The following is a 56,845-nucleotide window of genomic DNA, read 5'->3' on the forward strand; positions in this document are numbered from 1 at the left end:
CGCCACGGCCCGCACCCGATGCCCCGTCAGCAGCGCCAACTCCCGCCCGTCCGGCACCCGCCCGGGCTGCGGCAGCCCGGCCGGCACCTCCACCGCCGGGCCGTCGTGCGGATGCGACAACAGCACCTGCCGTACCCCGCCCAGCGAATGCCCGGCCCGCGCCGCCGCGAACGCCGCGCCGGGCGTCAGGTCGAGCAGCAGCTCCCCGTCGACCAGCACGGCGGTGGCCGCGCGGGCGTCCTGCCCCAGCGCCCGCGCACAGGCGGCACAGAGACAGTCGGGTCGCGGCAGCCCAGCCGGGGCACCAGTACCGAGCAGAGTGATTTCCACGGGATCGATTCTCACCCGTCCCAGCAGGTCTTGCGCTCCCGGCTAGGCTGCGAGCACGAGTTGGATCACTAGGAGGCCCACATGACGGCATGGACGTGGCGGTTCGAGAAGGCCGACGGGACGGAGGTCCAGCCCGCGGTGCAGCCCGAGGAGTTCACCACGCAGGGGGATGCGGAGTCCTGGATCGGCGAGCACTGGAAGGCGCTCCTGGAGGGCGGCGCCGACCAGGTGCGGCTGTTCGAGGAGAACACCGAGATCTACGGCCCGATGAGCCTGCACGCCGACGCGGCGTAGCCGGTGCCCGGGGGTGCGGCCCCGCGGTCGCAGGCGTCGTACCCCTCGTCACTGCTCGCCCAGCGTCACCTCCACTGTCTTCTCGGTGCCGCCCCGCTGGTAGGTCACCGACGTCTTCTGGCCCGGCGTGTCCGCCGCCAGCGCCTCCGCGAGGGAGGTGACGGTGGAGATCGGCCGGTCGCCCACCTTGGTGATGGTGTCGCCCGGACGCAGGCCCGCCTTGTCCGCGGCGCCGCCGGGCCTGACGCTGACCACCGTCACCCCGGCGGGCCGGTAGCGGTCGTCCACGACCGTCCGCGCGGTGATGCCCAGCGCGGCCCGCCCGGAGTTGGTGACCCTGCCGTGCTGGACGATCTGCCCGGCGATCGTCTTGACCATCGACGCCGGGATGGCGAACCCGATGCCGGGTGCCGCGCTGCCCCCGAGGTCGGGGTCGGCGGCGGCCAGCGTCGGGATGCCGATGACCTGACCGGCGAGATTGACCAGCGCGCCACCGCTGTTGCCCGGGTTGATGGCGGCCGAGGTCTGCACCATGTTCGCGATCGTCGCGCCCGTACCCCCGCCGGGGACCTCGCTGACGGTCCGCCCGGTCGCCGAGACGATGCCCTGGGTCACGCTGGAGGACAGCCCGAGCGGCGAGCCCATGGCCAGCACGATCTGGCCGACCTCCACCTTCTCGGAATCTCCGAACACCGCCGCCCGCAGCCCGGTCGGCACCTTGTCCAGCTTGATCACGGCCAGGTCCTGCTCGGGGTAGGAGGACACCAGGCGCGCGGTGAGCGGCTCCTCACTGTTCGCCGTGGTCACCTGGAAGGTCTTCTCCGACCTGACCACGTGCGCGTTGGTGACGATGTGCCCCGTGCCGTCGTACACCACCCCGGAGCCCAGACCGTGGCTCGCCTGGATCTGCACGACCGACGGCAGGACCTGCCGGATGACCCGCTGGTACTGGCTCTGCAGATCACCCACGGTCATCGGCACCACCGCCCGCGCCGTCGCGCCGGCGTCCTGCCGGTCCTCGGGAGCGGTGGCCGTACAGCTCGCCGCCACGCAGCACACCAGCGCCGCGGCGACCGCGACCCTCCACGGGGCACGGATCCGGGAAGCGTCCATGCCCCGAGTCTCACCGCGCGCCGATCATCCGGCCCGCGGTGTTGGCCCGAACGGTCTCAGCCCCGTACGCCGCACAGGTGCAGCAGCGCCGCCACCCGGCGGTAGGGGTCCGTGCGACCGGCCCGCTCCTCGACCGCGAGCAGCGTCTGAAGATCCTGCGGGAGCTCCGCGTCGTCCGCCGCCGTGTCCGTGAAGACCCGCACGCCGTACCAGGCGTGCAGCGGGGCCGCGATCCCGTCGAGCGTGGCGGTGAGGGTGGCCAGCCGGTCGGCCCGTACGTCCAGGCCGAGGCGGATGGGGGTCCCCCCGTTCGAGTCAATTCGAGAATGGGGGAGGTAGGCGGTGGTGTCGAAGGCGGCCAGCGCGCCCGCCCAGTCACCGGCGAGGCCCGGCCGCATGGCGAGCGCGTCGCCGTTGCGGACGAGCAGGGAGAGGAGCCCGCCGGGGGCCAGCATCCGCGCCAGGCCCGCCACCAGGGGGTCCGGCTCCTCGACGTACATCAGCACCCCGTGGCACAGCACCACGTCGAAGCTGCCCGGCAGGAAGTGCACACCGGTGTCCCGCCCGTCGCCCTGGACCAGCCGCACCCGCTCACGGATGCCCTCCGGCTCGGCGGCCAGCGCCGCACGCGCCGCGGCGATCATCGTCGCGTCCTGCTCGACCCCGGTCACCTGATGGCCGAGCCGGGCCAGCCGCAGCGCCTGCGTGCCCTGGCCCATCCCCACGTCGAGCACCCGCAGCCGCTGCCCGACCGGGAACCGCCCGGCTATCTGCTCGTCCAGCTGCCGCGCCACCAGCTCCTGGCGTACGACATCACGCAGCCTGCCCAGCTTGTCCAGCCGGGCCTCGGCGGCGCCCCCGGTGAAGGCCTCTGCGCTCAGGGCCGCTCTCCGCGCTTGACCTGCGGCTTCGGCAGCCGGAGCCGGCGCATCTGGAGGGAGCGCATCAGGGCGTAGGCGACCGCGCCCCGCGTGTTCTGGTCCGGGAAGCGCTCCGCCAGCCGCTTCTTCAGCCGGAACCCGCTGAACGCCGCGTCGAGCACGATCAGCACGATCACCACCAGCCACAGCAGCAGCGCGATCGACTGGATCGCCGGCACCCGCACCACGCTCAGCACCAGGATCACCACGGCGAGCGGCAGGAAGAACTCCGCCACGTTGAACCGCGAGTCCACCCAGTCGCGGGCGAACTTGCGGACCGGGCCCTTGTCCCGGGCGGGCAGATAGCGCTCGTCACCGGTGGCCAGCGCCTGGCGCTGCCGCTCCAGGGCCTGGCGCCGCTCCTCGCGCTGACGCTTGGCGGCCTCCTTGCGGTTGGTCGGCGTGTTGGCCACGCTGCGCCGCTGGGACTGGGCCTCACTGCGCTTGGGCGTGGGCCTGCCCTTCGGGGCCTGCGGGTCACGGGGCTGCTTGGAGAGGTTCACCTGCGCCTTGTCGGCGGTCGGGGCCTTCTCGTCCTTGGCACGGCTACGGAACACAAAACCCAAGGGTACGGGCTTCACCGGCATGGACCCCAGCCCGGCGGGGAACGATCCGGCAACGCCGGACGTCTGTAGGGGGACAGAGGGGACGTTCCGGTGCGGGCCGGTGGGGGACCACCTACTCCTCACGCCGGAGCGGTACGGTCCGCAGTCGTCCTCGGGGATGAGCGCATCACTCCCCGAACAGTGCGGTAATGGAGTCAGGGCCCGTACTGTGGGTCCTGTCGCAGGATCTGTGAGCTGGAGTCCGTCAGAAGGGGGCGCGCGAAGCCCATGAGCGGTGTCATGAAGCGTATGGGGATGATCTTCCGCGCGAAGGCGAACAAGGCCCTTGACCGGGCCGAGGACCCGCGCGAGACCCTGGATTACTCGTACCAGAAGCAGCTGGAGCTGCTGCAGAAGGTCCGCCGCGGCGTCGCCGACGTGGCGACCAGCCGCAAGCGTCTGGAACTCCAGCTCAACCAGTTGCAGCAGCAGTCCTCCAAGCTGGAGGACCAGGGCCGCAAGGCGCTCGCGCTCGGCCGCGAGGACCTGGCCCGCGAGGCGCTGTCCCGGCGCGCCGCGCTCCAGCAGCAGGTCACCGACCTGCAGACGCAGCACGCCACCCTGCAGGGCGAGGAGGAGAAGCTCACCCTCGCGGCCCAGCGCCTGCAGGCCAAGGTGGACGCGTTCCGCACGAAGAAGGAGACCATCAAGGCCACCTACACCGCCGCCCAGGCCCAGACCCGGATCGGCGAGGCCTTCTCCGGCATCTCCGAGGAGATGGGCGACGTCGGCCTGGCCATCCAGCGGGCCGAGGACAAGACGCAGCAGCTCCAGGCCCGGGCCGGCGCCATCGACGAGCTGCTCGCCTCCGGCGCCCTGGACGACCCGACCGGCATGGCCAAGGACGACATCGCGGCCGAGCTGGACCGGCTCTCCGGTGGTAGTGATGTAGAGCTGGAACTGCAGCGCATGAAGGCCGAGCTGGCCGGCGGTTCGCCGCAGCAGGCCATCGAGGGCGGCACCGGGCAGGGGCAGACCCAGCAGCAGCCGCAGGACACCCCGCGCTTCGACAAGCAGTAGGGGCCACCGAGGAGGCCGACGTGATCGTACGGATCATGGGGGAGGGGCAGGTGCGGCTGGACGACGCGCACCTCCCCGAGCTCAACAAGCTGGACGACGAGCTGCTGGCCGAGATCGAGAGCGGCGACGAGGCCGGCTTCCGCCGCACGTTCGCCGCCCTCCTCGACTCCGTCCGTCGGCTCGGCACGCCCCTGCCGGACGACGCGCTGGAACCCTCGCAGCTGATCCTCCCGTCGCCGGAGGCGTCGCTGGCGGAGGTACGGGAGATGCTGAGCGATGAGGGGCTGATTCCGGGGTAGCGCCGTTGGCGGTGCTCGCCGTCGCCGGGTGCGGGTCCGTGGTGGGTTGCTCGCGCAGTTCCCCGCGCCCCCTGGGGAACTGCAGCGCCGTCGGCTGCGTAGGGGCACCCCGCACGCGCGGGCAAGCGACCCGGCCCCCGCCCGGCCACGGCACAGGGCACCTTGCCGGCACCCGTACTGTTCAATGCGTGAGCACTCTCGACCGCGCCCGCTGCAGTCTCAAAGCGCACCCCCTCGCGCTGGACGCAACCATCGCCGCAGGCGTGCTGGTCTGCATGATCGCGGGATCCTTCGTGACCCCGAGGGGCGACAACGGGGTCACCTGGGGCGTCCGCACCCCCGACCCCCTCAGCCTCCTCCTCATGCTGCTCGCCGCGGCCGCGCTGGTCTTCCGCCGCCGCGCCCCCAAGACGGTCCTCGCCGTCACCGGCGCCTTCTCCGTGGTCGAGTGCGTCACGGGCGACCCCCGCGCCCCGGTCGCGATGTCCGCCGTGGTCGCCCTGTACACCGTCGCCGCGACCACCGACCGCACCACCACCTGGCGGGTCGGCCTGCTCACCATGACCGTGCTGACGGCCGCGGCCATGCTGGGCGGCCCGCTGCCCTGGTACGCGCAGGAGAACCTCGGCGTGCTCGCCTGGACCGGTATCGGCGCCACCGCCGGGGACGCCGTACGCAGCAGGCGCGCGGTCGTCCAGGCCATCCGGGAACGGGCGGAGAGAGCCGAACGCACCCGGGAGGAGGAGGCTCGCCGCCGGGTCGCCGAGGAGCGGCTGCGCATCGCCCGTGATCTGCACGACGTCGTCGCCCATCACATCGCCCTCGTGAACGTGCAGGCAGGGGTGGCCGCGCACGTCATGGACAAGCGGCCCGACCAGGCCAAGGAGGCCCTGGCCCACGTCCGCGAGGCCAGCCGCTCGGCACTGGAGGAACTGCGCGCCACCGTCGGACTGCTCCGTCAGTCCGGTGACCCCGCCGCCCCGACCGAGCCCGCTCCCGGCCTCAGCCGGCTGGACGAGCTGGCCGACACCTTCCGCCACGCGGGGCTCCCGGTGGAGGTGGCCCGTGCCGACCAGGGCACGGAACTCCCCGCCGCCGTCGATCTCGCCGCCTACCGGATCATCCAGGAAGCGCTGACGAACGCCCAGAAGCACGCCGGAGCCGACGCCAAGGCCGAGGTCAGCGTCGTACGGGTGGGCACGGACATCGAGGTCACCGTGCTGGACGACGGCGCGGGCGCGGCCGGTGTGCCCGGGGCCGGCGGCGGGCACGGACTGCTCGGCATGCGCGAGCGGGTCACCGCCCTCGGCGGCACCCTCACCACCGGGCCCCGCTACGGCGGCGGTTTCCGCGTCCATGCGATCCTGCCCCTCAAGACCCGAAGCGAGACCCGTACGACGGCCCCGGGGGAGCCCGCATGACGATCCGTGTCCTGCTCGCCGACGACCAGGCCCTGCTGCGCAGCGCGTTCAGGGTGCTGGTCGACTCCGAGCCCGACATGGAGGTGGTGGGGGAGGCCTCGGACGGGGCGGAGGCGGTCCGGCTGGCGAAGGAGCAGGCCGCCGACGTGGTCCTCATGGACATCCGGATGCCCGGCACGGACGGGCTCGCCGCCACCCGGCTGATCAGCGCCGATCCCTCCCTCGCCGACGTCCGCGTGGTCATCCTGACCACCTTCGAGGTCGACGACTACGTCGTCCAGGCCCTGCGGGCGGGCGCCTCCGGCTTCCTGGGCAAGGGCAGCGAGCCGGAGGAGCTGCTGAACGCCATCCGGGTCGCGGCGGGCGGTGAGGCCCTGCTGTCTCCCGCCGCCACCAAGGGACTGATCGCCCGCTTCCTCGCCCAGGGCGACGGCGACGACGGCCGTGACCCCGCCCGCTCCGACCGGCTCGGAACGCTCACCGGGCGGGAGCGCGAGGTGCTGGTCCAGGTGGCCGGCGGCCACTCCAACGACGAGATCGCCGAACGCCTCCAGGTCAGCCCGCTGACGGTGAAGACGCACGTCAACCGGGCCATGGCCAAGCTGGGCGCGCGCGACCGGGCGCAGCTCGTGGTGATCGCGTACGAGTCGGGTCTGGTGCGTCCGAGGACGGACTGATCTCCACCCGGGCCTCCTGGAGATCTCCACCCGGGCGTACTGCGGATCTCCACCCCGGCGTACTGCGAGCGGAGTAGGACCGGGATGAGGAAATGGACCCAGGGCCTACGGATCGGCCGTCCGGGATGGCTCAGGGTGAGAGGGTCTGCCGCTCACAGATTGAGAGACCCTGATCCATGTCCTGGCTGTCGAGATTCAGCCTCCGGCAACGGGCCCTGATCGGCCTGATGTCGCTCGTCGCGCTCGTCTTCGGGCTGATCGCGATACCCCAGATCAAGCAGCAGCTGCTGCCCACCATCAACCTGCCCATGGTGTCGGTGATCACGCCGTACCAGGGCGCCTCGCCCGACGTGGTCGAGAAGCAGGTCGTCGAGCCGATCGAGAACAACCTCCAGGGCGTCGACGGCGTCAAGTCCGTCACCTCCACCGCCAGTGAGGGCAACGCCGTGATCATGGCGTCCTTCGACTACGGCAACGACACCAAGCGGATCGTCTCCGACGTCCAGCAGGCCGTGAACCGGGCCCGCAACCAGCTCCCGGACGCCGTCGACCCGCAGGTCATATCCGGCTCCACCGACGACATGCCGACCGTGGTCCTCGCCGCCACCTCCGACAAGGACCAGCAGGCCCTCGCCGACCAGCTGGACAACACCGTCGTACCGGCGCTGAAGGACATCGACGGCGTCGGCCGCGTCCAGGTCACCGGCGTGCGCGACCTGCAGGTCACCGTCACCCCGGACGACGCGAAGCTCGCCCGGGCCGGCCTCACCCCCGCCGCGCTCGGCCAGGCCCTGCAGGCGGGCGGCGCGACCGTCCCGGCCGGCTCCTTCGACGAGAACGGCACCAACCACACCGTCCAGGTCGGCGGCGGCTTCACCTCGCTGCAGCAGATCCAGGACCTGATGGTCACCGGCCAGGGCGGGGAGAAGGCGGTACGGCTGGGTGACGTGGCCACCGTCAAGGAGCAGCCGGCTCCGGCCGACTCCATCACCCGCACCGACGGCAGGCCCAGCCTCGCCGTCACCGTGACGATGGACCACAACGGCAGCGCGGTCACCATCTCGAACGCGGTCAAGGACAAGCTGCCCGACCTGCGCGCGCAGCTCGGCTCGGGCGCGAAGCTCACGGTCGTCAGCGACCAGGGCCCGGCCGTGTCGAAGTCCATCAAGGGCCTGACCACGGAGGGCGCGCTCGGCCTGCTCTTCGCGGTCCTGGTCATCCTGGTCTTCCTCGCGTCGGTCCGCTCGACGCTGGTGACGGCGGTCTCCATCCCGCTGTCGGTGGTGCTGGCCCTGATCGTGCTGTGGACGCGCGGCCTGTCGCTGAACATGCTCACGCTCGGCGCGCTGACCATCGCCATCGGCCGGGTCGTGGACGACTCGATCGTCGTCCTGGAGAACATCAAGCGCCACCTCGGCTACGGCGAGGAGCGCAGGGACGCCATCCTGAACGCCGTGCGCGAGGTGGCCGGCGCGGTCACCTCCTCCACCCTCACCACGGTCGCCGTGTTCCTGCCGATCGGCCTGGTCGGCGGCATGGTGGGTGCCCTGTTCGGTTCGTTCAGCATCACGGTGACGGCGGCCCTGCTGGCCTCCCTGCTGGTGTCGCTGACGGTTGTACCGGTCCTGTCGTACTGGTTCCTGCGCGCCCCGAAGGGCACCCCCGAGGACGCGGCCGAGGCCCGCCGCCGGGCCGAGGAGAAGGAGGCGAACAGCCGCCTGCAGCGCGCCTACGTCCCCGTCCTGCGCTTCGCCACCCGCCGCCGCCTCACCAGCGTGCTGATCGCGATCGTGGTCCTGGTGCTGACCTTCGGCATGGGCGGCCTGCTGAAGACGAACTTCTTCGACCAGGGCGAGCAGGAGGTCATCACCGTCAAGCAGGAGCTGAAGCCGGGCACGAGCCTGGCCGCCACCGACGCGCAGGCCAAGCGGGTGGAGAAGCTGCTCGCCGCCACCGAGGGCGTCAAGGACTACCAGGTCACCGTCGGCTCCTCCGGCTTCATGGCGGCCTTCGGCGGCGGCACGAGCACCAACCAGGCGTCGTACCAGGTGATGCTCAAGGACTCCAAGTCGTACGCCAAGGTGCAGAAGCACATCGAGGACGGCCTGAAGCAGCTCAAGGGCATCGGTACGACCACGGTGTCGGCCGGTGACGGCTTCGGCAACCAGAACCTGAGCGTGGTGGTCAAGGCGTCCGACCCGCAGACGCTGCGCACGGCCGCGGAGCAGGTCCGCTCCACGGTCGCCGGCCTGGACGGCGTCACGGACGTCACCAGCGACCTCGCGACGAGCGTGCCCCGGATCTCGGTCAAGGCGGGCGCCAAGGCGGCCGCGGCCGGGTTCGACGACCAGAAGCTCGGCGCGGCGGTTGCCGAGGCGGTCCGCGGTACGACGGCGGCGAAGGCGATCCTCGACGACACCGAGCGCGATGTCGTCGTGCGGTCGGCCAATCCCGCGACCACGATGGCCCAGCTGAAGGCGCTGCGCCTCGGCCCGGTGAAGCTCGGCGACATCGCCACGGTGCAGCTGGTGGACGGCCCCGTGTCGCTGACCCGGATCGACGGCCGGCGCGCCGCCACCATCACGGCCAGGCCGACCGGTGACAACACCGGTGCCATCAGCACCAAGCTCCAGTCGAAGATCAAGGCGCTGAAGCTCCCGGCGGGCGCGAAGGCCGAGATCGGTGGCGTGACGTCGGACCAGAACGACGCGTTCAAGAACCTGGGCCTCGCCATGCTGGCGGCGATCGCGATCGTCTTCATGCTGCTGGTGGCGACCTTCCGCTCGCTGGCCCAGCCGCTGATCCTCCTGGTCTCCATCCCCTTCGCGGCGACGGGTGCGATCGGCCTGCTGGTCGCCACCGGCACCCCGATGGGCGTCCCGGCGATGATCGGCATGCTGATGCTGATCGGCATCGTGGTGACCAACGCGATCGTCCTGATCGACCTGATCAACCAGTACCGCAGGCAGGGCTACGGCGTGGTGGAAGCCGTCGTCGAGGGCGGCCGCCACCGCCTCCGCCCGATCCTGATGACGGCCCTGGCGACGATCTTCGCCCTGCTCCCGATGGCCCTGGGCGTCACCGGCGAGGGCGGCTTCATCGCCCAGCCGCTCGCGGTGGTCGTCATCGGCGGCCTGATCACGTCCACCCTGCTGACGCTCCTGCTGGTGCCGACGCTCTACGCGATGCTGGAACTCCGCACGGAGCGCCGGGCGAAGAAGCGGGCGGCCAAGCGGGAGGCGAAGGCGGAGAAGGTCCTGGAGCCCGCCGGAGTCTGACGGCTCTGACGGCATGGATACGGCATGGAAAAGGGCCGGGTCTCGCAGGAGACCCGGCCCTTTTCGTGCGCGCTACGGCAGCGCGAGCATCCGCTCCAGGGCCAGCTTCGCGAAGGCCTCGGTCTCCTTGTCGACCTCGATCCGGTTGACCAGCTTGCCCTCGGCCAGGGACTCCAGGGCCCAGACCAGGTGGGGCAGGTCGATGCGGTTCATGGTCGAGCAGAAGCAGACCGTCTTGTCGAGGAAGACGATCTCCTTGCCCTCGGGTGCGAAACGGTTCGCCAGCCGCCGTACCAGGTTCAGCTCGGTGCCGATGGCCCACTTGGAGCCCGCCGGGGCCGCCTCCAGAGCCTTGATGATGTACTCCGTCGAGCCGACGTAGTCCGCGGCGGCGACCACCTCGTGCTTGCACTCGGGGTGGACCAGGACGTTCACGCCGGGGATGCGCTCGCGCACGTCGTTGACCGAGTCCAGGTTGAAGCGGCCGTGCACCGAGCAGTGGCCGCGCCACAGGATCATCTTCGCCGCACGCAGCTCGTCCGCCGTCAGGCCGCCGTTCGGCTTGTGCGGGTTGTAGACCACGCAGTCGTCCAGGGACATGCCCATGTCCCGGACGGCGGTGTTGCGGCCCAGGTGCTGGTCGGGCAGGAACAGCACCTTCTCACCCTGTTCGAAGGCCCAGTCGAGGGCGCGCTTGGCGTTGGAGGAGGTGCAGATCGTGCCGCCGTGCTTGCCGGTGAACGCCTTGATGTCGGCGGAGGAGTTCATGTACGAGACCGGTACCACCTGCTCGGCCACGCCCGCCTCGGTCAGGACGTCCCAGCACTCCGCGACCTGCTCGGCCGTCGCCATGTCGGCCATCGAGCAGCCGGCGGCGAGGTCGGGCAGGACGACCTTCTGGTCGTCGGAGGTGAGGATGTCGGCCGACTCGGCCATGAAGTGCACACCGCAGAAGACGATGTACTCGGCCTCCGGGCGCGCGGCCGCGTCCCGGGCCAGCTTGAAGGAGTCGCCCGTGACGTCGGCGAACTGGATGACCTCGTCGCGCTGGTAGTGGTGGCCGAGCACGAAAACCTTGTCGCCGAGCTTCTCCTTGGCCGCACGGGCGCGCGCGACCAGGTCCGGGTCGGACGGCGAGGGCAGGTCACCGGGGCACTCGACGCCCCGCTCGCTCTTCGGGTCGGCCTCACGGCCGAGCAGCAGCAGGGCGAGCGGAGTCGGCTGCACGTCGAGTTCCGGGGTCTGGGCGGTGGTCACGACACGCACCCTTTCTACTTTTCGTCTAACTGACGCTATCTATCATAACCGGTTCACGTCAGTTTGACGATGGCCATAACGTCGATGTGACGTGAATCCCGCCCGGGTCCCTCCATGAGCCGCTGCCGACCTCATGGGGCGTGTGCGAGCATGAAGACGGAAGCAAGAACGCGCCAACACGACTGCCCGCCCCGGAATGAATCCGCGGAAGCGCCGGTTGCACTCGTCGGCAAGCAGTCTCCGTACAACCCGGGAGAGATGTAGATGTCCGTATCGGACGAGACCACCACCGTCACCGACGGCATCATCCTGACCGACGCCGCCGCGGCCAAGGTCAAGGCCCTGCTCGACCAGGAAGGCCGCGACGACCTCGCGCTGCGCGTCGCCGTCCAGCCCGGCGGCTGCTCCGGCCTGCGCTACCAGCTCTTCTTCGACGAGCGCTCGCTCGACGGTGACGTGGAGAAGGACTTCGGCGGGGTCAAGGTCGTCACGGACCGCATGAGCGCTCCGTACCTGGGCGGCGCCACCATCGACTTCGTGGACACGATCGAGAAGCAGGGCTTCACGATCGACAACCCGAACGCGACCGGCTCCTGCGCCTGCGGCGACTCCTTCAGCTGAGCCGAGGGCTCACAACCCTGACGGTCCGAAAGGCGGCGGCTCCCCGAGCGGGGGGCCGCCGCCTTCGTCGTGCGCCGGGTGGTCAGCGGGACAGGGCCGAAGCGTCCGGGTGCAGGGCGCCCGGCTTGGCCTGTGGAATACGGGCGCCGTCGGCGCCGACCACCGTCCGCCCGTCCAGCGGCGCAGCCAGCCGTACGGTCTTGACGTACTCCTTGGCGATCAGCACACACACCTTGTCCGGCCAGGGGTGCGCGGTGACGGTCACGGTCACCCGCTCGCCGCTCTCCTTGGCAGCCACCGTGTAGTCCGCACACACCCCGCCGTAGAAACTCACGGTCAGCTCGCTGTCCTCGGCCAGGTAGCCGGTGACCTTCACGTCATGGGGCGCCGCGGACGCGGTGGGCGCCGAGGGCGTGGCCGCCGACGCCAGGTACCGGGGATCGACCGCCGGGTACGACACCGTCGACGCGCCCTGGCCGGCCGGACCCCGCACCTCGAACAGCCACGACGGCACCAGCGTCTGCCGCCCGGCGACGGAGTGCGCGGCCAGCCCGAACACCGCCTTGTCCACGGGGACCGCGTCCGTCCCCGCGTCCGCCCCCCGCTGCGGCGCGCCCGTGGCCGCGCCGCACGGCTGCTCCAGCCGGTCCTTCATCGGCACCGGACTGGCGCAGCCGCCGATCCCCATGCGGTGGTCGCTCTTCGGCGCCGCGTCCATCAGCTTCAGCGTCTTCGCGGCGCCCAGCACGGGATACGTGTCGCCCTTCACCGGCGCACCGAGCAGCCCGTGCCCGCCGACCAGCGCGCCCTGTCGGTCCACGGTCAGGCCGGTCGTCCAGCCGTACGTCGGCAGCCCGCCGACCACCGGGTCGGCGTTCACGACCCGCCCGCTCCCCATGACCTGGCTCGCGTCGATCTTCGCGTCGTCCAGCCCCGCCGCCTTCAGCACCGGCGCGGCCACCTCGGTCGCCTTCCGCACGCTCACCGGGGCGCCGGCCGGCACCATCGGGTCGTGCATGCACAGGACGCCCTTCCTGCAGTCGTCCGTGCCCGGCGCGTACCGGCTGAACGTCCAGCTGCCCGGCGCGTCCCGGTTCACCGTCAGGCTCGGCCCGGAGCCGTCCCTGCCGCCGACCCGCCAGATCCGGCCCTCGGCCACCGGAGTGCCGTCGACCCCCAGCGCCTTGGCCAGCCGGACCACCGCGTCCCTGCCGACCTCGCCCTTCGGCACGTACACCGGCGCGGAGCCGGGTCCGGCCGGCAGCGCGCCGTGGGCGACGTATGTCGCGCCGTACGGGTCCGGCTCGCCCCCAGCGGTGCCGTTGCCGCTGGTCCAGCCGTCCAGCGCGAGCGGCGGGGGAGTGGCGCCGGAGCCGTCCGCGCCGGGTCCGCCCGTACGACCGCCGGTGTCGCCGCGCGCCGCGAGGTAGGCGCCACCGCCGCCGACCAGCAGCACCGCGGCGGCGACGGAGACGACGACGAGCCGCGACCGCCGCCGGCCGGCCTGCCCGCCCTCCGCGCCGTCGATGTCGCCGATACCGCCGGTGCCGTCGGCGCCCTCCGCCGCAGTGGCCGTCGGCTCGGGCTTCCCCGGGCCCTCGGGCCCCTCCTGGCCCCCGCTACTGCCCGCGTTCCCCGCGGCCTCGGTGTGCTCGGCGCTCTCGGTGTGCTCGGAGCTCTCCGGGTGCTCGCGGTTCTCGGGTCGCTCGGTGTTCACCGCATCGCTCCTCGCTGGTCGTATCCCGCATCCCCCGCCTGGAGGACGGCGATGGGACGTGGGAGGGGAGCGTGCGGTTCCCTGCGGAATGCGCCCCGCGCGTCAGTCGCCGTAGTCGGACATCGCGTCCAGCAGATGCGCGGACCGCGCCGGCACGCTCACCCCGTGGATCAGGGACGGCGGCACCGGCCGGGCCTCGGCGTGCTCGGGAACCGCCCAGCGCGGCGCCATCCGGGCGCAGTCGCCGCGCAGCACGGCGAGGTCGCCCTCCAGGTCACCCTCGAGGTCGGCGTGGACGGTGTGGCGGAACTTGAGGTTCGTCATGACCGCACGGTAGGCCCGCTCCGCACCGCGAAGAAAGATCTACTATCGGGTAGTTTCGCCAACTACTGAGGGGACGGCCGACCGGGTAGCGTGAACTGTCAACCCAGCCTCCCGCAGGAGAATCCCCGTCGTGCGCATCGCAGTCACCGGCTCCATCGCCACCGACCACCTCATGACCTTCCCCGGCCGTTTCGCCGACCAGTTCGTCGCGGACCAGCTGCACACGGTTTCGCTCTCCTTCCTCGTCGACAACCTGGACGTGCGCCGCGGCGGCGTCGCCGCGAACATCGCCTTCGGCATGGGTCAGCTCGGCACCCAGCCGATCCTGGTCGGTGCCGCGGGCTTCGACTTCGACGAGTACCGGGCCTGGCTCGACCGGCACGGCGTGGACACCGAGTCGGTCCGGATCTCCGAGACCCTGCACACCGCCCGCTTCGTGTGCACCACCGACGCCGACCACAACCAGATCGGCTCGTTCTACACCGGCGCGATGAGCGAGGCCCGCCTCATCGAGCTGAAGACCGTCGCCGACCGCGTGGGCGGCCTGGACCTGGTGCTCATCGGCGCCGACGACCCGGAGGCGATGCTCCGCCACACGGAGGAGTGCCGCTCCCGCCGGATCCCCTTCGCCGCCGACTTCTCCCAGCAGATCGCCCGGATGGACGGCGACGAGATCCGGGTGCTGCTGGACGGGGCGACGTACCTGTTCTCCAACGAGTACGAGAAGGGCCTCATCGAGTCCAAGACCGGCTGGACCGACGCCGAGATCCTGGGCAGGGTCGGCCACCGCGTCACCACGCTCGGCTCGCGCGGCGTACGCATCGAGCGGGTCGGTGACGACCCGATCGAGGTCGGCGTCCCCGAGGAGGAGCGCAAGGCCGACCCCACGGGCGTCGGCGACGCCTTCCGCGCCGGGTTCCTGTCGGGCCTGGCCTGGGGCGTCTCGCTCGAGCGCGCCGCCCAGGTGGGCTGCATGCTGGCGACGCTCGTCATCGAGACGGTGGGCACGCAGGAGTACCGGCTGCGGCGGGGGCACTTCATGGAGCGGTTCGTGAAGGCGTACGGCGACGAGGCCGGGGAGGAAGTGCGGGCTCATCTGGGCTGAGGCCGGGCGCCCCTTCGGGGCTGCGCCCCCGGACCCCCTCAGGCGACCCGGCGCACCAGGTACGCCGTACCCCGCTCCGCCGGTTCCTCCCCGACGTACTCCTGCCCCCGCATCTCGCACCACGCCGGGATGTCCAGGCGGGCCGCCTCGTCGTCGGAGAGGACCCGCACCAGCCCGCCGACGGGCACCTGACCGAACACCTTCGCCAGTTCGATGACCGGGATCGGGCACCGCTTGCCCAGGGAGTCGACGAGCACCTCCCCGGGACCCTGCTGGGCGGCCGGTGCCGCCGGTGCGCCCAGCTTCTCCCGGACCCCCGCCACCACCCCCGGCAGCACCTCCAGGAACCGCTCCACGTCAGCCTCCGGGGTGCCCATCGGCAGGGACACCCGGACGTTCCCCTCGCTCAGCACGCCCATCGCCTTCAGCACATGGCTCGGCGTCAGCGTGCTGCTCGTGCAGGAGGAACCGGAGGAGACCGAGAAGCCCTCCCGGTCCAGCTCGTGCAGCAGCGCCTCGCCGTCGACGTAGAGGCAGGAGAAGGTGACGATCCCGGGCAGCCGGAGCTCGGGATCGCCGACCACCTCCACGTCCGGCACCAGCTGCGGCACCCGCGTCCGGATCCGCTCCGTCAGCTCCCGTAGCCGTACCGCCTCCTGGGCCGCCTCGGCCCGAACCGCCCGCAGCGAGGCCACGGCCGCCACGATCGCCGGGATGTTCTCGAACCCGGGCGCCCGGCCCGACTCCCGCTCGTCCACCGGGCGTTGGGCGGAGAACCGCACCCCCTTGCGCACGACGAGCAGCCCGACCCCGGACGGCCCGCCCCATTTGTGCGCACTGCCGGTCAGCAGCGACCAGCCGCCCTCGACGCGCCCCCACCCCAGCGACTGCGCCGCATCCACCAGCAGCGGCACCCCGGCGGCCCGGCACACCTCGGCCACCTCACCGACCGGCTGCACGGTACCGACTTCGTGGTTGGCCGACTGCAGGCACGCCAGCGCGGTGTCCGGGCGAAGGGCAGCCTCGTAACCCGACGGGTCCACGACTCCCGCCCGGTCCACGGCCACCCGGGTCACCGTCCCCCCGTCGGCCTCGAACGCCTCCGCCGAATGGAGGACGGAGGAGTGTTCGACGGACGACACGATCAGGTGGCGTCCCACCCGCCGCCGCCCGGCCAACGCCCCGGCGATCCCGCTGTGCAGGGCCCGGGTCCCCGACGACGTGAACACCACTTCGTCCGCCCGGCACCCCACGGCCTCAGCAGCCGCCTCGCGCGCCGCATCCAGCAACATCCGGGCCTTGCGCCCCTCCCGGTACAGCCGTGCGGGATCGGCCCACCCCTCATCCAAAGAGGCCAACAACGCCTGGCGGGCAACGGGATGGAGAGGAACGGCGGAGGCAGCGTCAAAGTAGGCCATACGGCAACGTTAAGACCCCGGCGGGGACAGCCAACCCAGGGGCGCGAGGCTGTGACATCAGCGGCTCCGCCGCGGGGCGCGACCAGCCACAACGGACCCGCAGCCGCCAATCCAGCGAACCACCCAACTCAGTAGGCCCCCCTCCCCGCGAACCCCCGGAGGGCGTCGGCTAGGGTTTGGTCCGCATAAACATCCAAACCCCTGCCCGACGCAGGGCGGCGACCGACCAGCGAGAAGGCCGCAGCCGACCGCGCGGGCGAGACTCTCGGGAAGGCGCTACGTGAGTCCCAACGGCTCCGACCGCTCGCCGCGGCGCCCGATGCGGCGGAAGCTGCTGCAGGCACTGACCGCGGGCCTGGTCCTGGCGACCGCAACCGGTTGCACATACAAGGACTTCCCCCGCCTTGGCATGCCCACCCCGACCACGGAAGAGGCTCCGCGGATCCTCTCCCTGTGGCAGGGCTCCTGGGCTGCCGCGCTCGCCGTCGGCGTGCTGGTGTGGGGCCTGATCCTGTGGAGCGCCATGTTCCACCGGCGCAGCCGCACCAAGGTCGAGGTACCTCCGCAGACCCGGTACAACATGCCGATCGAGGCCCTGTACACGGTGGTCCCGATCATCATCATCTCGGTGCTCTTCTACTTCACGGCCCGGGACGAGTCGAAGCTCCTGAGCCTCTCCAAGAAGCCGGACGTCACGATCAACGTGGTCGGCTTCCAGTGGAGCTGGGGCTTCAACTACATCGAGAACGTCCCCGGTGTCTCCGGCGACGCGAAGACCGACGCGAACCTGAACGCCATTCCGGACCGGTTCAAGAAGGACTTCCCGGCGAACGCCGGCGGGGTCTACGACGTCGGTACGCCCGCCACGAAGAACCCGCAGACGGGCAACCCCGGTCCGACGCTCTGGCTCCCCAAGGGTGAGACGGTCCGCTTCGTCCTGACCTCTCGTGACGTCATCCACTCCTTCTGGGTGGTGCCGTTCCTGATGAAGCAGGACGTCATCCCGGGCCACACCAACGCCTTCCAGGTCACTCCGAACCACGAAGGCACCTTCCTCGGCAAGTGCGCCGAGCTCTGCGGTGTCGACCACTCGCGCATGCTGTTCAACGTGAAGGTCGTCTCCCCGGCGGCGTACCAGAAGCACCTCCAGGACCTCGCCAAGAAGGGGCAGACCGGTTACATTCCCGCCGGCATCGCGCAGACGAGCCACGAGAAGAACCGGGAGACGAACAACCTGTGAGCATCCTCAACGAACCCCAGGGTGCCGCGGCAGCTGAAGGCGCGTTCGCGGACGAGCTGCCGGTCAGGCGCAAGCAGCCCGGCAATGTCGTGGTGAAGTGGCTGACGACCACCGACCACAAGACGATCGGGACGATGTACCTTGCGACGTCGTTCGCGTTCTTCCTGATCGGCGGCGTGATGGCGCTGCTCATGCGCGCCGAGCTGGCCCGGCCGGGCCTGCAGATCATGTCGAACGAGCAGTTCAACCAGGCGTTCACGATGCACGGCACGATCATGCTGCTGATGTTCGCGACGCCGCTGTTCGCCGGTTTCGCGAACTGGATCATGCCGCTGCAGATCGGCGCCCCCGACGTGGCGTTTCCGCGGCTGAACATGTTCGCCTACTGGCTGTACCTGTTCGGCTCGCTCATCGCGGTGGGCGGCTTCCTCACCCCGCAGGGTGCGGCGGACTTCGGCTGGTTCGCCTACTCGCCGCTGTCGGACGCGGTCCGCAGCCCCGGTGTCGGCGCCGACATGTGGATCATGGGTCTGGCCATGTCCGGCTTCGGCACCATCCTCGGCTCGGTCAACTTCATCACCACGATCATCTGCATGCGTGCCCCGGGCATGACCATGTTCCGCATGCCGATCTTCGTGTGGAACGTGCTGCTGACCGGTGTCCTGGTCCTGCTGGCCTTCCCGGTCCTCGCGGCCGCGCTGTTCGCCCTGGAGGCGGACCGCAAGTTCGGCGCCCATGTCTTCGACGCCGCAAACGGCGGCGCACTACTGTGGCAACACCTCTTCTGGTTCTTCGGCCATCCAGAGGTGTACATCATCGCGTTGCCGTTCTTCGGAATCATCTCCGAGGTCATCCCGGTGTTCTCCCGCAAGCCGATGTTCGGCTACATGGGTCTGATCGCCGCGACGATCGCGATCGCCGGTCTGTCCGTGACCGTGTGGGCCCACCACATGTACGTCACCGGTGGTGTGCTGCTGCCGTTCTTCTCCTTCATGACCTTCCTGATCGCCGTACCGACCGGTGTGAAGTTCTTCAACTGGATCGGCACGATGTGGAAGGGCTCGCTGTCCTTCGAGACGCCGATGCTCTGGGCGACCGGCTTCCTGATCACCTTCACGTTCGGTGGTCTGACCGGTGTCATCCTGGCCTCGCCCCCGATGGACTTCCACGTCTCCGACTCGTACTTCGTGGTGGCCCACTTCCACTACGTCGTCTTCGGTACGGTCGTCTTCGCCATGTTCTCCGGCTTCCACTTCTGGTGGCCGAAGTGGACCGGCAAGATGCTGGACGAGCGCCTGGGCAAGATCACCTTCTGGACGCTGTTCATCGGCTTCCACGGCACCTTCCTGGTCCAGCACTGGCTGGGTGCCGAGGGCATGCCGCGCCGGTACGCCGACTACCTGGCGGCCGACGGCTTCACCGCCCTGAACACGGTCTCGACGATCAGCTCCTTCCTGCTCGGCCTGTCGATCCTGCCGTTCCTCTACAACGTCTGGAAGACCGCCAAGTACGGCAAGCCGGTCAATGTGGACGACCCGTGGGGCTACGGCCGTTCGCTCGAGTGGGCGACGTCCTGCCCGCCGCCGCGGCACAACTTCCTCACCCTGCCGCGGATCCGCAGCGAATCCCCGGCGTTCGACCTGCACCACCCTGAGATCGCCGCGCTCGAGCAGCTCGCGCACAGCGGTCACGGCACCGCCATCGCGGGCAGCAAGGAGGCCGGCAAGTGAAGATCCAGGGTCGGATGTTCATCTGGCTGAGCGTCTTCATCCTGATCATGGCCATCGTGTATGGCGTGTGGTCGAAGGAGCCGGCCGGTACCACCGCACTGTTCCTGGCCTTCGGCCTGAGCGTCATGATCGGCTTCTACCTGGGCTTCACCGCCCGGCGGGTCGACGCGGGCGCCCAGGACGACAAGGAGGCCGACGTCGCGGACGACGCGGGCGAGCTGGGCTTCTTCAGCCCGCACAGCTGGCAGCCGCTGCTGCTGGGCTTCGGCGGTGCGATCGCCTTCCTCAGCATCGCGGTCGGCTGGTGGCTGATCTACTTCTCCGCCCCGTTCATCGTGGTCGGCCTGTTCGGCTGGGTGTTCGAGTACTACCACGGCGAGAACCGCACCCAGTAGCACGCGCGTGCACGCACCGGAGGCCCGGACGCTCCCTCAGGAGGGTCCGGGCCTCCGGCTTTTCCACAGGTCGCCCGGGTGCGGTCGTTCCTCTGCCGCAGTGTCGATCACTCGTACGGGTTACCCACCGCGCAAATGGGGTCAACGCCTCATAGCGTGATCGTATGAACCACACTCCGCGGACCCGCACCGTCGTCAGCTGCGCCCTGCTGGTGACCGCGCTCGGCGCGGGCCTCACCGCCTGCAGTTCGGACGGCAACTCCTTGTCGGCCAAGCCGTACGACGCGGCGGACGTGATCTCCTCCAACCTCCCCACAGAGGAGGGGGAGCGGGCCGACCCGGACAAGCCCCTGGAGATCACGGCCAACGGTGACGACCGCATCACCGACGTCACCGCCCAGGACTCCGCAGGGCGCTATGTGCCGGGCGAACTCGCCGCCGACGGCAGCAGATGGCACAGCACCGCCCCGCTGGCCGCGGGCGCCCACTACACGGTCACGGTGAGCACCGAGGACGACGACGGCGCACCCGGCCGCAAGATCCTCACCTTCGACACCGGCAAGCCCACCAGCAGAAAGCGCCTGACCGTCACCCTCGGGCCGAAGTCGGGCCAGTACGGCGTCGGCCAGCCCATCACCGCCCAACTCGACCAGGAGGTCAAGGACAAGGCGCAGCGCGCCATCGTGGAGCGCGCCCTGAGGGTGGAGTCCACGCCGGCCGTACCGGGCTCCTGGTACTGGGTGAGCGACAAGGAACTCCACTACCGGCCTCAGGAGTACTGGCCCGCCCACGCCACCATCACGGTGCACAGCAACCTGGACGGCATCAGGATCAGCGACCGGCTGTGGGGCGGCCCGTCGAAACCGCTGAAGATCACCACGGGTGACCGGATCGAGGCCCTCACGGACGCCGCGGCACACCAACTGACGTTCTACAAGAACGGTGAGGCGATCAAACGGATCCCCGTCACCACCGGCAGGCCCGGCTACGACACCCGCAACGGCATCAAGGTCGTCCTGGAGAAGGCGTACGTCGTCCGCATGCGCGGCACCACGATCGGCATCTCCACGAGCAGCTCCGACTCCTACGACCTGAACGTCTACTACTCCACACGGGTGACCTGGTCCGGCGAGTACGTGCACGCCGCGCCCTGGTCCGTGGGTTCACAGGGCTACGCCAACGTCAGCCACGGCTGCACGGGCATGAGCACCGCCAACGCCCAGTGGTTCTTCGCCAACATCCACCAGGGCGACATCGTCAGGGTCGTCAACTCCGGCGGCCACCAGATGGAGGACTTCGGCAACGGCTTCGGCGACTGGAACGTCGACTGGAAGAAATGGAGCATGGGCAGTGCCCTCGTCAACGGCAAGCCCGCCGGGCCGTCCCAGGCGGACACGGTGAGACTGCAGCCCGCGGCGCTCTGAGCGCCCCGCAAGGGGCGCGGGGAACCCCCACGCCCCCCTCCCCGCTAGGCGCCCACCAACCGCTTCTGACGGAGCAGCGAAGCAAGGGCCGAGGAAAACTCCACAGGATCCACCGGAAGAGTCACAGCGGCGTCAGCCCGGCTCCACGTGGCCAGCCACGCGTCCTGGGGCCGGCCCATGAGCAGAAGCACCGGCGGGCAGTTGAACACCTCGTCCTTGATCTGCCGGCACACCCCCATACCCCCCATGGGCACGGCCTCGCCGTCCAGCACGCACACGTCGATCCCGCCCCTGTCCAGCTCGCGCAGCACCGCCTCGGGCGTCGCGCACTCCAGGAACTCGACGAAGGGGACGTCGGGAGCGGGCCTGCGGCCGGCGGCCAGCCGTACTTGCTCGCGGGTGTTGGAGTCGTCGCTGTAGACCAGCACCGTGGCGGTCGGCTGCATTGTTCCTCCGGGACGTCAGCGTCGTACGGACGGGACGGACAGGGCCGTTCGGGGCGGAGCTTACTCCCGTGGAAGTCCCCATGAACACCACGTCAACACCGGTTCGGCGGCAGCAACACTCCGAACGGCACCCCCCGGAGTGAGGGCGGGATAAGCGACCGACATAATGTCGGTCGTGGCGACAGCAACGACAGTAGAAACCGGGCACGCGCACCCGTCGGTCAACCGGCCGAACCTCACCAGCGTCGGAACCATCATCTGGCTGAGTTCCGAGCTGATGTTCTTCGCGGCCCTCTTCGCGATGTACTTCACCCTGCGGTCGGTGACGGGTCCGGCGCACTGGAAGCACATGGCCGACGCGCTCAATGTGCCCTTCTCCGCGACGAACACCACGATCCTGGTGCTCTCCTCGCTCACCTGCCAGCTCGGCGTGTTCGCGGCCGAGCGCGGTGACGTGAAGAAGCTCCGCGGGTGGTTCATCCTCACCTTCATCATGGGTGCGATCTTCATCGGCGGTCAGATCTACGAGTACACGAGCCTGGTGAGGGACGACGGCATCTCGCTCTCCTCCGACCCCTACGGCTCGGTGTTCTACCTGACCACCGGCTTCCACGGCCTGCACGTGACGGGCGGTCTCATCGCCTTCCTGCTGGTCCTCGGCCGCACCTACATGGCCAAGAGGTTCACCCACGAGCAGGCGACCGCCGCCATCGTCGTGTCCTACTACTGGCACTTCGTCGATGTGGTCTGGATCGGCCTTTTCGCCACGATCTACCTGATCAAGTAGCCGGGACCGGCTCCCGCACATCCAGAAGCACCGACGCAGAAGATCCTGACACCGGGGTAATCCGTGAAAAAGCTCTCCGCACGACGACGCCATCCGCTGGCGGCGGTCGTCGTCCTACTCCTCGCGCTGGCGGCCACTGGGGGGCTGTATGCCGCGTTCGCACCCGCGGGCAAGGCGCAGGCCGATGATTCCGCCCAGTCCCTGACCATCCAGGAGGGCAAGAAGCTCTACGAGGTCGGCTGCGCCAGCTGCCACGGCACCGGTGGCCAGGGCTCCTCCGACGGGCCGAGCCTGGTCGGCGTGGGCGCCGCGGCCGTCGACTTCCAGGTCGGCACCGGCCGTATGCCGGCCGCCACCATGCAGGGCGCCCAGGTCCCGCGCAAGAAGGTCATCTACAACCAGACGCAGATCGACCAGCTCGCCGCGTACATCGCCTCGCTGGGCGCCGGCCCGAGCGTGCCCACCAAGGACCAGTACGGCCCTGAGGGCGCGGACATCGCCAAGGGTGGCGAGCTGTTCCGCACCAACTGCGCGCAGTGCCACAACTTCACCGGCAAGGGCGGCGCCCTGACCAAGGGCAAGTTCGCGCCGACGCTCGAGGGCGTCGACCCGAAGCACATCTACGAGGCCATGCAGACCGGCCCGCAGAACATGCCGTCCTTCCCGGACACCACGTTGTCCTCGAAGAACAAGAAGGACATCATCGCGTACCTGCACGCGGTCGACAGCAGCGAGACGACGAACCCCGGCGGTCTGGAGCTGGGCGGCCTCGGGCCGGTCAGTGAGGGTCTGTTCGCCTGGATCTTCGGCCTCGGCGCGCTGATCGTGGTCGCCGTCTGGGTCGCCGCTCGGACCGCAAAGGCCAAGAAGTCATGAGTAGCCAAGACATTCCAGAAGAGAACCTGCCCGCAGAGCAGGAGCACGCGCACGGCGCGGTAACGGCGGTCGCGGACGAGGAGAACCCGTTCGCCGACCCGGGGCTGCCGCCTCACGAGCACCGCATCCAGGACATCGACGAGCGGGCCGCCAAGCGGTCCGAGCGCATGGTCGCCCTGCTGTTCACGGTGTCGATGCTGGCCACCGTCGGCTTCATCGTCTCGTACGTGACCATCCCGCACGACAAGGACATCTTCGTCTTCCCGATCGGGCACCTCAGCGCGCTGAACTTCGCGCTGGGTCTGACCCTCGGCACGGCGCTGTTCTGCATCGGCGCGGGCGCGGTCCACTGGGCCCGCACCCTGATGTCCGACGTCGAGGTCGCCGACGAGCGGCACCCGATCGAGGCCTCCCCCGAGGTCCGGGCCAAGGTCCACGCGGACTTCCGCCAGGGTGCCGCCGAGTCGGCGCTCGGCCGCCGCAAGCTGCTCCGCACCACCATGTTCGGCGCGCTGGCCCTGTTCCCGCTCTCCGGCGTCATGCTGCTGCGCGACCTCGGCCCGCTGCCCGGCACCTCGCTGCGTCACACGCTGTGGGCCAAGGGCAAGCGCCTGGTCAACACGAACACCGGCCTGCCGCTGCGCCCCGAGGACGTCGCCGTCGGCTCCCTCACCTTCGCCAAGCCCGACGGGCTGAACGAGACGGACGAGGAGTTCCAGACGGAGATCGCCAAGGCCGCGCTGATGATCGTCCGGCTGCAGCCGGACAACATCAAGGACAAGCGCGAGCTCGACTGGTCGCATGAAGGCATCGTCGCCTTCTCCAAGATCTGCACCCACGTCGGCTGCCCGATCTCCCTGTACGAGCAGCAGACGCACCACGTGCTGTGCCCGTGCCACCAGTCCACCTTCGACCTCTCCGACGGTGCCCGAGTGATCTTCGGCCCCGCCGGCCACGCCCTGCCGCAGCTGCGCATCGGTGTGGACAGTGAGGGTTACCTCCAGGCGCTCGGCGACTTCGAGGAGCCCGTCGGTCCTGCATTCTGGGAGCGCGGATGAGTACTGCAGCGAACGAGACGCCCCGCTCTCGCGGGAAGGCACCGGCCGGCGAACGTGTCGCCGACTGGGCCGACGGCCGGCTCGGGATCTACTCCCTGGCCAAGGCCAACATGCGCAAGATCTTCCCCGACCACTGGTCGTTCATGTTGGGCGAAGTGTGCATGTACAGCTTCATCATCATCATCCTGACGGGTGTCTATCTGACGTTGTTCTTCCACCCGTCGATGAACGAGGTGGAGTACCACGGCAGCTATGTCCCGCTCCAGGGACAGCTGATGTCCGAGGCGTTCAGCTCGACCCTGCACATCTCCTTCGACGTGCGCGGTGGCCTGCTCATCCGGCAGATCCACCACTGGGCCGCGCTGATCTTCCTCGCTGGCATGTTCGTGCACATGATGCGCGTGTTCTTCACCGGCGCGTTCCGCAAGCCGCGTGAGATCAACTGGCTGTTCGGCTTCCTGCTGTTCGTCCTCGGCATGTTCACCGGCTTCACCGGTTACTCGCTCCCGGACGACCTGCTCTCCGGCACCGGTGTCCGCTTCATGGAGGGCGCGATCCTGTCCGTGCCGATCGTCGGCACGTACCTGTCGTTCTTCCTCTTCGGCGGTCAGTTCCCCGGCCACGACTTCGTGGCCCGGTTCTACTCGATCCACATCCTGCTGCTGCCGGGCATCATGCTCGGCCTGATGGTGGGCCACCTGATCCTGGTCTTCTACCACAAGCACACGCAGTTCGCGGGTCCCGGCAAGAGCAACAAGAACGTCGTCGGCATGCCACTGCTGCCGGTCTACATGGCCAAGGCCGGAGGCTTCTTCTTCCTGGTCTTCGGTGTCATCGCGGCCATCGCGGCGGTCGCCCAGATCAACCCGATCTGGGCCATGGGACCCTACCGTCCGGACCAGGTGTCCACCGGCGCCCAGCCCGACTGGTACATGGGCTTCGCCGAGGGTCTGATCCGCTTCATGCCGGGCTGGGAGATCAACCTCTGGGGTCACACGCTCGTCCTGGGCGTGTTCATCCCGCTGGTCCTCTTCCCGCTGGTCCTGGCGGCGATCGCGGTCTACCCGTTCATCGAGTCCTGGATCACCGGCGACAAGCGCGAGCACCACATCCTGGACCGCCCGCGCAACGCCCCGACGCGTACCGCGTTCGGTGTCGCCTGGGTGACGATCTACATGATCACCCTGGTCGGTGGTGGCAACGACCTGTGGGCGACCCACTTCCACCTGTCGATCAACGCCGTGACCTGGTTCGTCCGGATCTTCTTCTTCCTCGGGCCGATCATCGCGTTCATCGTCACCAAGCGGATCTGCCTGGGTCTGCAGCGCCGCGACCGCGACAAGGTGCTGCACGGTCGCGAGACCGGCATCATCAAGCGCCTGCCGCACGGTGAGTTCATCGAGGTGCACGAGCCGCTCAGCCAGGAGCAGCTGCACACCCTCACGGCTCACCACCAGTACGAGCCGGCCGAGATCGGCCCGACGGTCGACGAGAACGGTGTCGAGCGCAAGGTCGGTGTCTCGGAGAAGCTCCGGGTGAAGCTGTCCAACGCCTACTACGGCGAGGACAACCAGATCCCGAAGCCGACCGTCGAGGAGTACAAGGAGATCACGAGCGGCCACGGCCACCACTGATCCCGCGTCGCCACGCCACGCCGAAGGGCCCCGTCCGGGTTACGGACGGGGCCCTTCGCCCTGCCCGGCGCTGGATAGGCTGGGACCACACTGTTTCCTCAGGACACCAGGAGCGGCTATGAACGCTGTGACCCCCGCTGGAGGCGACACCGCGGCGGGCCGTTCCTGGCCCGCCCTGCTGAACGGCCTGCTGGACGGCCAGGACCTCTCCGCCGACGACACCGCGTGGGCGATGGACCGGATCATGCGCGGCGAGGCGACCGACGCGCAGATCGCGGGGTTCGCGGTGGCGCTGCGGGCCAAGGGGCAGACGGTGCAGGAGATCACCGGTCTGGTCCGCACGATGTACCAGCACGCGAACGTGATCGAGGTGCCCGGCCCCACCGTCGACATCGTCGGCACCGGCGGCGACGGGGCGAAGACGGTGAACATCTCCACGATGTCGTCACTGGTCGTCGCCGGCACGGGCGCGAAGGTCGTCAAGCACGGCAACCGCGCCGCGTCCTCCGCCTCCGGATCCTCCGACGTCCTGGCGAAGCTGGGCGTCAACCTCGACCTCACGCCCCGGCGGGTGGCCGAGGTCGCGGAGGAGGCCGGCATCACCTTCTGCTTCGCGGTGAAGTTCCACCCCGCGCTGCGTCATGTGGGCGCCGCACGCGGCCAGTTGGGCATCCGTACGGTGTTCAACCTGCTCGGTCCGCTGACCAACCCGGCGAAGGTGCGGGCCCAGGCGGTCGGCGTGGCCGTCGCCCGTGAGGCGCCGATCGTCGCGGGCGTGCTCGCGGAGCGCGGCAACTCCTCGCTGGTCTTCCGCGGCGACGACGGGCTGGACGAGCTGACCACGACATCCACGTCCCACGTCTGGGTGGTCCGGGACGGCAAGGTCACCGAGGAGACCTTCGACCCGCGGGACGTCGGCATCGACCTCGTTCCCGTGGAGGCGCTGCGCGGCGGCGACCCGTCGCACAACGCCGAGGTCGCCCGCCGTCTGCTGGACGGCGAGCAGGGCCCGGTACGGGACGCCGTGCTGCTGAACTCCGCGGCGGCCCTGGTGGCCCTGCACCCGACGGACGCCTCGCTCGCCGACCAGCTGCGGGCCGGCATGGCCCAGGCCGCCGAATCCATCGACTCGGGCGCGGCGAAGCGGACGCTGGAACGGTGGGTGGCGGCGAGCAACGCCTAGTGCCCCGGCAGGCAACGTTTGCCCGTCAAGGAGCGGCGTCCGGTGCGTGCTCTGGGGGTCCCCCCCGGCCGAAGGCTGGGGGAGTGCCGGGTGCAAGTCCTCGTACTGGATGTACTTGGGCTTGTGCCCGGTGCGGCGAGTGGGGGCACCTCCCACGCCCTTAAGGCAGTGGGGGAGCGTGCCGGGCGTCGCGACGGGGCGAACGTTGCCTGCCGGGGCGCTGGCCGCCGCCGGTGGTCGTCCCGCGATCCGGACACGGGTTGCGGGGCGACGATCATTTACCGTACGTTTCTGCACCAGGTCATGAGTGACAGCCATTCGGCCCCGGCCGGCTGTCCGGCAACCCTCCGTCCGTGGCGGGGTGCCCCGGGTGAAGACCAGGCCGTAGGCAGCGAGGTCTACGGCAAGCGCGGACCCCTCGCGCGCTCGACGAGAGCGCGGGACCAGGGGTCCTGGTCATCGAGGGAGCCTTCCGTGAGCAAGCGAATGCGATAGGGCCGCAGAGCCCCGCCTCCGCACACCCCTTTTCTCTTCTTCCCGTACGTGTCTTCGCGTACGTCCTCACGGGAGTTCCCCATGTCTGTCTTCACCGCTGCCGCCGACCAGTCCGTTTGTGCCCCTCTGCCGGTTCTGGGCCGGGATGTCACCGTCCCGCTCGTCACCGGCGGCGAGGTCACCTACGCGGCCCTCGACTACGCGGCCAGCGCCCCTGCCCTGCAGCGCGTCTGGGACGACGTGGCCGCCTACGCGCCGTACTACGGCAGCGTCCACCGTGGCGCCGGCTACCTCTCCCAGCTCTCCACCGACCTCTTCGAGAACGCCCGCAGGACGGTCGCCGACTTCCTCGGCTGCCGCCCCGCCGACCAGGTGGTCTTCACCCGCTCCACCACCGACTCCCTGAACCTGCTGGCCCGCGCGCTCCCCGCCGACTGCCAGGTCTTCGTCTTCGAGACCGAGCACCACGCCTCCCTGCTGCCCTGGCAGGACGCGCGCGTCACCTACCTCGACGCCCCGCGCACTCCGCAGCAGGCCGTGGCGACCCTGGAGCGGGCCCTCGCCGACCGGGACCCCCACGGCCCGGCCCTCGTCTGCGTCACCGGCGCCTCCAACGTGACCGGCGAGCTGTGGCCGGTGCGCGAACTGGCCGCGGCGGCGCACGCCCACGGCGCCCGCATCGTCCTGGACGCCGCCCAGCTGGCCCCGCACCACCCCGTGTCCCTGCGTGACCTGGACGTCGACTGGGTCGCCTTCTCGGGTCACAAGCTGTACGCCCCCTTCGGCTCCGGCGTTCTGGCCGGCCGCGCCGACTGGCTGCGCGCGGCCGAGCCGTACCTGGCCGGCGGGGGCGCCAGCCGCAAGGTGACCCGGCGTCAGGACGGCGGCGTGGAGGTGGAGTGGCACGACAGCGCCGCACGGCACGAAGCGGGCTCGCCCAATGTGATCGGCGCCTACTCCATCGCGTCGGCCTGCAAGGCGCTGACCGAGGCCGGCTGGGACACCCTGGTGGCCCGGGAGCAGCACCTCGTCCGCCGGGTCCGGGCCGGCCTTGCCGAGATCCCCCAGGTGAAGGTGCTCTCCCTCTTCGGCGACGACGCCCCGCGCGTCGGTGTCATCTCCTTCGTCGTCGAGGGCTGGAACAGCTCCCACTTCGCCGCCGCGCTCTCCGCCGAGTACGGCATCGGCGTCCGCGACGGCCTCTTCTGCGCCCACCCCCTGGTCCGCACCCTCCTCGGCACCGACCCCCAGACCCAGGGCGAGTGCGGGGCCCCCGAGGCCGCGCCGGGGGAGAAGTCCCTCAACGCCATCCGCGTGAGCTTCGGCGCGGGCACCCCCGACGAGCACGTGGAGCGTTTCCTGACGGCGGTGCGGGAGCTGGTGACCGACGGTGCGAAGTGGACGTACCGGACGGAGGACGGCCGCTGCGTCCCGGCGGTGTGATCGGCGCCCCGCGGACGCTCAGGCGGTCTTTTCGACGGTCAGTTGTCCAGACCGATCGAGAAGGCCGCCTCCAGGTCGTGCTGGGAGTAGGTGCGGAAGGCGACGTGCGTGTCGGTGGCCTCGACGCCCGGGATCTTGCTGATCCGGCCGGGGATGACATCGGCGAGATCCTCGTGCTGCCGCACCCGGACCATCGCGATCAGGTCATATGTGCCCGTGACGGAGAAGACCTCGCTCACCGACTCCAGCGAAGCGATCTGCTCCGCGATCTCGGGGATCCGGTCCACGCTGGTCTTGATCAGGACGATCGCGGTGATCACGGCTGGTTCTCTCCCTCGGGGGCCTGAGCAGGGGCGGCTTTCACTCTAGCCGCCCGGCCGTACCGCACCCACGCGTAGCCGAAGCCCAGGCCGAAGCCGATGAGGTGGGCCAGATAGGCCACCCCGGGGCCGCCCGAGCTCTGCTCCGCCGCCGCCCACTGCAGGGCCGCCCAGAACGGCAGCACGATCCACGCGGGAAAGCGCAGTGGCAGGAAGAACAGGAACGGCAGAAGACTGGTGACACGGGCACGGGGGAACAGGTAGAGGAACGCTCCGAGGACCGCCGAGATCGCCCCGGAGGCGCCCACCAGCGACTGCTCGGAGGCGGCGTTGGCGGCCGCGTAGCCGAGCAGGGCGAGACAGCCGCAGCCGACGTAGAAGAGAGTGAACTCGACCCGGCCCATCCGCTCCTCGGTCATCACGCCGAAGACGAAGAGGAAGAGCATGTTGCCGAGCAGGTGCACCCAGCTGCCGTGTACGAACAGGGCCGTGGCGGGGGTCAGGACCTCGCGCAGCGGCCTGGCGAACAGCTCGGCCGGCACCACGCCCCAGCGCCGGAAGTACGCCCGCTGCGCGGCGAGCAGGCCGTCCCCGGAACCGTATCCCGGGGTGAGCCCCGAGGCCGGGCCCAGGACGAAGAGCAGGCAGCACAGGGCGATGAGGCCGTACGTCATGGGTGCTGATGAGCTCCGGACCGCTCTGAGGGTCCTGCCGGCCGCCGTGCTCCACTCGCTGATCATGAATACAGAGCATGACGTAACGGGACGCAAGCCGACAGACCGCCTCGCCGCCTTGGACGGACCAGCGGCGAGTCCCCGCCAGGCCGTAGGGTTACCGCCACACGCGTCGGCCGGCGGCGCGACGAGCGACTACCAGAAGGAAGCGGACAGCCACGATGACGGTTCCCCTGCCGACCGCGACCACCCGATGGCGCTGCACCCTGTGCGGCAACCTCACGCGGTTCGACGTGACGCGTTCCTCGAAGGTCGTCGAGTACGTCCACCTCGATCTGGCGGGCGAGCCGACCGTGGAGGAGCGGCAGGTGGTCAGTGAGACCATCGAGTCGGTGCGGTGCCGCTGGTGCAACGCGGTGGATCAGGTGGAACTCGTGGACAGGCCGGGTGCCGGCTCCTGAGCGGAGCGGCCCCGAAGAAGTCGAAGTAGTGGGGTGTGACGGATGGTGGAGACCGCAGGCGGGGGGCCGGGCGACGGCACCGCTGAGGTGCTTGACCGTCCGCTGCCCGACGGGGTGCGGCGCAGGGTCGTACAGATCGTCTCGGACGGCTTCGGCCGGCTCACCGTGACGGAACTGCCCGCCCAGCTGAGGCAGTACGCCCGGTTCGCCCCCAATCGCCGGGCGAAGTTCGCCGGGAACGCGATGGCGGCGGTGCTGGAGACCGATGCGCTGTTCCGGCAGCGGATCGGGGAGAAGTTCAGAGAGGCGCAGCCGGAACTCGCCGGCGCCCTCGACTCCGGCTCGCCGCTCCCGGCCGCGGACCCGCTCGACGTGGCGGCCGCGGCCTATGTACTGCGCCCGGCGGGCTGGGTGAAGCTGGTCACCGCGGCCGGCGAGGAGGTCCAGCGCGCGGACGCCGAGCGCGCCGACGAGGAGGGCCGGGCCGAGCTGGAGCGGCTGCGCGCCGAGCTGGCCCAGGCCCGCGAGCACACCCGCGCCGAGACCGAACGGCTACGCACGGAGCTGGAGTCGGCGAAGAAGGATGCCGAGTCGCTGCACCGCAAGCTCCGCGCCGCCCTGAGCGACGTCAAGCGGGGCGAGGCAGCCCTGCGCAAGGCCCGGGGCGAGATGGACGCCGTACGCGCCGAGGCGCACCGGCAGGTGTCGGCCGCCGAGAGCGAGTCCCGCCGGCTCAGGGCCCGCCTCGGCGAGGCCGAGGCCGCGCTGGAGGCCACCCGCCGCGCCGCCCGCGAGGGCCGCAGCGTGGAGGACATGCGGGTACGGCTGCTGCTCGACACCCTGCTGGACGCCACCCAGGGCCTCAGGCGCGAACTCGCCCTGCCGCCCGTGTCCGTGCGGCCCGCCGAGACCGTGGACGCGGTCGAACCGGGACGCATGACACCGAAGGACATCGCGGCGCGCGCCCTGTCGGAGAACGACCCGGCGATTCTCGACCAGTTGCTGGCGCTGCCGCAGGCGCACCTGGTGGTCGACGGCTACAACGTCACCAAGACCGGCTATCCGCAGATGCCGCTGGAGAAGCAGCGGCTGCGGCTCCTCGGCCAGCTCTCCGCGCTCGCCGCGCAGACCGGCGCCGAGGTGACCTGTGTCTTCGACGGCGCCGAACTGGCCGCCCCGGTGCTGCTCGCGCCGCCGCGCGGGGTCAGGGTGCTGTTCTCCAAGCCGGGCGTCACGGCCGACGAGCTGATCCGCCAGCTCGTGCGCGCGGAGCCGCCGGGCCGTCCGGTCATCGTCGCCTCCACCGACCGCGAGGTGGCCGACGGGGTCGCCAGGGCGGGTGCCCGTCCCGTCGCCTCTGCGGTGCTTCTCAAGCGACTGTCCTGAAGGCCCAACGGGCATATGCAATGCCCGAATTGGCCGTATCGTCACGCAACGTAGTGTCGATCGTGCATCACAGCATGTGAGTTCTGTGCAAAGAATGCATTGCGTGATGGGATTTTCTGCTGAGAGGATTTGAACTGATCACAACTGGGTCACTAGGGTCTGGGCTCGAACCTCCGAACGGGTGAGTACTCACTCTTCACAAGAAGGAGTTCGTCCTCCGTGGCGTCCCACCGTCGACCCAAGCAGCAGAGTCGCGCCCGCGTGACCGTGCTGACCACCGCAGCAGCCGCCGCCGTCGTCCTGAGCGCGAACGCCGCCAACGCGGCGCCGAGCCAGAAGCTCACCAAGGACCAGGTCAAGGCCAAGGTCGACGAGCTCTACCAGCAGGCGGAGCAGGCCACCGAGAAGTACGACGGGGCCCAGGCGAAGCAGCAGAAGCTGCAGAAGGAGATATCCACGATCCAGGACAACGTCGCGCGAGGTCAGCAGGACCTCAACAAGCTGCGCGACGGCCTGGGTTCGCTGGCCACCTCGCAGTACCGCTCGGGCGGCATCGACCCCTCGGTCCAGCTCTTCCTGTCCTCCAACCCGAACGACTTCCTCGACAAGGCGTCCACGCTCGACCAGTTGAGCGCCCAGCAGGTCGACGCGCTGAAGAAGATCCAGGACAAACAGCGCGAACTGGCCCAGGAGCGTGCCGAGGCCACCCAGAAGCTCAAGGACCTCTCCGCCACGCGTGCCCAGCTGGCGCAGAACAAGAAGGACGTCCAGGGCAAGCTCGCCGACGCGCAGAAGCTGCTGAACACCCTGACCGCCAAGGAGAAGGCGGACCTCGCCGCCCAGCAGGCGCGCGCCGACCGCTCCTCCAGCTCGCGGGTCGACCTCGGCAACAGCACCCCTGCCTCCGGCCGGGCCGGCGCGGCCTTCGCCGCCGCCCAGAGCAAGGTCGGTGTCGCCCCCTACGTCTACGGCGCCTCCGGCCCGTCCTCCTTCGACTGCTCGGGCCTGACCTCCTGGGCCTACGCCCAGGCCGGCGTGTCCATCCCGCGCACCTCCCAGGAGCAGGCGACCATAGGCACCCGGATCGACTCGATCAACGACCTCCAGGTCGGCGACCTGGTGTTCTTCTACAGCGACATCCACCACGTCGGCCTGTACGCCGGCAACGGCATGGTGCTGCACGCCCCGCACACCGGTGCCTACGTCCGCTACGAGGCGATGTCCGACATGCCGTTCCAGTTCGGCGTCCGGGTCTGATACCCGTCGCGGTCCCCTGGGAAACGCCCGCACGGGGGCGCCCGAACGGGCGAATCCCGTGGACCGGAAGTGACCCCACGCCCCGCCACTGACCTGGGTCAGCGGCGGGGCGTCACCGTATGTTGCCGCCACGGCCGTTGGTCCGGCCCCTCCCGTACGGCTACTGTCTGCCGCGTTTCCCCGGCGCCGGGGCCTCCCCGTCCCCAGGCGCCGGGGAAGCAGTCTCTGTCCGCCAGCAGAAGGACTGCCGTGGGGTCTCATCGCCGCCTTGCCTCCTCCGGATTCGACCGGGGCGCCGCCGCCCTGTGTGTCCTGTCGGCCGCGGCCGCCGCGCTCGGCGCCGTACCGGCACAGGCCGCTCCGCACGACGACTCCCGGGCCGAGGTGGACCGGCTCTACCAGGAGGCCGAGCAGGCGACCCAGGCCTACGACAAGGCCCAGGAGCGGGAGGACACGCTGCGCCGCGAGGTGCGTGAGGCCCAGGACCTCATCGCCCGGCAGCAGCAGCACGTCAACACCCTGCGTGAGGCGCTGGGTTCGCTGGCCGGCGCGCAGTACCGCGCGGGCGGCATCGACCCGGCCGTGGCGCTGCTCTTCTCCGACGACCCCGACGACTATCTCGACAAGGCGTCCACCCTCGACCGCATCACCAGCCAACAGGCCGGACAGCTACGGGAGTTGCAGCTGGCGATGCGGGAGCTCGCGCAGGAGCGCTCCGTGGCGGCCGGGAAGCTCGCCGAGCTGGAGAGCAGCCGCAAGGCCGTGGTCGTGCACAAGCGCACCGTGGTGCAGAAGCTCGCCAAGGCCCGGCGGCTGCTCAACGCGCTCCCGGTCGCCGAACGCGACGTCTTCAGCAGGGCCTCGCGCTCCGACGGCGACGGCCGCCTCGATCTGTCCGACCTCACCGGCCTCATCGCCCCCGGCACCTCGGATGCCCCCGACGCGCCCGACGCCCGCGCCGCCGCCGCGGTGGCCGCCGCCCGTTCCGCCCTCGGCCGGCCCTATGTGTGGGGCGCCAGCGGCCCCTCCGGCTTCGACTGTTCGGGGCTGATGCAATGGTCGTACCAGCACGCCGGGGTCCAGCTGCCCCGTACCTCGCAGGAGCAGCGCTTCGCCGGCCGGCAGATCCCGCTCTCCGAGGCCCGCCCCGGCGACCTGGTCATCTACCGCTCCGACGCCAGCCACGTGGGGATGTACGTCGGCAACGGCCAGGTCATCCACGCGCCCTATCCGGGCGCGGCGGTGCGCTACGACCCGGTCGGGATGATGCCGGTCTCCTCGGTCACCCGGCCCTGAACGCGGCGCTCGCCGTTACGATCGGCAAGTGGGCAAGCGCTCCGCCGGCTGGGCAGCGACTCCGGAAGTGCCACGACGTGCCGCCGTTCGGCTGCGGCGCCGTCGTGGCCGGGCGCGCGCCCGCGGCGGAAACCGCAGCTTCGGCCCGGCCCCGCGCCTCTTCGGGGCGCTGTCGCGCGCGGCCGTCGCCGGGCTCTGTCTGCTGCCCCTGGCCGGCTGCGGCGGCACGCCGGGCGACCCCGTCCGCACCCAGGTCCAGCATCTGCTCGACCGGCGCTCGGCCGCGCTCCTCTGTCACGACGAGACGGCGTACGGGGCGACGGGCACCCGCACGGAGTACACCCGGCTGCGCGCCCTGCCGCTGGCCTCCTGGGCCTACCGGGTCACCGCCGTGCACCGCACCGCCACCGGCGCCACCGCCGACGCCGACCTGAGCTATCGCGTCGCCGGGTACGACAGGGCCCCCGTCGACGCCCGCCGCACCCTCACCCTCGGGCGGACCGCCGACGGCGCGTGGTACGTCACCGCCGACCGACCCGCCGGGAACGACGGGCAGCAGCTGTGGGACCAGGGCCCGGTGACCGCCGTCAAGGGCGCGCACAGCCTGGTCCTGGGCACCGGCCGGACGGCCGCCGAGCTGCGCGGATACGCGGCGCTGGCCGACCGCGCCGTACCGGCCGTCTCCCGGGCCTGGGGCACCGACTGGGCCCGCCATGTCGTCGTCCTCGTCCCGCGGTCCCTCCAGGGCATGGCGGGACTGCTGGGCTCGCCCGCCGCGAACTACCGGGGGATCGCCGCCGTCACCACCGGCGAGGCGGGGGGCTCGGGGAAGGCGCCGGCGGACCGGGTGGTCGTCAACCCGGAGGCGTACGCCATTCTGGGCGACCTCGGCAAGCAGGTGGTGCTCACCCACGAGACCACCCATGTCGCCACCCGCGCGCACACCACCGCCGCGACCCCGCTGTGGCTCTCCGAGGGCTACGCGGACTGGATCGGCTACCTCGGCACCGGCCGCACCCCCACCGAGGCCGCGCCGGAACTCACCCGCGCCGTCCAGGACGGCCACCCGCCCACCGCGCTCCCCACCGACGGGGACTTCGGCTTCACCAGCGACCCGGCCGAGCTCGCCCGGGCCTACGAGGGCGGCTGGCTGGCCTGCCGGATGATCGCCGACCACTGGGGCACGGCCCGGCTCGGCGCCTTCTACCGCGCCGTCGGCGACCGTCAGAGGCGGGCGGGCGCGGTCGAGGACGCGCTGAAGAAGGTGCTGGGCACCACACCGCAGGCGTTCACCGATCAGTGGCGGGCGTATGTGCGGGCGCAGCTGAGCCGGACCGAGTGAAATCCGTTCCTCTGTACGTCAGTTGGATGCGCTGAGGGTCTCGATGGCCTCGCGCAGCCAGGCCCGCTCCGCCTTCCCCGTGGCCCGGGCCACCCGCAGCATGCCCTCGCGGAACAGGTCCCCGGCCTCCTCCGCACGCACCGGCTCGCCCTGCCGGTAGAAGAAGCTCGCCGGAGCCTGGAGGAACTCCAGCCGGCGGCGCAGCACCGCGGCCTGCTCGGCGGGGTCGTCCAGGTGGCGCAGGAAGGCCAGGAGCGTGTTGAAACGGACGTGGTCGGTGATCTCCGCCTGCTTGGGCGCGCGCAGCCGTGCGAGCAGTTCCTCCCGGCCCTTTGCGGTCAGGGACAGCACGCGGCGCGGGGCGGCACTCGCGCCCTCCTCGGTGCGCTGGTCGAGCAGGCCGGCCGCGACGAGCCGGTTGATGGCCGGATAGAGCGCGCCGTCGCTGACCGGGCGGACATGACCGCTCAGCGCCTTGATGCGCTCCTTCAGCTCGTAGCCGTGCAGCGGTTCCTCGGCGAGAAAGCCCAGGATCGACAACTCCAGCACGCGGTTTCCTCCTTGCTTCCTCCTTGCGGCGGCCTCGCGAGCCATGCTAGCTCTTATCGAGCTACCTCTAAACGAGGTAGCTCGATTCGGGGATTTTGAGGAGCGTCCGTCCGTGAACGCCCACCGCAAACAGCTCATAGCCCTCGCCCACCCCGTCTACCTCTCCCTGCTCGCCTCGGTCGCCTCCGGGATCATCAACACCGTCTGGGTCTCCCGGCTCGGTGGTGCGGCCGTCGCCGCCGTGGCCGTCGCCACCAACACCGAGAACGTGCTGCTCGGCGTCGCGCTGGTCTTCGCCTCCGGTACGACCGTGCTGGTGGCGCACGCCAGAGGCGCCCGGGACCCGGCCGCCGTACGCGTCGCCGTGCGCGGTGGAGGGGCCCTGTGCGCGCTCGTGACGCCCGTGGTCGCGGTCGGCGGCCTGCTGCTGCGCGGGCCGCTGGCCGGTCTGGTCCTCGGCGACGGCGACGGCGCGGCCCGCGGCCTGGCCACCGCCTACTTCGCGATCTCCCTGCCGGGCATGACCGTCTTCTTCGCCCAGCAACTCGTCGACGGCATCCTCAAGGGCACCGGCGACACGCGCACGCCGATGCGCCTCGCCCTGCTCGCCAACAGCCTGATCCTGCTGTGCGACCCCGTCCTGATCCACCTCTACGGCGTCCGGGGCGCCGCCGCCTCCACCGTGCTGTGCCGCGGCGTGGCCCTCGCCGCGGGCCTGCGCGCCCTGCGCCGGGGCGCCCTGCTGCGGACGGCGGCCCAGGTTCCGCCCGCCGAACCGGTGCGCGCCGCCCTGCGCCGTACCCTCACCACCGGCCTGCCCATGTCCGCCGACTTCACCGTGCGCCAGAGCGGAGCCCTGGTGCTGGTGGCGATCGTGGCCCGGCTCGGGGTGACGGCGGTGGCCGCCTACGCCATCGCCTACAAGGTCATGTACGTCGCCACCATGGCCTTCTACGCGGTACGGCAGGCCGCCGCGATCCACACCGCGCACACCCGGGGCGCGGGCGCGGACGCGCGGCGGGACATCGGCCGGCAGGCGGTGCTGGTCTCCGCTGCCCTGGGCCTGACCGCCTCCGCCGTGCTCGCCGCGACGGCCCCCTGGATCATGGCCGCCTTCGGCGCCGGCCCCGAAGTGGCCCGCCAGGGCGCGCTGTTCCTGCGCTGCGTCGGCCCGTATCTGCTGCTGATGGCCTGCTTCATCGCGCTCGGCGGGGTCTTCGAGGGCAGCGGCGGAGCACCGGCGCTGCTCCGGGTCACCCTGCTCGGCACGGCCGTCCAGCTGCCCCTGGCGTACGCCCTCGGCGGCCTCGGCCTGCCCGGCGTCTGCCTGGCACTGGCCCTCGCGATGAGCGTGCAGTGCGCGGCCGTGGCAGCGCTGCTCCGAAGGTCCGACCACTGCGAGAGGCCCGGGACGCCCTTGGCCCGCGTCGGCTGAGCCGGGAGGGGACGAGGGTTGCGTTGCCAGGGCGGCTGCGAACCGGTGGGGCGGGGCCAGGGGGGCCGGCGGCCGGGGGCGCGCCGGACATTGTGGTCCGGGGGTTGCCGTGGGGCGGGCGTTGTCTCCCCGGAGCGCGCCGGCCGGGTCAGGAGGAGACCTGGGTGTGGCGTGACCGGGACGGCTGCGAGGGCAGGGGGGTGGCGGGGGCCGGGGGCACGGTCGAGCGCCACAGGCGGCGGGCGGCCGTGAGTGAGGCCGCGACCAGCAGGCCGTTGCGCACCAGCAGCAGGAGGACGCCGTACCGGTCGCTCAACACCACGTGCAGGAAGCCGAGCGGGAACTCCAGGACCGTCACGAAGGACGCGGCGGCCACCATCAGCGCGGGCGCCCCCATCCGGCTCGCCCGGTACGACACACAGACCGCGGCCAGGCCGATCAGCCACACCAGGTACTGCGGGCTGATCACCCGGCTGGTGACCGTGAACAGCAGCACCGCGGTGAAGGCCGCCTCCGCGAGCGTGTGCGGCCCCCTGTGGCTCGCGCGCAGCCGCCACAGCAGCAGCCAGCCGAACGCGGCCCCGGTCAGCCCCAGCGCCGCCGTGCTGACCGCGTTCACGTACGGCCCGAGGAACTCGATCGACCCGTAGTTCAGCAGCACCTGGCCCTGCCAGCCGAAGTGCCGGGCCACATGGAAGACCAGGGCGCCCAGCGACTCCACCTCGGTGCCCCGGTTCCGCTGGAAGGTCAGGAAGGCGAAGGCCCCCGGCATGGTCACCGAGAACAGCGCCGCCAGCGCGGACGCGGTCACCGCCGCCGACCACCACGCCCGCCGCCGCACGGCACCGACCAGCAGCAGCGCCGGCCACACCTTCAGCAGCGCCCCGAACGCGGTCAGCGCGCCCATCACCCGCGGATGCCGGGCCCCGGCGAGCAGCGCCGCCACGGCCACCGCGGTCACCATCACGTCGTAGCGGGCGTACACCGTGGGCCCGAGCAGCGGCGCGCTCGCCACCCACACCCAGGCCCCGCGCAGCGAGCGGCCGGGGCGCCGGCTCGAGTACAGCAGCAGCGCCAGGACCACCACGTCGGCGAGGAACGCCAGCACGAAGAAGGCGTGCGCGTACGACAGGAAGGGCAGGGCGGCGGGGGCGAGCACCGGCAGCGCGGCGGCCGGGGGGTACTGCCAGGTCACGTCGTCCAGCGGAAACGTGCCCTGGCGCAGCACCTCGTACCAGCCCCGGTAGATCACCGACACGTCGGAGGTGACGTCCGGGCCCGGGAACAGGTACACCTGGAAGACGAACAGCAGCAGCACCACACGGGTGACGCCCCAGGTCGCGAGCAGCCATGCCAGGGACCGCCCGGCGCCTTTCGTCTCCACGTGCTCCCCTGCCGTTCGATTCCGGTCGCGCCACCATGATGTCGTGCCTGTCTGTGTGCATGCCACAGACTCGGCCGTACGCGGCTCCGGACGGCCGATTCGGTAGGGTCGGCGGCGATGCACAAGACCCTGATCGTGACCAACGACTTCCCGCCCCGGCCGGGCGGCATCCAGGCCTTCCTGCACAACATGGCCCTCCGCCTGGACCCCGGCCGGCTGGTCGTCTACGCCTCCACCTGGAAGCGCGGCCGGGAGGGGGTTCAGGCCACGGCCGCCTTCGACGCCGAGCAGCCCTTCACCGTCGTACGCGACCGTACGACCATGCTGCTGCCGACCCCGCGGGCGACCCGGCGGGCGGTCGGGCTGCTGCGCGAGCACGGGTGCACCTCGGTGTGGTTCGGGGCGGCGGCGCCGCTGGGTCTGATGGCCCCGGCCCTGCGCAGGGCGGGCGCCGAGCGACTGGTGGCCACCACCCACGGCCACGAGGCCGGCTGGGCCCAGCTGCCCGCCGCCCGGCACCTGCTGCGCCGGATCGGGGAGTCGACGGACACGATCACCTATCTGGGTGAGTACACCCGGTCGAGGATCGCCACCGCGCTGACGCCCGCGGCGGCGGGCCGCATGGTCCAGCTGCCGCCCGGCGTCGACGAGAAGACCTTCCACCCCGGCTCCGGCGGCGACGAGATCCGCGCCCGCCTCGGCCTCACCGACCGCCCGGTCGTCGTCTGCGTCTCCCGCCTGGTCCCGCGCAAGGGCCAGGACACCCTCATCCAGGCCATGCCCCGCATCCTCGCCGCAGAGCCCGACACCGTCCTGCTCGTCGTCGGCGGGGGGCCGTACGAGCAGGACCTGCGCCGCATGGCCGCCGAGACCGGGGTCGGCGACTCCGTCCGCTTCACCGGCGCCGTCCCCTGGTCCGAGCTGCCGGCCCACTACGGCGCCGGCGACGTCTTCGCCATGCCCTGCCGAACCCGGCGCGGCGGCCTGGACGTGGAGGGCCTGGGCATCGTCTACCTGGAGGCGTCGGCGACGGGCCTGCCGGTGGTGGCGGGCGACTCGGGCGGCGCACCGGACGCAGTCCTGGACGGGGAGACCGGCTGGGTGGTCAAGGGCGGCGAGCCCGCGGAGGCCGCAGACCGGATCGTGGCACTGCTGGGCGACCCCGAGCTGCGCCGCAGGATGGGCGAGCGAGGCCGCCAGTGGGTCGAGGAGAGGTGGCGCTGGGACCTGCTGGCGGAGACGTTGAAAACACTGCTGTAGTGCAGCGCCCCGTAAGGGGCGCGGGGAACTGCGCGAGCAACCACGAAGCACCCGCACTCGCCGACGCATCGCACCCAGCACCCCGGAAGGCGCCCTTTCCCTTGGCGGAACCGAAAAATCCGCCGATGCTGCGCCCATGACAGCAAACCTGATGAGACGTCAGCTGACGAGACGTCACATACTCGGTATGGCCGCACTGCAGACCGTGCCACCCTCGGCTTCACCCGCATCGGACTCCAGTCGGCCCGAGCCGCCGAGCCCGACGCAGTCGAAAACGCCCCGGCGATCGTCATCGGCTCCGGCTACGGCGGCGCCGTGGCCGCCCTCCGCCTCGGCCAGGCCGGCATCCGCACCCTCGTCCTCGAAATGGGCCGGCTCTGGAACACCGCCGGCCCCGACGGCAGGATCTTCTGCTCCACCGCCGCCCCCGACCAGCGCTCCATGTGGTTCCGCACCCGCACCGAGGCCCCCCTCGCCACCTTCCTCTGGCTCGACGTGGTCAACAAGGACATCAGCCCCTATCCCGGCGCCCTGGACCGCGTCCACTACGACAACATGTCCGTCTACGTCGGCCGCGGCGTCGGCGGTGGCTCCCTCGTCAACGGCGGGATGGCGGTCACGCCCCTCAAGTCGTACTTCGCCGAGCAGTTCCCGACCGTGGACGCCGACGAAATGTACGGCACCTACTACCCCCGCGCCCGCGCCATGCTCGGCGTCAACACGATCGACCCCGCCTGGTTCGAGTCCACCGAGTGGTACCGGTTCACCCGCACCTCCCGGAAGGCCGCCGGCAACGCGGGCCTGAAGACCACCTTCGTGCCCAACGTCTACGACTTCGGCTACATGCAGCAGGAGGCCGCCGGCACGGCCGCGAAGTCCGCCCTCGCCGGCGAGGTCATCTACGGCAACAACCACGGCAAGCGCAGCCTCGACAAGACCTATCTGGCCGCCGCCCTCGGCACCGGCAACGTCACCCTCCACACCCTGGAGAAGGTGACGTCGGTCGGCAGGGCGGGCGACGGGTCGTACGTCCTGACCGCCGACCGGATCGACACCACCGGAACGGTCGTGGAGACCAAGCAGTACACCTGCACCTATCTGTTCCTCGGCGGCGGCAGCCTCGGCACCAGCGAACTCCTGGTCCGCGCCCGCGACACCGGCACCCTGCCCGACCTGAACTCCGCCGTGGGCGCGGGCTGGGGCACCAACGGCAACACCATGCTCGGCCGCGCCAACCACGTCTGGGACACCGTGGGCGCCGACGAGGCCACCATGCCGGTCATGGGCATCGACGACTGGGCCAACGCCGACAACCCCGTCTTCGCCGAGATCGCCCCGCTGCCCATGGGGTTCGAGCACTGGATCAGCCTCTACCTGGCGATCACCAAGAACCCCGAACGGGCCTCCTTCACCTACGACTCCGCCTCCCGGGCGGTGAAGCTCGGCTGGAGCGCCGCCCAGAGCGCGGTGTCGGTGAGCATGGCCAAGAAGCTGTTCGACCGGATCAACCTGGCCAACGCGACCATCTACCGCTACGACCTGTTCGGCTCGACGAGCAAGGTCTTCGCGGACGACTTCACGTACCACCCGCTCGGGGGCTGCGTCCTCGGCCGGGCCACCGACGACTACGGCCGGGTGAAGGGGTACGACCGGCTGTACGTCACCGACGGCTCGCTCGTGCCCGGCAACATCGGTGTGAACCCCTTCGTCACCATCACCGCGCTCGCCGAACGCACGATGGCGCGGGTCCTCGCCGAGGACACCGCGCCATGACGCACCGTCAGGACAGCGAAAGGAGGCCCTACTTGGCGTAGATCGCCTCGATCTCGTCCGCGAAGTCCTTCGCCACCACGTTCCGCTTGAGCTTCAGCGACGGGGTGAGGTGGCCCGACTCCTCCGTGAACTGGGAGGACAGAATGCGGAACTTCCGCACCGATTCCGCCTTCGACACCGCGGCGTTGCCGTCGTCGACGGCCGCCTGGATCGCCGCGTTCAGATCCGGGTCGTCCTTCAGCGACACCGCGGTGGCACCCGCCGGCTTGCCGTGCTCGGCGGCCCAGCGGCCCAGGAACTCCTCGTCGATGGTGACCAGCGCGCCCACGAACGGCCGCCCGTCGCCCACCACCATGCACTCCGCGACCAGCGCGTGCGCCCGGATCCGGTCCTCGATCACCGCCGGCGCCACGTTCTTGCCGCCGGCCGTGACGATGATCTCCTTCTTGCGGCCGGTGATCCTGAGGTAGCCGTCCTCGTCCAGGGTGCCGATGTCACCGGTGTGGAACCAGCCGTCGGCCAGCGCCTCCGCCGTCGCGCCCGGGTTGTTCCAGTACTCCTTGAACAGGTGCTCGCCGTGCAGCAGCACCTCGCCGTCGTCCGCTATCCGGATCACCGAGCCGGGCAGCGGCTGACCGACGGTGCCGATCTTCTGCCGGTCCCAGGGGTTGAAGGCCGTGGCCGCGCAGGACTCGGTCAGGCCGTAGCCCTCCAGCACCGTGAAGCCGATGCCCCGGAAGAAGTGACCGAGCCGCTCGCCGAGCGGCGCGCCGCCGGAGATGGCGTACTCGCCCCGGCCGCCGAGGACCGCGCGCAGCTTGCTGTAGACCAGCTTGTCGAAGACCCTGTGCTTGATCTTCAGACCGAACGCCGGGCCGGACGGGCTGTCCAGCGCCTTGCTGTAGGCGATCGCGGTGTCCGCCGCCTTGTCGAAGATCGCGCCCTTGCCGTCCGCCTGCGCCTTGGCGCGCGCCGAGTTGTAGACCTTCTCGAAGACCCGCGGGACGCCCAGGACCAGCGTCGGCCGGAAGGCGGCCAGCTCGTCGGTGAGGTGCTTGATGTCCGGGACACAGCCCAGCTTGATCGGCGCCATCATCGGCGCGATCTGCACCAGCCGGCCGAAGACGTGTGCCAGCGGCAGGAAGAGCAGGACCGAACACTCGCCGGTGCGGAACAGCGGGCGCAGGCGCTCCACGATGTTGCCGCACTCGGCGAAGAAGCTGCGGTGGGTGAGCACACAGCCCTTGGGGCGGCCGGTCGTACCGCTCGTGTACACGATGGTCGCCGGGTCGTCGGCCTTGGCGAGCGAGCTGCGCTCCTCCACCGTCTCGGCGGAGACGTCCTGCCCGAGCCGCCCGAGCTCCTCCACGCCGCCGGCCTCGATCTGCCAGACGTGCTTGAGGGCGGGCAGCGACTCGCGCACCGACTCCACGGCCGCGGCGTGGCCCGGCAGCTCCACGACGCAGGCGGTGGCGCCCGAGTCGGACAGGATCCACTGGACCTGCTCCGGCGAGCTGGTCTCGTACACCGGCACGGTGACCGCGCCCGCGCTCCAGATCGCGAAGTCGAGCAGGGTCCACTCGTAACGGGTGCGGGACATCAGACCCACCCGGTCGCCCGGCTGGACCCCGGCGGCGATGAGACCCTTGGCGGCGGTGTGCACCTCGGCCAGGAACTCCCGGGCCGTCACGTCCTGCCAGGCACCGCCGACCTTGCGGGCTATGACGGCTACGTCGGGATGCTGCGCGGCGTTTCTGCGGACGATGTCGGTCAGATTGCCGTCCGCAGGGACCTCGTACAAAGCCGGAAGGCTGAACTCGCGCAAGACTGCTGCTCCTCATAGGGCGCCGGCGCCACGACACTGTGTGATGCGACGGTGCGGTCCAAGGCTCGGGCAGGTGCTCGGGAATCCAGCTGTTGAAATCCAGAGCACGACTGGACTGCCCGGACGTTACCCGCCGGTATGGCGTTCCCGACAGGGGGTTCGGGCGAGATGTTCGCTGCGTCACACACGTTGGCGTTCCTTCGCGCACAGTAGTCCACGGCTGAACCGACCGGCCAGTAACCGCAGGCCGGACCGACACTGTTCACGCACACCGCACACGCCTACGCTTGATCGCCATGGCACCCACACCCTCCGGTAACCGAAACGCCGGACATCGCAGGACGCGCGTCCACGTGGTCAGCGACGTGCACGGCAACGCCCGGGACCTGGCCCGGGCCGGCGAGGGTGCCGACGCCCTGATCTGCCTGGGCGACCTGGTCCTGTTCCTCGACTACGCCGACCACTCGCGCGGCATCTTCCCGGACCTGTTCGGCAGGGAGAACGCCGACCGCATCGTCGAGCTGCGCACCGCCCGGCGCTTCGAGGAGGCCCGGGAGTTCGGCGCCCGGCTGTGGGCCGGCATCGGCACGGACCGGGCCGCGGCCATCGAGAAGGCGGTGCGCAAGCAGTACGCCGAGCTGTTCGCCGCCTTCCCGACACCTACGTACGCCACCTACGGCAACGTCGACATGCCGCCGCTGTGGAAGGAGTACGCCCATCCCGGGACCACCGTGCTCGACGGCCAGCGGGTGGAGATCGGCGGCTGGACGTTCGGGTTCGTCGGGGGCGGCCTGAAGACGCCCATGCGGACGCCGTACGAGCTCGACGACGAGGAGTACGCGGCCAAGATCGAGGCGGTCGGCGAGGTCGACGTGCTGTGCACGCACATCCCGCCGGAGGTGCCCGAGCTGGTGTACGACACCGTCGCCCGCCGCTTCGAACGCGGCAGCCGCGCCCTGCTGGCCGCGATCCGCCGCACGAAGCCCCGCTACTCGCTCTTCGGCCATGTCCATCAGCCCCTCGCGCGCCGCATGCGGATCGGCGCGACCGAGTGCGTGAACGTGGGGCACTTCGCCGGGACGGGCCGCCCCTGGGCGCTCGAATGGTGATCCGCCGGTGGCCGGGGGACATCGGGTGAAGGCGGCAGGTGGGCGGCGCGGTAGCCTTCACGCTGCACACACGTGCGCACGACGACCTCTGTACCGGCCCGCATCTGGAGGAGCCACGGCGATGGCGGAACACACCAGCTCGAGCATCACCATCGAGGCGGCACCGGCCGACGTCATGGGGGTGATCGCCGACTTCGCGCGCTACCCGGACTGGACGGGTGAGGTGAAGGAGGCGGAGGTCCTCAAGACCGACGACCAGGGCCGTGCCGAGCAGGTCCGGCTCGTCATGGACGCCGGCGCGATCAAGGACGACCAGACCCTCGCCTACACCTGGACCGGCGACAACGAGGTCTCCTGGACCCTGGTCAAGTCCCAGATGCTCCGCTCCCTGGACGGCTCGTACATCCTCAAGCCCACCGGCCCCGGCGCCACGGAGGTCACCTACCTCCTCACCGTCGACGTCAAGATCCCCATGCTCGGCATGATCAAGCGCAAGGCGGAAAAGGTCATCATCGACCGAGCCCTGGCAGGCCTGAAGAAGAGGGTGGAGTCAGCCGACTAGCCCCACGAGGGGCAGGACGCACGGGGGTACCCCAGGCGGCACCCCACCAGCGCCGGGCTGCGCGGCCCACCCCCGTCCGGCCCCAGCTCCGGGCCCGGACCGACACCGCTGCCCGAGGGGTTGTCCAAGCTCCCGTTCCTGGCGCCGCCCGATGCCGCTGCCCGAGGAGCCGTCCGAGCACAGCTCCGGGTGCCGCCTGACACGGCTGCTCCGGGTGCCGCCCGCCACCCCTGCCGGGGCGCTGCCCAATTCCCCCGCTCCGGCGGTCCGATACCGCTGCCTGAGGTGCCGTCCAAGCTCCCGCTCCGGGTGCCGCCCGACACCACTGCCCGACGGGCCGTCCCATCCCCCCGCTCGGGCGCCGTCCCATCCCCGCGCTCCTGGCGCCGCCCGACACCCCCCGCTCCCGCCCTCCGTTACCGTTCAGCCTCATGCGCACCATCCTGATCACGGGCCCGGGCGGCAGCGGTCGTACCACCGTTGCTGCTGCCACCGCACAGCGCGCCGCAGGCGCCGGCGTTCGCACGCTGGTGCTGAGTGCCGACCGCACCGACGGTCTCGGCGTCGCGCTGGGTTCCGCGACGGGACCGGTACCGCAGGAGACCGCGGCGAACCTCAGTACCTGGCGTCCTGACGCGGTCGCCCGGTTCCGTGAGGACCTCACCGCCTTCCAGTGCCGCGCAGCGGGCGTCCTCGACCTGCTCGGCGCCGCACGGCTGGACGCCGAGGAGGTCACCCCGCTGCCCGGCGCCGAGGAGCTGTCCTTCCTGCGGGCCGTCCGGGACGCGGCGCTGTCCGAGCGCTATGACCTGCTCGTCGTGGACCTCCCGCCCCTCCCGCAGGCCCTCGCCCTGCTCGGCCTCCCCGAGGAGCTGCGCCGCTATCTGCGCCGCCTGCTCCCGCCCGAGCGGCAGGCGGCCCGCGCCCTGCGCCCGGTCCTCGGCCGGCTGGCCGGCGTGCCGATGCCGTCCGACTGGCTGTACGAGACGGCCGCCCGCTGGGACGTCGAACTCGCCGCCGTCGAGGCCGTCCTCACCGACCGGAACACCGCCGTACGCCTGGTCGCCGAACCCGGCCCGGCCGGCGCCGACGCCGTACGGGCCGCCGGCCTCGGACTCGCCCTGCGCGGCCTGCGCACCGAGGCCCTGATCGCCAACCGCACCCTGCCCGAGACCACCCCGGACAGCTGGCTCGCCTCCCTCCTCGCCCAGCAGCGCAAGACGCTCGCCGACTGGCAGGAGCAGCCGTACGCCGTCCACCGCGTCCCGCACCTCGGCCGCGACCCGCGCGGCGCCGACGACCTCACCGCCCTCGCCGTACCGGCCGTCAACCCTGCGCCCGCCCCGGTCGAGTGGCCCGTCACCGACCGGATCGCCCAGGACGGCGTGCTGGTCTGGCACATCCCGCTGCCCGGCGCGATACGGGACGAGCTGGATCTGATCCGGCGCGGCGACGAGCTCGTGATCACCGTGGGCCCGTTCCGGCGGATCGTCCCGCTGCCCTCCGCCCTGCGCCGCTGCACCGTCGCCGGCGCCGCACTGCGCGAGGGCGAGCTGCGCGTCCGCTTCGCCCCGGACCCCGACCTGTGGCCGGCAACCGGACGATGATGATCCGGGTACGCCCGTTCGGGTAACGTCGTAAAGGCGAACCGTAGTCAGGAGTCCGCCATGACCGAAGAGCGTCCCGCATCCGACTCGTACGAGGAACCCGACTCGCACGAGGGATATGAGGAACAGAGGCGGGCGACCGACGCCGACGCCTGGGCCACGGCCTGCGCCGAGGACCTCGCCGCCGAGAAGGCCCGCCGCCGCGCCGAGTACGGCCCGCAGCCGGGCTCGGCCGCGGAGGAACTGAAGAAACTCGTGGACACGGTGGCCGACAAGCTGTCCGGCCTCCAGTCACCGCTCCTCGACAGCCTCGCCGGACCCGCGGCCCAGCAGGTGGTGCGCCAGGTCGTCCAGCAGGCCAAGGCCGCCGTCGAGCCCGTCATAGACCGCAACCCGGAGGTCTTCGACCACCTGGCGGCGGCCGGCGGCGAACTGCTGGCCGCCTACCGCTCCGCCGTCCAGGCCCAGGAGCGCCGCTGGACCGCACGCACCGCCGACGACCTGACCCGTGAGGGGCAGGACGACCGGCGGGACCGGGGCGAGGGCACCGGTCCGGGGGAGCGGATCGACCTGGACTGAAGCGCTTTCCCGGCAGGGCCTCGGGTACGGTTGGCCGTAGCGGGGCTCGACCGAAACTGAGGGATTCATGGGACTCACCATCGGCGTCGACATCGGCGGCACCAAGATCGCGGCCGGCGTGGTCGACGAGGAAGGCAACATCCTCTCGACCTTCAAGGTGCCGACCCCCACCACGCCCGAGGCCATCGTGGACGCCATCGCCTCGGCGGTGGAGGGTGCGCGCGCCGGGCACGAGATCGTCGGCGTGGGCATCGGTGCGGCCGGTTACGTCAACCGGCAGCGCTCGACGGTGTACTTCGCGCCGAACATCGACTGGCGCCAGGAGCCGCTGAAGGAGAAGGTCGAGGCCCGCGTGGGCCTCCCGGTCGTGGTCGAGAACGACGCCAACGCCGCCGCCTGGGGCGAGTACAAGTTCGGCGCCGGCAAGGGCCACCGCAACGTCATCTGCATCACGCTCGGCACCGGCCTCGGCGGCGGCATCATCATCGGCAACAAGCTGCGCCGCGGCCACTTCGGCGTGGCCGCGGAGTTCGGTCACATCCGGATGGTCCCGGACGGCCTGCTGTGCGGCTGCGGCTCGCAGGGCTGCTGGGAGCAGTACGCCTCCGGCCGCGCGCTCGTCAGATACGCCAAGCAGCGCGCCAACGCCACCCCCGAGAACGCCGAGATCCTGCTCGGCCTCGGTGACGGCACCCCCGACGGCATCGAGGGCAAGCACATCTCCATGGCCGCCCGCCAGGGTGACCCGGTGGCCGTCGACTCCTACCGCGAGCTGGCCCGCTGGGCCGGCGCGGGCCTCGCCGACCTGGCCTCCCTGTTCGACCCGTCCGCGTTCATCGTCGGCGGCGGCCTCTCGGACGAGGGCGAGCTGGTCCTCGACCCGATCCGCAAGTCCTACAAGCGCTGGCTGGTCGGCGGCAACTGGCGCCCGGTGGCCGACGTGATCGCCGCCCAGCTCGGCAACAAGGCGGGCCTGGTGGGCGCGGCGGACCTGGCCCGGGAGCCCGACCCGATCATGTGAGACGTCGTACGACAGTGCCCGCCCGTCCGGTCCCGGGACGGGCGGGCATCGTCGTATGCCGGTCGGTATCGTCGTATGTTGACCGGCATGGCGACCAGCAGGCTGCTTCCCAACTCCCGTACCGAGTCCGACGGTTCCGCGGTCATCCGCGTCCTGAGCTACAACATCCGCTCGATGCGCGACGACACCGACGCCCTGGCCAGGATCATCACCGCCTGCGCCCCCGACCTGGTCCTGATCCAGGAAGCCCCCCGCTTCTTCCGCTGGCGCAAGAAGCTGGCCCGGCTGGCGGCGGCCTCCGGACAGGTCGTCCTCACCGGCGGCGCCACCGCGGCCGGCCCGGCGATCCTCTGCTCGCTCCGGGCCACCGTCGAGCGCACGGAGGACGTCCTCCTCCCGCTCACCCCCGGACTCCACCGGCGCGGCTTCGCCACGGCCGTGGTCCGGGTCGGCGGGGCCCGGCTGGGCGTGATCAGCTGTCATCTGAGCCTGGATGACAAGGAGCGGTACGAGCAGGGCGGCATGCTCCTTGAGCGCCTCGCTGGACTCGGCGTCGACCACGCCGTCGCCGGCGGCGACCTCAACGAAGGCCCCGGCGGCCCCACTTTCGGGCTGCTCTCCGCGAGTCTCCAGGACTGCCGCGCCGCTGCCCCCTGGGGCGGCGAGACCACCTGGCCGCACAGTGACCCCCCGCAGCGCATCGACGCCGTCTTCGCGACCAAGGGCATCGAGGTGCTCGGCTGCGGGGTCCCGCTGGACCAACCGGGAGTCACTCGGGCCGACTTGACCGCGGCGACGGACCATCTCCCGGTCCTCGCCGCCCTGCGCGTACCGGTGGCATGAGCTCTGTAGGAACCTAGTGCCCCAACAGGCAACGTTCGCCCCGTCGCGACGCCCGGCACGCTCCCCCACTGCCTTAAGGGCGTGGGAGGTGCCCCACTCGCCGCACCGGGCACAAGCCCAAGTACATCCAGTACGAGGACTTGCACCCGGCACTCCCCCAGCCTTCGGCCGGGGGGGACCCCCAGAGCACGCACCGGACGCCGCTCCTTGACGGGCAAACGTTGCCTGCCGGGGCACTAGCCCGGGCGTCCCCTCGCCCTCAGACCACCGCGCCCCGGCCCGGGTCGTCGTCCCCCTCGTCGTCCGTGCGCATCCGCATCACCAGCGTGGCGAAGCCGCCGAGGAAGCCGCCGATGCCGAGGGTCGTCAGCCACCAGGTCATGTCCCAGCCGAGCAGCACCGCCAGGAGAAGGAGAACCGGCCCGCCCACGACGCCCAGCCAGGCGAATTTCGCGGTGGTGTCGGCGGTCGGCAGCGGCGGCGGCTCCGGCGGGACGAAGTGGCCCTCGTCGTCCTCGTCGAAGTCGTCCTCGGAGGGCTCGGGCGGGGTGTGGTCGCGCGGCCCGACACCGGGCGCGAAGGAGACCGAGCTGCCCAGCGGCCGGACCGGCGCCTTGTCGGTGTCGCTCTCGGCGCCCTGCTCCGGCTCCGGCAGCGCCAGATCCTCCACCGGCTTGAAGGGCCGGGCGCCCGGTGGGTCCGGCGGCTCCTCGCCGTACCCGGCGACGATGGCCCGCCAGGCGGCGTCCTCGTCGAAGGGCACCTTCTGCTCGTCCGGCTCGCGGCCGTCGCGGCCTTCGCGGTCGGACTCGTGCTCAGCCACCTGTGGCCGTCCCTTCCTTGCCGAGACTGGGTGCGAGGCGGCCCATGAAGCCGAGGCTCTCCTCGAAGATCCGGTCCGCATCCTGGTCCAACGTCGCCACGTGGTAGCTGTGTTCCAGCACGATCTCCGTCACGTCCGTGGACGACACCCGGCTCAGCACCCGGGCCGAGTCGGCCGCCGGGACGACATGGTCCTGGGCGCTGCGCAGCAGCAGCAACGGCTGGGTGACCTGGGGCAGCTCGCCGTCCAGCCGGCGCAGGAACACCCGCAGCGAGTGCGCCGCGTGCAGCGGCACCCGGTCGTAGCCCAGCTCGGCGGCGCCCTCCTTGGCGATGTCGCTGGCGATGCCCTTCGTCGTCCGCACGAGATGCCGGGCCACCGGAAGGGCGTACGCCGACAGGCCGTGCACCTTGTTCGCCGGGTTGACGACCACCGCGCCCGCGACCCGCTCGCCGTGCCGGGCCGCCAGCCTCAGCGCCAGTGCGCCGCCCATCGACAGGCCGGCGACGAACACCTGCGAGCAGCGCTCGGTGAGGACGCGCAGCTCGCGGTCCACCTCCGCGTACCAGTCCTGCCAGCCGGTGACCTGCATGTCCTCCCAGCGGGTGCCATGGCCGGGCAGCAGGGGCAGCGACACGGTCAGGCCGTGCGCCGCGTGGTGCTCCGCCCAGGGGCGCAGCGACTGGGGCGAGCCGGTGAAACCGTGGCAGAGGAGGACCCCCACCTCCCCGCCCTCGTGGCGGTACGGCTCGGCTCCGGGGAGGACCGGCACCTTCGACGCTCCTGTTCCTGACGAGAGCCCCACCGGTGACCGGTGGCGGCGTGAGGGAAACGTGCGGATGTGCTTCACCGTACGCGACCGCACCGACACCGACCAGGGTCGTCGGGGCCTTTGACGTTCCTGACGGGTTAAGGTCTGTTCGACGGATACAGGAGGCACGCGGGTGTTGTACGGCACGATGAAGGTCGCCATCGGGGGGCCGCTGAAGGTCGCCTTCAGGCCCTGGGTGGAGGGCCTGGAGAACATACCGGCCTCAGGTCCCGCCATCCTGGCGAGCAATCACCTGTCCTTCTCGGACTCGTTCTTCCTGCCCGCGGTCCTGGACCGCAAGGTCACCTTCATCGCGAAGGCCGAGTACTTCACCACCCCCGGTGTGAAGGGCCGGCTCACCGCCGCCTTCTTCAAGGGCGTCGGACAGCTCCCGGTGGACCGCTCCGGGGCGCGCGGCGCCGGCGAGGCCGCGATCAAGAGCGGCATAGAGGTGCTGGAGCGCGGCGAGCTGTTCGGCATCTACCCCGAGGGCACCCGCTCGCCCGACGGGCGGCTCTACCGGGGCAAGCCGGGCGGCCTCGCGCGCGTGGCGCTCGCCACCGGCGCTCCGGTCATCCCCGTGGCGATGATCGACACCGAGAAGATCCAGCCGCCCGGCAAGGTGATGCCGAAGCTGATGCGGCCCGGCATCCGCATCGGCAAGCCGCTGGACTTCAGCCGCTACCACGGCATGGAGCACGACCGCTTCGTCCTGCGCGCCCTGACCGACGAGGTCATGTACGAGATCATGAAGCTCTCCGGCCAGGAGTACGTCGACATGTACGCGACGGCCGCCAAGCGGCAGATCGCGGAGGCGGCGAAGGCCGCCAAGGAAGCGGAGAAGGCCAGGGAGGCCGAGAAGAAGGCCGAGGCCTGAGCAGGCCTGACGGAGGGCTCGGGGGACGGGGGACATGGCCAGGCGCGAGCGCGTGATGAGGATGTCGGTCGAGCTGCCGCTGTGGCGCGCGCTCACCGGCTACCGCGTGCTGACCATGCTGTACGCCATCGGCCTGGGCGCCACCCGGTACGGCCTCTACACGCGCCCCTGGGCGGCCGTCTGCTACTTCGCCGTCCTGGCCGTCTGGACCCCCGCCACCCTGCCGAGGGTGCGCAACGCGGCGAGCTGCACCAAGCGCTTCCTGGCTGTCGACCTGACCATCGCCCTCACCGGCGTCCTGATCACCCCGCTCGCCGACAGCCACCAGCGGATCGCGGGCGGCCCCACGCTGCCGTCGATATGGACCGCCGGCGCGGTGCTGGCCTTCGCGATCAAGGGCGGCTGGCGCTGGGCGGCCGTCGCCGCCACGCCGGTCGCGCTGGCCAACCTGGTCGAACGCGGCCATCCCGCCCGGGACACCGTGCACAGCCTGATCCTCCTCTGGGTGGCCTCCCTCGCCATCGGCTACGTCGTGGAGGTCGCCCGCGCCTCCGAGCGCACCCTCGCCCGTGCCCTGGAGATCGAGGCCGCCACCCGGGAGCGGGAGCGGCTGGCCCGGGACATCCACGACGGCGTGCTCCAGGTGCTGGCGATGGTGCAGCGGCGCGGCGCGGTCATCGGCGGCGAGGCGGCGGAGCTGGGGCGGCTCGCGGGGGAGCAGGAGGTGGCGCTGCGCACCCTGGTCTCCGGCGGTCTGCTGCCGGTTTCCCGGGTGTCGGAGGACGCGGCCGCGGGAGCCGTGGTACGCGCGGTGGAGGAGCCCGACGACGACGGACCGGTCGACCTGCGCGCCCTCCTGGCGCCCTACGCCGGGGCCCGGGTGAGCCTGGCCGAGCCCGGTGCGCCGGTCGGGCTGCCCCGGCCGGCCGCGCGGGAGCTGGCCGCCGCGGTCGGCGCCGCCCTGGACAACGTACGCAGGCACGCGGGCGAGCAGGCCCGGGCCTGGATCCTGGTCGAGGACGAGCCGGACGAGGTCGTCGTGACCGTCCGGGACGACGGCCCCGGCATCCCCGAGGGCCGGCTCGCCCAGGCCGAGGGGGAGGGCCGGCTCGGCGTGGCCCAGTCGATCCGGGGGCGGCTGCGGGACCTGGGCGGCAGCGCCGAACTGGTCTCCGTCCCCGGGCAGGGCACGGAAGTGGAACTGAAGGTACCGAAGAACGCGAAGGCGGGACGTCGATGAGCGAGCAGCAGGACCCGATCAAGGTCATGGTGGTGGACGACCACCCCATGTGGCGCGACGCGGTCGCCCGGGACCTGACCGAGTCCGGCTTCCACGTGGTCGCCACCGCCGGCGACGGCGAGCAGGCGGTCCGCCGCGCCAGGGCCGCCGTCCCCCACGTCCTCGTGCTGGACCTCAACCTGCCGGCCAAGCCCGGCGTCCAGGTGTGCAAGGAAGTCGTCGCCCACAACCCGGCGTTGCGCGTCCTCGTCCTCTCGGCGAGCGGTGAGCACGCCGACGTGCTGGAGGCGGTGAAGTCCGGCGCGACCGGCTATCTGCTGAAGTCGGCTTCCACCGAGGAGTTGGTGGACGCGGTGCGCCGTACCGCAGTCGGCGACCCGGTGTTCACGCCGGGCCTCGCCGGGCTCGTCCTCGGCGAGTACCGCCGCCTGGCCGCCGAGCCGGCGCCGGCTCCCGACACCGACGAGCCCGGCGCGCCCCGGCTGACGGACCGGGAGACGGAGGTGCTGCGGCTGGTCGCCAAGGGCCTGAGCTACAAGCAGATCGCCGAACGCCTCGTCATCTCCCACCGCACGGTGCAGAACCACGTCCAGAACACCCTCGGCAAGCTGCAGTTGCACAACAGGGTCGAGCTGGTGCGGTACGCCATCGAGTGCGGACTCGACGACGAGTAGGGCCCGCCGGGCGGCCGTACGCCTGAATCACCCTTCCCGCCTCTCCCGGTGTGACGCGAATCACCATTAGCGTGACTCTCTGTCAGGGAACCGCGGTGAAGGGACTTTTCCATGCGGGTCGGAGTACTGACCGGAGGCGGCGACTGCCCCGGGCTCAACGCCGTCATCCGGGGCATCGTCCGCAAGGGCGTGCAGGAGTACGGCTATGACTTCGTCGGCTTCCGGGACGGCTGGCGGGGTCCCCTCGAGGGCGACACCGTCCGTCTCGACATCCCCGCGGTGCGCGGCATCCTGCCCCGCGGCGGCACCATTCTGGGCTCCTCGCGCACCAACCCCCTCAAGGCGGAGAACGGCATCCGCCGGATCAAGGACAACCTGGCCAAGCTGGACGTCCAGGCCCTCGTCGCGATCGGCGGCGAGGACACCCTGGGCGTCGCCGCGCGGCTGTCCGACGAGTACGGGGTGCCCTGCGTCGGGGTGCCCAAGACCATCGACAACGACCTGTCGGCCACCGACTACACCTTCGGCTTCGACACCGCCGTCAACATCGCCACCGAGGCCATCGACCGGCTGCACACCACCGCCGAGTCCCATATGCGGGTCCTGGTCGTGGAGGTGATGGGCCGGCACGCCGGCTGGATCGCCCTGCACTCGGGCCTCGCCGGCGGCGCCAACGTCATCCTCATCCCCGAGCAGCGCTTCGACGTCGACCAGGTCTGCGCCTGGGTGACCTCCCGCTTCCGGGCGTCGTACGCGCCCATCGTGGTCGTCGCCGAGGGCGCCATGCCGAAGGACGGCGACATGGTGCTCAAGGACGGGTCGCTGGACTCCTTCGGGCATGTGCGCCTGTCCGGGGTCGGCGAGTGGCTGGCCAAGGAGATCGAGAGCCGCACCGGCAAGGAGGCCCGGACCACGGTCCTCGGCCATGTCCAGCGCGGCGGCACACCCAGTGCCTTCGACCGCTGGCTCGCCACCCGCTTCGGCCTGCACGCCATCGACTGCGTCCACGGCGGCGACTTCGGCACGATGGTCGCCCTGCGCGGCACCGACATCGTCCGCGTCCCGATCTCCGAGGCCACGGCCAGGCTGAAGACGGTGAACCCGAAGCTGTACGAGGAGGTCGGGGTGTTCTTCGGCTGACCGCGGCCCCGGACGGCTACACGGTCGTACGGCGCAGCCGGCCCACCAGTTCCCGTACGACCGTCGCCCCGTTCAGCGTCAGGATCGACTCCGGGTGGAACTGCACCCCGGCGAACCCCGGTCCGCGCAGCGCGTGCACCTCACCGTTCGCCGCCCGGCTCACCTCCACGCCGTGCGCGGCCAGTTCACGGGCCGCCTCCTCGTCGCAGTGGGCGACGAAGCTGTTGTAGAAGCCGACCGTCTCGGGGCGCCCGAACAGGTCGATCGTGGTCTGCGCCCCCTGGTGGGGGACCTCCTTGCGGACGATGTCCAGCCCCAGCTCGGCCGCGATCAGCTCGTGGCCCAGGCAGACACCCAGCACCCTGTGCCGGTGTTCCCGGATCACCGTGGCGGTCAGCTGGCGCAGGAAGCGCATCTTCGGGTCGGCCGGATCGGAAGGGTCGCCCGGCCCGGGGCCGAGCACCACCGGGCCCTCGTGCGCGAGCACGGCCGCCCGCAGTCCCGGCTCGTCGTACCGCCGGACGGTGACGTCCAGCCCGTTCGACCGCAACACGTGCGCGAGCATCGCCGTGAAGGTGTCCTCGCCGTCGACGACCAGGGCGTGGCCGGTGAGCTCCCGTGCCTGCTCCTGCATCCGCAGCCAGAACGGCGCGAGCGCGGCCCGCCGCCCGTCCAGCGCCGCCCGCACCCGCGGATCGTCGGCCAGCCGGGGCCGCTCCCGCTCCGCGCGCGGCCGGGACCGCCGTACCCCGAGGGCCGCCAGCACGCCCGCCGCCTTCGCGTGCGTCTCGGCGACCTCGCCCGCCGGGTCCGAGCCGCGCACCAGCGTCGCCCCGACCGGGACGCGCAGATGACCCTCGGCCGAGATGTCGGCGGTGCGGATCAGGATGGGGGAGTCCAGCGTCTGCGCGCCCCCGGAGTCCCGGCCCAGCAGCGCCAGCGCACCCGCGTAGTAGCCGCGCCCGCCCACCTCGTGGCGCTCGATCACCCGGCAGGCGTTCTGCACCGGCGAACCGGTCACCGTCGCCGCGAACATGGTCTCCTTCAGTACCTCCCGCACGTCCAGGGAGGACTTCCCGCGCAGCTCGTACTCGGTGTGCGCGAGGTGCGCCATCTCCTTCAGCCGCGGCCCGACGACCACCCCGCCCATGTCGCCGACGGTGCACATCATCTTCAGTTCCTCGTCGACCACCATCGACAGCTCCTCGATCTCCTTGCCGTCGGCGAGGAAGGAGAGCAGGTGCTCCGGGGTCGGGCCCTCGGCGGGATAGCGGTACGTCCCGCTGATCGGGTTCATGACGACCGTGCCGCTGGACATCCGGACGTGCACCTCGGGGCTCGCGCCCACCAGCGTGCGGTCCCCGGTGTGCACGACGAACGTCCAGTACGCGCCGCGCTCGCCCGCCAGCAGCCGCCGGAACAGCGCGAGCGCGTCGGCGCGGCCGAACCCCGGGATCCCGCCCTCGTACGTGCGCCGGATCACGAAG

The 56,845-nt window shown here is 71.1% G+C and carries 52 protein-coding genes, 1 pseudogene and 1 riboswitch (2 of these 54 running past the window's edge); of the genes and pseudogenes, 36 read left to right on the plus strand and 17 right to left on the minus strand.

What is annotated here, in order from left to right; all coding sequences use genetic code 11:
• A protein-coding gene (locus ACWC2T_RS02620) for a bifunctional adenosylcobinamide kinase/adenosylcobinamide-phosphate guanylyltransferase (protein WP_450668630.1) crosses the window boundary here: on the minus strand, window positions 1–330 show its 5' end (the start). The gene continues 873 nt to the left of window position 1, outside the view; the window shows 330 of its 1,203 coding nt (coding positions 1–330); its start codon is at window positions 328–330; its stop codon lies off the left edge, out of view.
• Between the two features lie 81 nt (window positions 331–411).
• On the opposite strand from ACWC2T_RS02620, the gene ACWC2T_RS02625 reads away from it, so the two are divergent.
• Entirely contained in the window at window positions 412–624 is a 213-nt protein-coding gene (locus tag ACWC2T_RS02625) for a hypothetical protein (protein WP_055709718.1), read from the plus strand.
• A 48-nt stretch (window positions 625–672) separates the two neighbouring features.
• On the opposite strand, the gene ACWC2T_RS02630 is transcribed toward ACWC2T_RS02625, so the two are convergent.
• The 3 genes from ACWC2T_RS02630 to ACWC2T_RS02640 form a co-directional block, all read right to left on the minus strand.
• Entirely contained in the window at window positions 673–1,737 is a 1,065-nt protein-coding gene (locus ACWC2T_RS02630) for a S1C family serine protease (RefSeq protein WP_450668631.1), read from the minus strand.
• A gap of 56 nt (window positions 1,738–1,793) precedes the next feature.
• The gene (locus ACWC2T_RS02635; RefSeq protein WP_450668632.1) at window positions 1,794–2,531 is read right to left on the minus strand and encodes a class I SAM-dependent methyltransferase; all 738 of its coding nucleotides are present in this window, start codon (window positions 2,529–2,531) and stop codon (window positions 1,794–1,796) included.
• Window positions 2,532–2,614: 83 nt separating this feature from the next.
• Entirely contained in the window at window positions 2,615–3,244 is a 630-nt protein-coding gene (locus ACWC2T_RS02640; RefSeq protein ID WP_450668633.1) for a DUF3043 domain-containing protein, read from the minus strand.
• 246 nt (window positions 3,245–3,490) lie between these two features.
• Between ACWC2T_RS02640 and ACWC2T_RS02645 the strand changes: the two genes are divergently transcribed.
• From ACWC2T_RS02645 to ACWC2T_RS02665, 5 genes are all read left to right on the plus strand, one after another.
• Complete coding sequence (locus ACWC2T_RS02645; protein ID WP_142218880.1) at window positions 3,491–4,282, plus strand: PspA/IM30 family protein; 792 nt, start codon at window positions 3,491–3,493, stop codon at window positions 4,280–4,282.
• 20 nt (window positions 4,283–4,302) lie between these two features.
• The gene (gene pspAA, locus ACWC2T_RS02650) at window positions 4,303–4,581 is read left to right on the plus strand and encodes a PspA-associated protein PspAA (protein ID WP_450668634.1); all 279 of its coding nucleotides are present in this window, start codon (window positions 4,303–4,305) and stop codon (window positions 4,579–4,581) included.
• Window positions 4,582–4,769: 188 nt separating this feature from the next.
• Window positions 4,770–6,002, plus strand: a complete 1,233-nt coding sequence (locus ACWC2T_RS02655; RefSeq protein WP_450668635.1) for a sensor histidine kinase — start codon at window positions 4,770–4,772, stop codon at window positions 6,000–6,002.
• Complete coding sequence (locus tag ACWC2T_RS02660) at window positions 5,999–6,679, plus strand: response regulator (protein WP_450668636.1); 681 nt, start codon at window positions 5,999–6,001, stop codon at window positions 6,677–6,679. Before ACWC2T_RS02655 ends, ACWC2T_RS02660 begins: the two co-directional genes overlap by 4 nt.
• Window positions 6,680–6,855: 176 nt before the next feature.
• Window positions 6,856–9,957 carry an efflux RND transporter permease subunit gene (locus ACWC2T_RS02665; protein WP_450668637.1) on the plus strand — a complete coding sequence of 1,034 codons (3,102 nt, stop codon included), beginning with the start codon at window positions 6,856–6,858 and terminating at the stop codon, window positions 9,955–9,957.
• A 72-nt stretch (window positions 9,958–10,029) separates the two neighbouring features.
• On the opposite strand, the gene nadA is transcribed toward ACWC2T_RS02665, so the two are convergent.
• Window positions 10,030–11,214 (minus strand): quinolinate synthase NadA, encoded by a 1,185-nt coding sequence (nadA, locus tag ACWC2T_RS02670; RefSeq protein WP_450668638.1) that lies wholly within the window; start codon window positions 11,212–11,214, stop codon window positions 10,030–10,032.
• A 264-nt stretch (window positions 11,215–11,478) separates the two neighbouring features.
• Between nadA and ACWC2T_RS02675 the strand changes: the two genes are divergently transcribed.
• Window positions 11,479–11,835, plus strand: a complete 357-nt coding sequence (locus ACWC2T_RS02675) for an iron-sulfur cluster assembly accessory protein (RefSeq protein ID WP_028422454.1) — start codon at window positions 11,479–11,481, stop codon at window positions 11,833–11,835.
• 82 nt (window positions 11,836–11,917) lie between these two features.
• Here ACWC2T_RS02675 and ACWC2T_RS02680 read toward each other — a convergent pair whose 3' ends face one another.
• The gene (locus ACWC2T_RS02680; protein ID WP_450668639.1) at window positions 11,918–13,552 is read right to left on the minus strand and encodes a hypothetical protein; all 1,635 of its coding nucleotides are present in this window, start codon (window positions 13,550–13,552) and stop codon (window positions 11,918–11,920) included.
• 102 nt (window positions 13,553–13,654) lie between these two features.
• Window positions 13,655–13,876 carry a hypothetical protein gene (locus ACWC2T_RS02685; RefSeq protein WP_450668640.1) on the minus strand — a complete coding sequence of 74 codons (222 nt, stop codon included), beginning with the start codon at window positions 13,874–13,876 and terminating at the stop codon, window positions 13,655–13,657.
• Window positions 13,877–14,006: 130 nt separating this feature from the next.
• Here ACWC2T_RS02685 and ACWC2T_RS02690 point away from each other — a divergent pair, with 130 nt between their 5' ends.
• On the plus strand, window positions 14,007–14,981 hold the full coding sequence (locus tag ACWC2T_RS02690; protein ID WP_450668641.1) for a carbohydrate kinase family protein: 975 nt from the start codon (window positions 14,007–14,009) through the stop codon (window positions 14,979–14,981).
• A gap of 38 nt (window positions 14,982–15,019) precedes the next feature.
• On the opposite strand, the gene ACWC2T_RS02695 is transcribed toward ACWC2T_RS02690, so the two are convergent.
• Window positions 15,020–16,399 carry an aminotransferase class V-fold PLP-dependent enzyme gene (locus tag ACWC2T_RS02695; RefSeq protein WP_450668642.1) on the minus strand — a complete coding sequence of 460 codons (1,380 nt, stop codon included), beginning with the start codon at window positions 16,397–16,399 and terminating at the stop codon, window positions 15,020–15,022.
• Between the two features lie 280 nt (window positions 16,400–16,679).
• Between ACWC2T_RS02695 and ctaC the strand changes: the two genes are divergently transcribed.
• The 4 genes from ctaC to ACWC2T_RS02715 all read left to right on the plus strand — a co-directional run bounded on the left by ctaC (window position 16,680) and on the right by ACWC2T_RS02715 (window position 21,188).
• Window positions 16,680–17,639, plus strand: coding sequence for an aa3-type cytochrome oxidase subunit II (ctaC, locus tag ACWC2T_RS02700; protein ID WP_351203781.1), 960 nt, complete (start codon window positions 16,680–16,682; stop codon window positions 17,637–17,639).
• Entirely contained in the window at window positions 17,636–19,369 is a 1,734-nt protein-coding gene (gene ctaD / locus ACWC2T_RS02705) for an aa3-type cytochrome oxidase subunit I (protein ID WP_450668643.1), read from the plus strand. The genes ctaC and ctaD overlap by 4 nt, the downstream gene beginning before the upstream one ends.
• Window positions 19,366–19,764 (plus strand): cytochrome c oxidase subunit 4, encoded by a 399-nt coding sequence (locus tag ACWC2T_RS02710; RefSeq protein ID WP_450668644.1) that lies wholly within the window; start codon window positions 19,366–19,368, stop codon window positions 19,762–19,764. The genes ctaD and ACWC2T_RS02710 overlap by 4 nt, the downstream gene beginning before the upstream one ends.
• Before the next feature lie 164 nt (window positions 19,765–19,928).
• Entirely contained in the window at window positions 19,929–21,188 is a 1,260-nt protein-coding gene (locus tag ACWC2T_RS02715; RefSeq protein WP_450668645.1) for an Ig-like domain-containing protein, read from the plus strand.
• A 44-nt stretch (window positions 21,189–21,232) separates the two neighbouring features.
• On the opposite strand, the gene ACWC2T_RS02720 is transcribed toward ACWC2T_RS02715, so the two are convergent.
• Entirely contained in the window at window positions 21,233–21,634 is a 402-nt protein-coding gene (locus ACWC2T_RS02720; protein WP_450668646.1) for a response regulator, read from the minus strand.
• 166 nt (window positions 21,635–21,800) lie between these two features.
• Between ACWC2T_RS02720 and ctaE the strand changes: the two genes are divergently transcribed.
• The 6 genes from ctaE (at window position 21,801) to ACWC2T_RS02750 (ending at window position 29,110) form a co-directional block, all read left to right on the plus strand.
• Complete coding sequence (ctaE, locus tag ACWC2T_RS02725; protein ID WP_361251881.1) at window positions 21,801–22,421, plus strand: aa3-type cytochrome oxidase subunit III; 621 nt, start codon at window positions 21,801–21,803, stop codon at window positions 22,419–22,421.
• A gap of 63 nt (window positions 22,422–22,484) precedes the next feature.
• Entirely contained in the window at window positions 22,485–23,297 is an 813-nt protein-coding gene (gene qcrC, locus ACWC2T_RS02730; RefSeq protein WP_450668647.1) for a cytochrome bc1 complex diheme cytochrome c subunit, read from the plus strand.
• The gene (gene qcrA / locus ACWC2T_RS02735) at window positions 23,294–24,355 is read left to right on the plus strand and encodes a cytochrome bc1 complex Rieske iron-sulfur subunit (protein WP_450668648.1); all 1,062 of its coding nucleotides are present in this window, start codon (window positions 23,294–23,296) and stop codon (window positions 24,353–24,355) included. The genes qcrC and qcrA overlap by 4 nt, the downstream gene beginning before the upstream one ends.
• Window positions 24,352–25,989, plus strand: coding sequence for a cytochrome bc1 complex cytochrome b subunit (qcrB, locus tag ACWC2T_RS02740; protein WP_450668649.1), 1,638 nt, complete (start codon window positions 24,352–24,354; stop codon window positions 25,987–25,989). Before qcrA ends, qcrB begins: the two co-directional genes overlap by 4 nt.
• A gap of 118 nt (window positions 25,990–26,107) precedes the next feature.
• Window positions 26,108–27,172, plus strand: coding sequence for an anthranilate phosphoribosyltransferase (gene trpD, locus ACWC2T_RS02745; protein WP_450668650.1), 1,065 nt, complete (start codon window positions 26,108–26,110; stop codon window positions 27,170–27,172).
• A gap of 299 nt (window positions 27,173–27,471) precedes the next feature.
• Window positions 27,472–27,588: riboswitch (SAM riboswitch) on the plus strand.
• Window positions 27,589–27,748: 160 nt separating this feature from the next.
• Window positions 27,749–29,110 (plus strand): aminotransferase class V-fold PLP-dependent enzyme, encoded by a 1,362-nt coding sequence (locus tag ACWC2T_RS02750; protein WP_450668651.1) that lies wholly within the window; start codon window positions 27,749–27,751, stop codon window positions 29,108–29,110.
• A gap of 38 nt (window positions 29,111–29,148) precedes the next feature.
• On the opposite strand, the gene ACWC2T_RS02755 is transcribed toward ACWC2T_RS02750, so the two are convergent.
• Complete coding sequence (locus ACWC2T_RS02755; RefSeq protein WP_208901317.1) at window positions 29,149–29,430, minus strand: Lrp/AsnC family transcriptional regulator; 282 nt, start codon at window positions 29,428–29,430, stop codon at window positions 29,149–29,151.
• A complete protein-coding gene (locus ACWC2T_RS02760) occupies window positions 29,427–30,170 on the minus strand; it encodes a rhomboid family intramembrane serine protease (RefSeq protein ID WP_450668652.1) in 744 nt (247 codons plus the stop codon). Before ACWC2T_RS02760 ends, ACWC2T_RS02755 begins: the two co-directional genes overlap by 4 nt.
• Before the next feature lie 155 nt (window positions 30,171–30,325).
• Between ACWC2T_RS02760 and ACWC2T_RS02765 the strand changes: the two genes are divergently transcribed.
• From ACWC2T_RS02765 to ACWC2T_RS02785, 5 genes are all read left to right on the plus strand, one after another.
• Entirely contained in the window at window positions 30,326–30,565 is a 240-nt protein-coding gene (locus ACWC2T_RS02765) for a hypothetical protein (RefSeq protein ID WP_146468537.1), read from the plus strand.
• Between the two features lie 42 nt (window positions 30,566–30,607).
• Window positions 30,608–31,951 (plus strand): NYN domain-containing protein, encoded by a 1,344-nt coding sequence (locus ACWC2T_RS02770; RefSeq protein ID WP_450668653.1) that lies wholly within the window; start codon window positions 30,608–30,610, stop codon window positions 31,949–31,951.
• Between the two features lie 219 nt (window positions 31,952–32,170).
• Complete coding sequence (locus ACWC2T_RS02775; RefSeq protein ID WP_450668654.1) at window positions 32,171–33,208, plus strand: NlpC/P60 family protein; 1,038 nt, start codon at window positions 32,171–32,173, stop codon at window positions 33,206–33,208.
• Window positions 33,209–33,457: 249 nt separating this feature from the next.
• Window positions 33,458–34,504 (plus strand): NlpC/P60 family protein, encoded by a 1,047-nt coding sequence (locus ACWC2T_RS02780; RefSeq protein ID WP_450668655.1) that lies wholly within the window; start codon window positions 33,458–33,460, stop codon window positions 34,502–34,504.
• Window positions 34,505–34,673: 169 nt separating this feature from the next.
• Complete coding sequence (locus tag ACWC2T_RS02785; protein ID WP_450668717.1) at window positions 34,674–35,846, plus strand: hypothetical protein; 1,173 nt, start codon at window positions 34,674–34,676, stop codon at window positions 35,844–35,846.
• Window positions 35,847–35,864: 18 nt separating this feature from the next.
• Here ACWC2T_RS02785 and ACWC2T_RS02790 read toward each other — a convergent pair whose 3' ends face one another.
• Complete coding sequence (locus ACWC2T_RS02790) at window positions 35,865–36,395, minus strand: PadR family transcriptional regulator (RefSeq protein WP_450668656.1); 531 nt, start codon at window positions 36,393–36,395, stop codon at window positions 35,865–35,867.
• Between the two features lie 112 nt (window positions 36,396–36,507).
• Between ACWC2T_RS02790 and ACWC2T_RS02795 the strand changes: the two genes are divergently transcribed.
• Window positions 36,508–37,830, plus strand: coding sequence for an MATE family efflux transporter (locus ACWC2T_RS02795; RefSeq protein ID WP_450668657.1), 1,323 nt, complete (start codon window positions 36,508–36,510; stop codon window positions 37,828–37,830).
• A 148-nt stretch (window positions 37,831–37,978) separates the two neighbouring features.
• Here the strand turns inward: ACWC2T_RS02795 and ACWC2T_RS02800 are convergent, their stop codons facing one another.
• Entirely contained in the window at window positions 37,979–39,214 is a 1,236-nt protein-coding gene (locus ACWC2T_RS02800) for a glycosyltransferase 87 family protein (RefSeq protein WP_450668658.1), read from the minus strand.
• A gap of 117 nt (window positions 39,215–39,331) precedes the next feature.
• Here ACWC2T_RS02800 and ACWC2T_RS02805 point away from each other — a divergent pair, with 117 nt between their 5' ends.
• Both ACWC2T_RS02805 and ACWC2T_RS02810 read left to right on the plus strand, forming a co-directional pair.
• On the plus strand, window positions 39,332–40,474 hold the full coding sequence (locus ACWC2T_RS02805; protein ID WP_450668659.1) for a glycosyltransferase family 4 protein: 1,143 nt from the start codon (window positions 39,332–39,334) through the stop codon (window positions 40,472–40,474).
• 151 nt (window positions 40,475–40,625) lie between these two features.
• Window positions 40,626–42,247: pseudogene (locus tag ACWC2T_RS02810) on the plus strand (GMC oxidoreductase).
• 28 nt (window positions 42,248–42,275) lie between these two features.
• On the opposite strand, the gene ACWC2T_RS02815 reads toward ACWC2T_RS02810, so the two are convergent.
• The gene (locus tag ACWC2T_RS02815) at window positions 42,276–44,072 is read right to left on the minus strand and encodes an AMP-dependent synthetase/ligase (RefSeq protein WP_450668660.1); all 1,797 of its coding nucleotides are present in this window, start codon (window positions 44,070–44,072) and stop codon (window positions 42,276–42,278) included.
• A 296-nt stretch (window positions 44,073–44,368) separates the two neighbouring features.
• Between ACWC2T_RS02815 and ACWC2T_RS02820 the strand changes: the two genes are divergently transcribed.
• From ACWC2T_RS02820 to ACWC2T_RS02845, 6 genes are all read left to right on the plus strand, one after another.
• The gene (locus tag ACWC2T_RS02820) at window positions 44,369–45,181 is read left to right on the plus strand and encodes a metallophosphoesterase family protein (protein ID WP_450668661.1); all 813 of its coding nucleotides are present in this window, start codon (window positions 44,369–44,371) and stop codon (window positions 45,179–45,181) included.
• A gap of 121 nt (window positions 45,182–45,302) precedes the next feature.
• Window positions 45,303–45,743 (plus strand): SRPBCC family protein, encoded by a 441-nt coding sequence (locus ACWC2T_RS02825; RefSeq protein WP_450668662.1) that lies wholly within the window; start codon window positions 45,303–45,305, stop codon window positions 45,741–45,743.
• A 431-nt stretch (window positions 45,744–46,174) separates the two neighbouring features.
• Window positions 46,175–47,350, plus strand: a complete 1,176-nt coding sequence (locus tag ACWC2T_RS02830) for an ArsA family ATPase (RefSeq protein WP_450668663.1) — start codon at window positions 46,175–46,177, stop codon at window positions 47,348–47,350.
• 60 nt (window positions 47,351–47,410) lie between these two features.
• Complete coding sequence (locus tag ACWC2T_RS02835) at window positions 47,411–47,929, plus strand: DUF5304 domain-containing protein (protein ID WP_450668664.1); 519 nt, start codon at window positions 47,411–47,413, stop codon at window positions 47,927–47,929.
• A gap of 67 nt (window positions 47,930–47,996) precedes the next feature.
• Window positions 47,997–48,950: an ROK family glucokinase gene (locus ACWC2T_RS02840; protein WP_055705252.1), complete on the plus strand. Its 954-nt coding sequence runs from the start codon at window positions 47,997–47,999 to the stop codon at window positions 48,948–48,950.
• Between the two features lie 87 nt (window positions 48,951–49,037).
• Window positions 49,038–49,793 carry an endonuclease/exonuclease/phosphatase family protein gene (locus tag ACWC2T_RS02845; RefSeq protein ID WP_450668665.1) on the plus strand — a complete coding sequence of 252 codons (756 nt, stop codon included), beginning with the start codon at window positions 49,038–49,040 and terminating at the stop codon, window positions 49,791–49,793.
• Between the two features lie 259 nt (window positions 49,794–50,052).
• Here the strand turns inward: ACWC2T_RS02845 and ACWC2T_RS02850 are convergent, their stop codons facing one another.
• Together ACWC2T_RS02850 and ACWC2T_RS02855 are read right to left on the minus strand one after the other, a co-directional pair.
• On the minus strand, window positions 50,053–50,616 hold the full coding sequence (locus ACWC2T_RS02850; protein WP_450668666.1) for a hypothetical protein: 564 nt from the start codon (window positions 50,614–50,616) through the stop codon (window positions 50,053–50,055).
• On the minus strand, window positions 50,609–51,388 hold the full coding sequence (locus ACWC2T_RS02855; protein WP_450668667.1) for an alpha/beta hydrolase: 780 nt from the start codon (window positions 51,386–51,388) through the stop codon (window positions 50,609–50,611). The genes ACWC2T_RS02850 and ACWC2T_RS02855 overlap by 8 nt, the downstream gene beginning before the upstream one ends.
• A gap of 187 nt (window positions 51,389–51,575) precedes the next feature.
• Between ACWC2T_RS02855 and ACWC2T_RS02860 the strand changes: the two genes are divergently transcribed.
• From ACWC2T_RS02860 to ACWC2T_RS02875, 4 genes are all read left to right on the plus strand, one after another.
• Entirely contained in the window at window positions 51,576–52,304 is a 729-nt protein-coding gene (locus ACWC2T_RS02860) for a lysophospholipid acyltransferase family protein (protein ID WP_450668718.1), read from the plus strand.
• A 34-nt stretch (window positions 52,305–52,338) separates the two neighbouring features.
• Window positions 52,339–53,544 (plus strand): MacS family sensor histidine kinase, encoded by a 1,206-nt coding sequence (macS, locus tag ACWC2T_RS02865; RefSeq protein WP_450668668.1) that lies wholly within the window; start codon window positions 52,339–52,341, stop codon window positions 53,542–53,544.
• Window positions 53,541–54,218, plus strand: coding sequence for a response regulator (locus ACWC2T_RS02870; RefSeq protein WP_450668669.1), 678 nt, complete (start codon window positions 53,541–53,543; stop codon window positions 54,216–54,218). The genes macS and ACWC2T_RS02870 overlap by 4 nt, the downstream gene beginning before the upstream one ends.
• A 111-nt stretch (window positions 54,219–54,329) precedes the next feature.
• Window positions 54,330–55,358 carry a 6-phosphofructokinase gene (locus tag ACWC2T_RS02875; protein ID WP_450668670.1) on the plus strand — a complete coding sequence of 343 codons (1,029 nt, stop codon included), beginning with the start codon at window positions 54,330–54,332 and terminating at the stop codon, window positions 55,356–55,358.
• A 16-nt stretch (window positions 55,359–55,374) separates the two neighbouring features.
• Here ACWC2T_RS02875 and ACWC2T_RS02880 read toward each other — a convergent pair whose 3' ends face one another.
• On the minus strand, window positions 55,375–56,845 hold the 3' portion of the coding sequence (locus ACWC2T_RS02880; protein ID WP_450668671.1) for an anthranilate synthase family protein. 386 nt of this gene lie beyond the right edge of the window; the window shows 1,471 of its 1,857 coding nt (coding positions 387–1,857); its start codon lies off the right edge, out of view; its stop codon occupies window positions 55,375–55,377.

The sequence above is a fragment of the Streptomyces sp. NPDC001393 genome, assembly GCF_053597455.1.

Excerpts from the sequence above, each read along its gene's own strand:
- ACWC2T_RS02685 (WP_450668640.1), bottom strand. The coding sequence starts at position 13,876 with ATGACGAACCTCAAGTTCCGCCACACCGTCCACGCCGACCTCGAGGGT.
- ACWC2T_RS02805 (WP_450668659.1), top strand. The coding sequence starts at position 39,332 with ATGCACAAGACCCTGATCGTGACCAACGACTTCCCGCCCCGGCCGGGC.
- ACWC2T_RS02845 (WP_450668665.1), top strand. The coding sequence starts at position 49,038 with ATGGCGACCAGCAGGCTGCTTCCCAACTCCCGTACCGAGTCCGACGGT.
- ACWC2T_RS02720 (WP_450668646.1), bottom strand. The coding sequence starts at position 21,634 with ATGCAGCCGACCGCCACGGTGCTGGTCTACAGCGACGACTCCAACACC.
- ACWC2T_RS02640 (WP_450668633.1), bottom strand. The coding sequence starts at position 3,244 with ATGCCGGTGAAGCCCGTACCCTTGGGTTTTGTGTTCCGTAGCCGTGCC.
- ACWC2T_RS02695 (WP_450668642.1), bottom strand. The coding sequence starts at position 16,399 with ATGGCCTACTTTGACGCTGCCTCCGCCGTTCCTCTCCATCCCGTTGCC.
- ACWC2T_RS02835 (WP_450668664.1), top strand. The coding sequence starts at position 47,411 with ATGACCGAAGAGCGTCCCGCATCCGACTCGTACGAGGAACCCGACTCG.
- ACWC2T_RS02820 (WP_450668661.1), top strand. The coding sequence starts at position 44,369 with ATGGCACCCACACCCTCCGGTAACCGAAACGCCGGACATCGCAGGACG.
- ACWC2T_RS02840 (WP_055705252.1), top strand. The coding sequence starts at position 47,997 with ATGGGACTCACCATCGGCGTCGACATCGGCGGCACCAAGATCGCGGCC.
- ACWC2T_RS02770 (WP_450668653.1), top strand. The coding sequence starts at position 30,608 with ATGGTGGAGACCGCAGGCGGGGGGCCGGGCGACGGCACCGCTGAGGTG.
- ACWC2T_RS02660 (WP_450668636.1), top strand. The coding sequence starts at position 5,999 with ATGACGATCCGTGTCCTGCTCGCCGACGACCAGGCCCTGCTGCGCAGC.
- ACWC2T_RS02645 (WP_142218880.1), top strand. The coding sequence starts at position 3,491 with ATGAGCGGTGTCATGAAGCGTATGGGGATGATCTTCCGCGCGAAGGCG.
- qcrA (WP_450668648.1), top strand. The coding sequence starts at position 23,294 with ATGAGTAGCCAAGACATTCCAGAAGAGAACCTGCCCGCAGAGCAGGAG.
- ACWC2T_RS02860 (WP_450668718.1), top strand. The coding sequence starts at position 51,576 with ATGAAGGTCGCCATCGGGGGGCCGCTGAAGGTCGCCTTCAGGCCCTGG.
- ACWC2T_RS02825 (WP_450668662.1), top strand. The coding sequence starts at position 45,303 with ATGGCGGAACACACCAGCTCGAGCATCACCATCGAGGCGGCACCGGCC.
- ACWC2T_RS02875 (WP_450668670.1), top strand. The coding sequence starts at position 54,330 with ATGCGGGTCGGAGTACTGACCGGAGGCGGCGACTGCCCCGGGCTCAAC.
- qcrB (WP_450668649.1), top strand. The coding sequence starts at position 24,352 with ATGAGTACTGCAGCGAACGAGACGCCCCGCTCTCGCGGGAAGGCACCG.
- ACWC2T_RS02765 (WP_146468537.1), top strand. The coding sequence starts at position 30,326 with ATGACGGTTCCCCTGCCGACCGCGACCACCCGATGGCGCTGCACCCTG.
- ACWC2T_RS02630 (WP_450668631.1), bottom strand. The coding sequence starts at position 1,737 with ATGGACGCTTCCCGGATCCGTGCCCCGTGGAGGGTCGCGGTCGCCGCG.
- ACWC2T_RS02830 (WP_450668663.1), top strand. The coding sequence starts at position 46,175 with ATGCGCACCATCCTGATCACGGGCCCGGGCGGCAGCGGTCGTACCACC.
- ACWC2T_RS02675 (WP_028422454.1), top strand. The coding sequence starts at position 11,479 with ATGTCCGTATCGGACGAGACCACCACCGTCACCGACGGCATCATCCTG.
- ACWC2T_RS02750 (WP_450668651.1), top strand. The coding sequence starts at position 27,749 with ATGTCTGTCTTCACCGCTGCCGCCGACCAGTCCGTTTGTGCCCCTCTG.
- ctaE (WP_361251881.1), top strand. The coding sequence starts at position 21,801 with ATGTCGGTCGTGGCGACAGCAACGACAGTAGAAACCGGGCACGCGCAC.
- ACWC2T_RS02760 (WP_450668652.1), bottom strand. The coding sequence starts at position 30,170 with ATGATCAGCGAGTGGAGCACGGCGGCCGGCAGGACCCTCAGAGCGGTC.
- macS (WP_450668668.1), top strand. The coding sequence starts at position 52,339 with ATGGCCAGGCGCGAGCGCGTGATGAGGATGTCGGTCGAGCTGCCGCTG.
- trpD (WP_450668650.1), top strand. The coding sequence starts at position 26,108 with ATGAACGCTGTGACCCCCGCTGGAGGCGACACCGCGGCGGGCCGTTCC.
- ACWC2T_RS02870 (WP_450668669.1), top strand. The coding sequence starts at position 53,541 with ATGAGCGAGCAGCAGGACCCGATCAAGGTCATGGTGGTGGACGACCAC.
- ACWC2T_RS02715 (WP_450668645.1), top strand. The coding sequence starts at position 19,929 with ATGAACCACACTCCGCGGACCCGCACCGTCGTCAGCTGCGCCCTGCTG.
- ACWC2T_RS02665 (WP_450668637.1), top strand. The coding sequence starts at position 6,856 with ATGTCCTGGCTGTCGAGATTCAGCCTCCGGCAACGGGCCCTGATCGGC.
- ACWC2T_RS02625 (WP_055709718.1), top strand. The coding sequence starts at position 412 with ATGACGGCATGGACGTGGCGGTTCGAGAAGGCCGACGGGACGGAGGTC.